We start from the raw sequence: 57,671 nt of genomic DNA on the forward strand, positions 1-57,671 counted from the left end.
GCGTTTGTTAGCGGACCAAGGTCTGATTAGAATGGCGGGAATTGATCTTAATATGGAAAAATTCTTAAATGCTAACAGAATTATAATAGTTGCGTGTGGTACTTCTTGGCATGCTGGTTTAGTGGCGGAATATATATTTGAGGATTTAGCAAGAATTCCTGTTGAAGTGGAATATGCTTCAGAATTTAGGTATAGAAATCCGGTAATTACAGATAAGGATGTTCTAATTGCAATTTCACAATCTGGAGAAACAGCAGATACCCTAGCGGCCATTAAATTGGCGAAGGAACGTGGTGCTTTTGTATTCGGTGTATGTAATGTAGTAGGGTCTTCTATTGCAAGAGAGACAGATGCTGGTGCTTATACTCATGCCGGACCGGAGATTGGAGTTGCTTCTACCAAGGCTTTTACCACTCAAATTACGGTATTGACACTCATGGCCCTAAAGTTGGCAAAAGCTAAAGGCGTTTTTTCGGAGTCTAAATACCACGAATATTTAACTGAGTTGGAAACAATTCCTACAAAGGTTGAAAAATCCTTGGAATCAAATACATTGATCGAAATAATATCCGATGTTTATAAAGACTCAGCTAATTGTCTTTATTTAGGAAGGGGATATAACTTTCCAGTGGCTTTAGAAGGTGCGTTAAAATTAAAGGAAATCAGTTACATTCATGCGGAGGGTTACCCAGCAGCTGAAATGAAACATGGTCCAATAGCCTTAATAGATGAGCATATGCCAGTTTTTGTAATTGCGACCAAAAAAGGTCACTATGAAAAGGTGGTTAGTAATATCCAGGAAATAAAATCTAGAAAAGGTAAAATAATAGCTATTGTTACTGAAGGTGATGAGCAGGTAAAAGAGTTGGCGGATCATGTAATTGAAGTGCCAGAAACTTTAGAGAGCTTAACACCATTATTGACTACGATACCTTTGCAATTGCTTTCGTATCATATTGCAGTAATGAGAGGTTGTAATGTTGATCAACCAAGAAACCTTGCCAAATCGGTTACGGTAGAATAAGAAAAATAATATGTAATAGATAATAGGGGCATGATTTATTTCATGTCCCTTTTTTGTGTGTAAAAATGAAATAATATGCATATAAAATCTCTTTTTTATAAAGGAATGGCGGATTATAAATATATTTTTTACATAATGTTATTTAATAGTTAATTGCGTATATCCCAATAAATGAATCATTTAATTATTAAAATAATACTATGCACGCATAATTTTTTTCAAATTACTATTATTGGTATAAAATAATCTGTATCTTAACCCACAACTAATTTTAAACTTTAATTAAGAATGAGAGCAATACTACTTTTAGCATTGATGGTTGTGGGTACTTTTGGGTATTCTCAAACGAATATCAATGGTAATGTTGTTGACCAAAACAATCAGCCCATTCCTGGGGCCAATGTTGTTATCGTTGGCAAAACCATTGGTACAGTAACGGATTTCGATGGTAATTTTAATTTGGCTACATCAGAAATGCCACCTTTCAAAATAGAAATTTCAAGTATTGGTTATACAAGTAGTACTGAAGATATTACTAGCGCTAACCAAACTGTTACCGTAGTTTTAAATGAATCTCAAACCTTTTTGGATGAGGTGGTCATTTCAGCTTCAAGAACTCCAGAGCGTATTTTTGAATCTCCTGTTACGGTAGAGCGAATCGGTATTTCAGAAATTAAGAATACCACGGCTGCCGATTTTTATGGAGGTCTTGAAAATCTTAAAGGTGTAGACGTTAACACAAACAGTTTAACATTTAAATCGGTTAATACCAGGGGTTTCGCATCTTTTGCCAATACACGTTTTATGCAACTAGTTGATGGTATGGATAACTCAACACCTGCATTGAATTTTCCTATTGGTAACTTAGTTGGTCTAATAGAGCCAGATGTGTTAAGCGTTGAATTGTTGCCTGGGGCATCATCTGCACTATATGGGGCAAATGCATTTAATGGAATTTTGTTTATGCGAAGTAAAAGCCCTTTTGACTATGAAGGTATCAGTGTATCTATTAAACAAGGTATTACTTCTCAACAGGCTTCTGGAGATAATTCTTATACTGATTTTGGTATTAGGGCTGCACATAAGTTCAGCGATAAGTTTGCGGCTAAGGTTAATTTTGGTTATTTAAAAGGTACCGACTGGGCTGCTAATAATACAGATGACAAGATTACGCCTGGTGGTACAAGGGATAACTTGAATTATGATGGGGTCAATGTTTATGGCGATGAGGTATCTACCAACATAAAAGAAGTTGCGCTTACTCTAGAAGGGTTAGGCATTTTACCATCTGGTGCAAATGCCCTTGTTCCCTCTGAAATAGTTAGTAGAACTGGTTATAACGAAAGTGATCTTACCAATTATAATGCGGAGAGTATTAAAGCCGATTGGGGTTTATATTATAGACCAATAGAAGATAATAGTTTAGAACTTTCCTATGTGGGTAAAGTGGGTACGGGTAACACCATTTACCAAGGAACTAATAGATATAATATTGCCGGTTTCTTCCAAGAACAACATAAGTTGGAAATTAGAAATGACAATTTTTTTGTAAGAGGATATATGGTTGGTGATAAAGCTGGTGATTCTTATGATATGGTTTTTACCGGAATTAACATCAATAGAAGTTGGAAAGACGATAACACTTGGTTCGGTGAATATACCGGTGCCTATGTGCAGGCTACCTTAGCTGGCGCAACTGATGAGCAAGCGCACGCTGCCGCGAGGGCACAAGCAGAATCTGGTAGATTGTTGCCAGGTACACCGGAATTCGAAGCTGCATTTAATAGGGTAATTAAAGATCCCGATTTAAGTTCTGGTTCACAATTTAGGGATGCTTCCAAATATTATCATGCAGATGGAAACTATAATTTTTCGCATGTAATAGACTGGGCAGAAATTCAAGTTGGGGGATCCTATAGAAAATATAGTTTAAATTCTTCTGGAACTATTTATACCGATTTTGATGGTCCTATCGATTATTCTGAATTTGGAATTTACTCACAGGTTCAAAAAACACTGCCTATGGCCGGAGAGAAAAGTTTAAAATTAACAGGGTCTATCAGATATGATAAATCTGAGTTTTTTGATGGTTTTTATTCTCCAAGATTGTCTGCAGGGTATACCTTGAACAGAAATCATAATATAAGAGCGTCTGCTCAAACAGGATTTAGAAATCCAACTACTCAAGATCTATTTATTGGTTTAGATGCGGGTAGGGCTATATTAGTAGGTTCTGCACCAGATAATTTAGATAGATATTCAAGGGATTATGATGTAAGTGCAACAGGTCAGTTATTAGGACAGCCTTCTTCGGTTACACAAACCGGTGCGGCTGCATATAATAATTCTTACTCGGCAGCTTCAGCTACCGCTTTGGCCGAGACAGGTGACCCTTCGGTTCTTGAAGTTGCAAATCCAGATTTAGTGAAGCCAGAAAAAGTAACTTCTTTTGAAATCGGGTATAGAGGTAAGGTCGATAAGTTGGTTATAGATTTTAGTACGTATTATAACAGTTATCAAGATTTCATCTCTCAAGAGGTGGTTGTTGCTCCTTACTACGGAGAAGTTGGTGATGGCGGACTGTCAGTTGTGGCGATAGCCAATGGAGATTTCCAGGCATACAGTACCTATACCAATACAGATGCCAATGTTAATTCATACGGAGCATCTATTGGTCTTGATGTTAAGGTGTTGGGTAATTTTGATTTAGGTGGTAGTTATACATTTACAAAACTGGATTTTGATCGTGAAGCCAATCCAGATGTAATGCTGAACTTCAATACTCCAGAACACAAGTTCAAAGCTTCTTTTGGAAATAAGGAACTTTTTGAAAATTTCGGGTTTAATGTGTCCTATAGATTTAGCGATGATTATTTCTGGGAAGCTACTTTTGGTAATGGTGTAATCCCTGAATTTCATGTAGTTGATGCGCAAATTAACTATGAAGTTCCAAGTATAAAATCTTCTTTCAAATTAGGGGGTACAAACCTAACTGGTAAAGAATATAACACTGCGTTCGGTACGGGTCTTATTGGGTCTATGTACTATGTTTCTTGGACAATTAACAACTAATTAAAATCAAAAGTTGAAATGAAAAACTTAAAATATTTATACATTTCTTTAGGTGTCTTGGCTTTTACGGCTTGTAACGACCCAGAAGATGTTGATCTAGAACCAGAGGTGATAGCGGAGGAATTGCCGGCCTTAACCTCCGGTTCTGCAGATTTCTCAAATTATGTTGCATTAGGTAACTCTTTAACGGCAGGTTTTACAGATGGAGCTTTATTTCAAGCTAGTCAGACATTATCTATGCCCAATCTGTTATCGCAAAAATTTAGCCTTGCAGGTGGGGGTAGTTTTAGTCAACCTTTAACCAATGACAATATTGGTGGGCTTGCTTTGGCAGGAACAAGAATTCAAGATCCAAGATTAGTTTTTGGTGGAGCAGGTCCCGTTTCTTTAGAATCTTTAATTGGGGATGTAACCGTTACCACGGATATTGCTTTAAATAACCCAACAGGACCTTTTAATAACCTAGGGGTGCCTGGTGCAAAAAGTTTTCATTTGTTAGCGCCGGGATATGGTAATATAGCTAACGTACAATTAGGTCTTGCTAATCCTTATTTTGTAAGAATGACCGGTGCCACGCCAGATATTAGCGTTTTAGAAATGGCAGTTGGTCAGTCCCCTAGTTTTTTCTCTTTATGGATAGGTAATAATGATGTATTGGGATATGCCACTACGGGAGGTGACGGAACAGATCCTATTACGCCTATTTCCGGTGCGCCAGGTCAAGGTTTTGATGGTAGTTATGGAGCTTTGATCGCAACGTTAACTGCAGGTGGTGCTCAAGGGGTCGTTGCCAACATTCCTAATGTAACAGATGTGCCTCATTTTACAACAGTGCCACATAACCCATTAGATCCTACCAATCCAGATTTTGGAGATCAAATTGCTACTTTAAATGGCATTTTTGGGCAATTGAATCAGGTGTATGCTTTCTTGGGTGTGCCAGAGCGCTCCATAGAATTTTCCACAACCGCGGCAAGTGAAGTCGTAATAAGAGATGAAACGTTGACCGATTTGTCAGCTCAAATAGCTGGTGTACTTAGTGCAAGTCCTACATTTCCGGCTTTTGTACAATCTTTTGGACTGCCAGTAGAAGCTGCGCCTTTAGTGGCGGGGTTATTGGGTAGTACTTATGGGCAAACCAGAGAAGCAACTGCAGATGATTTGTTCGTATTACCAAGCTCTTCTATTATAGGAACGGTAAATACAGAATCCGTTGCTGCTCTTATGGCTGCAGGTTTACCACAGACATTGGCAGGTCAGTTTTCAGTGGAAGGTATTTCATTGCCTTTAGAAGATAAATGGGTGTTAATTCCTAGTGAGCAAGAAGAAATTGCCGTGGCTACAGCGGCTTTCAATCAAATTATAGAAGCTACGGCTAATCAAGCAGGTTTAGCTCTGGTTGATGCAAATGGACTATTGAACCAATTGGCGAATGGAGGAATAACAAGTGGTGATTTTACATTAACCTCAAATTTGGTAACTGGTAGCGCATTCTCTTTAGATGGTATACATCCAACCGCAAGAGGATATGCATTGTTGGCTAATGAATTCATGAAGGCAATAGATGCAACGTATGGTTCTAATTTTGAAGAATCCGGTAATTTGTTGAACGTAGGAGATTATCCTACGAATTACCCGGCAACACTACAATAATTGTGTTTAAAATATGAATTTAGGAAAGGTGCTTTTAGGGCACCTTTTTACTTTTGTAAAAAAGAAAAAAAACAGTTTTTCTTTAAAATTGAAAACTATATCTTTGCAGCCTGAAAATGAGAGCATATTTTTCAGGTTTTATTAAACGTAATATATAAACATATAAGTAATGTCAAAAGTTACAGGTAAAGTTTCGCAAATCATTGGCCCCGTAGTTGATGTAGAATTTCAATCAGGTGCAGATCTTCCTAAAATCTATGATTCTTTGGAAATTGTCAATAAGGACAAATCAAAATTGGTTTTGGAAGTTCAATCTCATGTTGGCGAGAATACGGTAAGAACTATTTCTATGGATTCTACCGATGGTCTTAGTAGAGGGGTTGAAGTAGTGGCTACAGGTAGTGCGATTCAAATGCCGGTAGGTGATGACGTATATGGTCGTTTGTTCAATGTAATCGGTGATGCTATCGATGGTCTTGGTAATTTGCCTAAAGCAGGTGAAGCCGGTCTTCCAATACATAGAGAAGCTCCAAAATTTGAAGATCTTTCTACATCTACAGAAGTTTTGTTCACTGGTATTAAGGTTATCGACTTGATCGAACCTTATGCAAAAGGTGGTAAAATTGGATTATTTGGCGGTGCCGGAGTAGGTAAAACGGTATTGATCCAAGAATTGATCAACAACATTGCTAAAGGTCATGGTGGTCTTTCAGTATTCGCAGGAGTAGGAGAAAGAACTCGTGAAGGAAATGATTTGCTTCGTGAGATGTTGGAATCTGGTATTATTAAGTACGGTGATGATTTCATGCACTCTATGGAAGATGGCGGATGGGATTTGACGAAAGTTGATAAAGAAGCTATGAAAGGTTCAAAAGCGACATTCGTTTTTGGTCAAATGAACGAGCCACCTGGAGCACGTGCTAGAGTTGCACTTTCAGGGTTGACAATTGCTGAATATTTCCGTGATGGAGCAGGTGATGGTCAAGGTAAAGATGTACTTTTCTTCGTAGATAACATTTTCCGTTTTACGCAAGCAGGTTCTGAGGTATCGGCGTTATTAGGTCGTATGCCATCTGCGGTAGGTTACCAACCTACGTTGGCTACGGAAATGGGTGCTATGCAAGAGCGTATTACGTCAACTAAAAGAGGTTCTATTACTTCGGTACAAGCGGTTTACGTACCTGCGGATGATTTAACGGATCCAGCACCGGCAACAACTTTTGCTCACTTAGATGCAACAACTGTATTGTCTCGTAAAATTGCCGAGCTTGGTATTTACCCTGCGGTTGATCCTTTAGATTCGACTTCAAGAATTCTTACAGCTGAAATTTTAGGGAAAGAGCATTACGCATGTGCGCAAAGGGTAAAAGAGCTTTTACAGCGTTATAAAGAACTACAGGATATTATCGCCATTTTAGGTATGGAAGAATTATCTGAAGAAGATAAGTCTGCGGTAGGTAGAGCAAGACGTGTACAACGTTTCTTATCTCAACCATTCCACGTAGCAGAGCAGTTTACAGGTATACCGGGTGTTTTAGTTGATATCAAAGAGACTATCAAAGGATTTAATATGATTATGGATGGTGAATTAGATCACTTGCCGGAATCAGCTTTTAACCTTAAAGGTACTATTGAAGAAGCGATTGAGGCTGGTGAAAAAATGTTGACTGAAGCGTAATTAAGTTCAGAGTTCAGAGTTTATGGTTCAGAATTGAAACTAATAACTCATAGCTCATAACTCATAAGTAAAGAGATATGTATTTAGAAATTGTATCACCAGAAGCAACCTTATTTGCTGGCGAAGTAACATCAGTTACAGTACCTGGTATAAATGGTGAGTTTCAGATGTTAAAAGATCACGCTCCAATTGTTTCTTTACTACAAGAGGGTAAGGTGAAAGTTGCGGGCAATATAACTCTAGATAAAGAGTATGCGTCTAAGTTCACTAAAGATGCTGCCGGAAATACAGTTTTACAAATTTCTAGCGGTACTATTGAACTTAAGAATAATAAAGTAATTGTACTAGCGGATTAATTAGTACATTTTATTATAAATTATAAAGGCTACACTTTTAAGTGTAGCCTTTTTTTATTCCTTTTCGTAAGCAAGAATATCGGCAGGTTGGCAGTCTAATGCCTTACAAATAGCATCCAGTGTAGAAAAGCGAATGGCTTTTGCTTTACCTGATTTAAGTATGGATAGGTTAGCTTCGGTAATATCAATCATTTCAGCCAGTTCTTTGCTTTTTAAATTACGGTCTGTTAATACGGTATTTAAGTTAACGACAATGCTCATAATTATATGGTTAGGTCGTTTTCTGTTTTTATATTATATGTCATTTTCAAAATATCACTTTGAATAATAAAATACAATCCAACTATTGTTATGAATACTTGAAGGAGTAAATTATTATCAAATATAATTTCAACTGGTACATTTAAAATTAATTGTTTCACGAATACTAAGGCATAAGTTAGGTAGTTTAAAAGTGAACTGAATATTAAGGACTTACCTGATTTTTTTAGATTGATTTGAACTGATGGACTGAAACCTATATTTTTTGTCATTATCCCAGCTACGTTCTTTAGGTATTTGACTCCAATTATTAGTAAGATATAGCCAAGAATAGATATGACTAATATTAACCATGAAATTGCATCCCATTCTTGGACGAAATTATTTTCTTGAGCAATAGAATTCAACCCTAAAGGACCAAAAAATAATATTACTAAAAGTCCAAGACAAAGGGTATAAAATAGAATATCTATTAGTACTTTAAACAGTTCAGTGTGTCGCATAATTATATAGTTAGGTCGTTTTCTTGTTTTAGACGATAGCCTTCTTTAATTAATTGGGCTATAATTAAGTAGAAAAATAGCTATTACTAAAAGTGATATTCTTCCGCTTAGTGCCGTTCCAAAATTTTTGCCTAAGGTATATGAAGCTGAAACACCATATTCTAAAGTTATTTCAAAGGATTTTTCTATTAACCTTATAAAGAAAATTAATACAGAATAGGCTATAAGTCCGTTACCGACCTTTCTAAATATAGCACTATTTTTTTCTGTAAATATTGTATCCGTTTTAAATTCAGGTATTACTTTTCTAAATTTCAAAAGAAGCCAGATTATATAACCTTGTAATAAAACAGTTGGTAAAGGAATTAGAACCATTAGTATCCAGCTATTTTCATCACCGGAATATTGAAGCAAATCAAATTTTGTTAGAACGTATTTTGATAGTTCACCTAAGTTTATAATTATAGATATTAGTACGGAGAAAATTAAAAAATTAATAAGCCATTTGAGTGCAGTAAGAAGATTTTTCATATAATAAATTATTGTTTAACGATAACAAATATATAAAAGTTATCGAAAAACAATAATAAAAATAAAATTTATTGGATTACGATGTCTTCAAAGAAATCAATTCCCAGTCTTGACCCAAAGAATGATAAGTGCAAATTTTTTCAAAACCTACGGCGTAATGTGCACCTAATGACCTGCTGTTTGTAGCATCAACTTCGGTAATTATGGCATCATATTTTGGGTAAGAGGCTTTTTTCATGGCGTTATAGAGTCCACGGAAAACACCCATTTTTCTATGGGTCTTGGCAACACAGATTTGCCCCATGGTAATAAAATTTTGAATGTTTACATTTTCTAATTCGGTAAACATTGGTCTTAGAACTGAAATTTCATCTTTAAAATCATCAGTCATTGAAAGTGCGTAACCTACTACTTTATCACCATCTTTTGCGATAATATGGGGGCAGGCGTTGTTCATTCTAGTTAGCACATCTAAATTGTGATGTACGGTTACAAATCCTTCTTGTTGCATTTCTAGATCGGAAACAGCTGATTTTAAGTTCATTTCTTGTAAAGAAAGAATTTGTATTAATTCTTCTTTGGTTGTGGCGGTAGTATATATTAAGCTCATTTATTCAACTTTTAGCCAAGCTTGGCGGGCTTTTAATACTTTTTTTGTAGGAGCTTTGTCATTTTTCTCCACTAAGTTAATGGCATAGTCTAGTTCAGAGGTTAAAATGACCTCAGTTTTTCTTTCCATATCATCTCTTAAAAAGGTTATTGAAAGAGTGTCTTCTGGTTTGAATCCTTCATTGATAAACGTATTAAATTGAATTCCATTTGAGAATGATTTTCCATTTATTGAAGATATGATATCGTCTTTATCTAATCCGGCAAGGTAAGCCGGACTCCCAATTTTGGTATTGCTTCCAATTTTACCGTTTAAATCATCTGTTATAGATACAGCGGCACCAAAATAGGCTATTTCTGCATTTTGAGACATACTTATGCCAACTGTTTTAAATAGTTCGTTATACTGCGGCATTTCGCTTTTATAAACAAAACTATTAAAGAAGTTGTTACCGAATGTTTTACCAGCGTACGTGTTCAATAGTTCGTTCAAATTTTCAATGGTATAAGGTTTTTCGGTTTTACCGTAGGTTGACCAAACCAGCTTCATAAAATCATCTAAATTAAGACCTTCATTACGTAGTTGTAAATCTAAAGCTAACCCAAGAACACTGCCGTAAGAGTAATATGAAATAAAGGTATTTTCTCTATTAACGGGGTCTACGGAAGTTGCCGCATCTACAAAAGGAGCTTGGTAACTCATTTCTATAGGGTTAAAGAATTGTCTTGCAGGTGAATTCCACACATAGTTAAAAGTGCCTGTTAATCCTTCTACATATTTTTCAGGTGTAATTAAGCCTGCCCTGCATAAAATAAGGTTGGTATAATAACTTGTAAAGCCCTCTGCAAACCATAATTCACCACTCATATTTGCTTCTTCAAAATTAAACGGTTCCAAAGATTTTGGTCTAATACGTTCCACATTCCAGCTATGAAAAAACTCATGTGAAACGGTCCCTATATTTCTATCCATACCACCATTTGATAATGTTCTGGTGCTTGTCAAAATTGTAGAATTTCTATGCTCCATTCCATCACCGGAAGCATTTGGTACATAGCAAGCAATAAAAGTATAAGAACCATAATCAAATGTGGGTAGCTCGCCGAATACTTCTTTTTCGGCAAGAACCACTTTTTTTACTTTCTCAAAATATGTGGATGCTTCTTCTTCGGTACATGGATCATGTAACGCTAATTTTATGGTTTGCCCGTCTATATTGAATTCCCTTAGTTTGTGATTGCTTAATTCGGTTGGGCTATCCATAAAATATTGCAGATTTGGAGCGCTGTAGGTGTTGTTTTTTATTAAAGGTAATTGTGTAGCTATCTTCCAATTTAAATCATCTCTGGTTTTAAAATCTACAGTGATTTTTCTTGTGCTTAGGGATGGGGCGTACATAAAGGTTGCCGGTATGTTCAAATGGGCGTGTGTCTCATCAATTTGAGAATACGTTCCGTCCGCTCTATTGGCATAAAGTGTATAGGTGATTTTTACAGTACCATCATGTTTAGGAACAAGCCATTCATAAGGGTTGTTTTTTGAAATGGGTAGTACATCGCCCTTACTGTCAAATGCCTTTAAGTTATATACGTTTTTAGCGAATTCATGAAGTGCATACCTACCTGGTGATGTGCGGCTCATCCTAAGTGATAAAGTGTCTTCAACTATTTCGTTGAAGGTTGCTGAAATATCGGCTTCGTGATGTACCGCATTATCAAATGATATTACATAGGTACTAGATTGTGCGGTAATACTTGAAATATGTAATCCTAAAAAAAGTAAAAGGGTGAGATAGCGCATATCTTAGATTTTTAGCTAAGATAATGAAGCTGGTAAATGAATGTTGGAAAAATGGATTCTAAAATGAAAATATGGGGTGATAATTAGGTGGGACTTATACAATTCCGTTTTTATCGAATTTTTCTATAATGGTATCTTTAATACCTTTTAAATGAAATTCTGTAATTGGTTTGGTTACAAAATCCGATACCAATGACTTTTTCTTTAAACGTTCAATATCATCTCTATATGCAGAAGAAGTAAGCACAAATACCATACAATTATCTGTAGTTGCAATAGATTCTAATTTATCCATAAACTCCCATCCGTTCATTACTGGCATATTCAAATCAAGAAAAATAATGTAATTATGGGATTTTGAATAGGAATTGCTAAGGTGTTCTATTGCAGGCTTTCCATTTGAGAAATTTAATATTTCACCCGGTAGTTCGGCATGATCAATTCCTTTTTCCAGTAAAAATGTAAAAATGGGATCGTCCTCAATTATTATAAGTTTATAATTCATTTATTTTCGTCTAAATCGATGGCATTAATGGTATTGTCTACAATATCTTTGATAACATTGTCAATTTCATCTGCCGATGTAATTATATAATTGAGAATTTGATCTCTTTCTTCAGGCTTTAATTTTTCTTTATCGTCTCTTAATAAGTCTACCAAGCCCATTAATCTTGCTACTGGAGCTCTAACGATATGTGATTGGGTCCATGCAATTTTTTTCAATTGGGCATTTTGTTCCTCAATGGCATTTAAATGTTGAACCTTGGTGGTAACATCTTTAGAATTTACCACAATTCCTTTTAATGAGGGTTCGTCAATTTTGTTGGTAATAATGGTTTCTAACCAGATCCAGTGTCCGTCCCCATGTTTAAATCTAAATGGTTTAATGGCTACCTGGTTTACTTTTAGGATCTTAATGAACTCATTGAATACTCTATTGTAATCATCTGGGTGCACATAATCGAACGCATTAGTACCCATAAATTGTTCTGGCGTAATATTCAAGATTTTCGTGGAAGTAGGACTTGCATATGTGAAGTTGGCATTTTCATCCATAATACAGATCATATCGCTGCCTTCTTGCACTAAGGTTTTATATCTGCGTTCACTTTGCTCTAGTTGTTCTTTTGCAATTCTGGTGTCATTAATATCTCTAGAGGTTATAATAACCCCTTGAATTGAAGGTTCGTTTATTTGGTTGGATACATTTGCTACAAACCATCGCCATTCACCAAATTTATTTTTAAATCTAAACGGTTCTATTTTTATAGAATCATTTTGGGTTATTTTGTTGAACTGTGTTTTTACACGCTCTAAATCATCTGGATGTATGTAATCGAATGCGTTTTGTCCTTCAAATTCTTCGGGGCTTATTTGAATGACCTTCATTGAACTTGGGCTTACATATTTAAAATTGGCTTCGGCATCTAGTATAGTTATGATATCACTACTCTCTTGTACCAAAGTCTTAAATCTACGTTCGCTATTTTCTAATTGAAGTTCTGCATTTTTCTTTTCGGTATTATCTCTGGCTATACAATAATATACCCTATCTTTTTCATCCCAATTAGAGGACCAAAGCATAGGTACGGCATGACCATTTTTATGAACGTATCTATTTTCAAAATTGATTACTTTGTTTCCGGACAAAACAAATTCGGCATTTTCTTCTGTTACAATTATATCCTCTTCATAGATCAGTTCAGTATATTTGGTACCAATAATATCTTTTGGTGCATAGCCCCAAATATCGTTTACTGCTCTGTTAATACTTAAAAAGTATCCTTCCTCATCAAGGGTGCATATAATATCTAAAGAAGTGTCCATTATTTTTTGCATCTCCTCTTTTGCACTGATTAAAACTTGCTGAGATAAGATTTCTGAGGTAATGTCTTTTGAGAAACAGGTAATCCCTATTTTTTCCCCCTCCTTGTTATACATTAAATCAAAAGAGGTTAGCCCGTATGTGGTCCAAAATTTACTGGGGTCTTGTATTTTCTGTTTGACCGAAAAACTACCGGTTTTAATTGCCTTGGTATAATAAGATTTCCATTTTTCCGTAATACTACTAGGTACGCTTGTAGAAAAAACAGAGTCTCCTTCATTGAAAGGTTCACCTTGGATTTTTTTAACCAGTTCGTGAAATGCGGTATTGGCTGTAATTAGTTTAAAATCCAAATCTATAGACCACATGAGGTCCCTAGTGCTATTGATCATAGCCTCTTGGTTATTCTTGACCCTATGAAGCTCAGTTGTAAAGCTTTTTTTCTCTGTTATATCTTGTAAAGTACCGTACATAACTAACGGTTCTTTAGCTTCGTTCCATTTTAGTACCTTACCTTTTTCATGTATCCATTTAAATTCCCCATTTTTTTGTAGGAATCTGTATTGTACGCTACAATCTTTAGATGGGTATTGTAAGCATTGAAGCATTTTTTTCTCAACTTCAGCTACATCCTCAGGGTTAATTAGTTTAAACCAGTCATCGGTTGTAAAATTTTTTACTGTATTGGGATCTATGCCTAAAATGTCAATGCCTTGTGGATTTAAAGTAAAGGTATCGTTTGCGAAATTACGTTCCCAAAACCCTATGCCGGTGGCAGAAACAATGTTATCTAAAAGTCGACCCTTTTTCTCAAGTTCAATTTTTTGGTCTTGTTCAATTTTTTTCGCCTTACGTAATTCTAAAAGATGAACTACTTGTTTGGCCAATGTTTGTAATCCGTCTAATTGGGTTTTACTAAGTTGTCTTGATTCGTAATCAATAACACACAATGTGCCAAGGCGGTGACCATCTTCGGTAGTTAATGAGGCACCGGCATAAAAACCTACATTGGGGTCTTCTGTAACAAGTTTATTGTCTTGAAATCGTTTGTCTGCATGAGTGTCCTCTACTACTAGTACATCTAAATCGTCGGTAATAACATGCTTGCAAAAAGATTCTTTTAAAGGAGTACCATTACCTTCAAATCCGAAGTGCGATTTAAAAAACTGCCTTTTATCATCAACTAATGAAATTAAGCTTACAGGGGTATTACAAATAGAAGCGGCTAAAGATGTAATTTCGTCATAGATAGCTTCTGGATTAGTATCCATAACATCAAAAGAAATCAATGCTTTTAATCTATTAGTATCTAAAATATTTCTCCCTTTCATGGTTATCTTTGTAAGAAGATAGTTACTTATTCTAATATTCTAAAATAATAGTAAGAAATTTCTTTAAAAAAAGAGGCAAAAATAGTATTTAAGTTTGTTTATCAATGCATTTAATTGATTTTTTCTTCAATACACCTAAATTTTATGATCATCTAAGTGGTTATCTATCAGGTTGATAAATGAATATTTGCAACGTTTTCAATCAAAACCTTAAAGGATTATCAGTGATATTGATAAGATGGTAGAAAAATTTCATGAAATTTTCAATTTGGTTATAATCCTTTCATAGAAAAGTTATTTTTGTGCTATGAGCCAACTGCCTAATAGATTAAAGCGAGTTTTAGAAACGCGTAAAAAAGAAGGTACTTTACGTACACTTAATACCACAGAAGGTTTAATAGATTTTTTATCCAATGATTATTTAGGTTTTGCTATTAACGAGACCTTATTTTCTAAAACTTTTCAATTATTATTGACTGACAGTGTTGCCTCAAATGGTTCTGGAGGGTCAAGATTATTATCTGGAAATCATAAATTATTTACTAGGTTAGAATCTCAATTGGCCACCTTTTACAAATCTAATGCGGCATTGGTTTTTAACTCTGGGTATGATGCCAATATAGGGCTATTTAGTACTCTTCCCCAAAAAGGTGACCTGGTATTTTATGATGAGTATATACACGCTAGTATACGAGAAGGGTTACGTTTAAGCAACGCCAAATCTTATAGTTTTTCACATAACGATCTTACTAGCTTAAAAGAAAAAATAGCTTTGAATGTAGCTAGAAATGAACATGAAACATACTCGGTTTTTATTGTAACGGAAAGCATTTTTTCCATGGACGGAGATTCTCCTGATTTGAAAGCCTTTGCTAAATATGCGAAATCAAATGAGTATTGTCTAATAGTGGATGAAGCTCATGCGGTTGGGGTATTGGGTAATAATGGAGAAGGAATGGTGCCATTGTTGAAATTGGAAAAAGATGTTTTTGCTAGAACGGTAACTTTTGGTAAAGGATTTGGTTGCCATGGTGCTGCAATACTTGGCTCTGAAGATTTGAAAGATTATCTAGTTAATTTTGCAAAATCATTTATTTATTCTACTGGGCTAACACCACATTCATTGGCTACAATTATAACTGCTCATGAGTTTTTAGACGAACTTGGTAAAGCGCCTAGAAAACTGCTATTTGAAAACATTGAATACTTTAAAAAACAAGTAGCATCGCATAAATTAGAAGCTTGTTTTTTGCCAAGTGATTCTGCTATTCAAGGTTGTATTATACCTGGTTCTAATTACGCAAAAGAAGTAGCGAATAAGATGCTGGATAAAGGTTTTAATTTAAAAGCTGTTCTATCGCCAACGGTACCAGTAGGACAAGAACGGTTAAGAATTTGTTTACATAGTTATAATTCAAAGGAAGAGATTGGGCTTTTGGTAAAATTATTGGCTAGTTATATGTAGTGGTCTATGGAGAATAAATTCTATCAATTGGCATCTTTTGAATATGTTGCCGATGTGCAAATTGTTAAAGGTAAGCTAGAATCTGAGGGTATACCCGTTTTTCTTAGGGATGAGAACACCTTGAACTCAGATCCATTGATCAGTAATGCCATTGGTGGTGTAAAGTTGCAAGTATATTCTAAAGATAAAGAAAGGGCAATTGCTGTCTATAACAGTATTAGAACGTACGCCTTGGATAATAATGGAAAACCCATTGTTTGTCCTAATTGCAAAGCGCGGAGGTCAGAGCCATATTATAACAGTAAGGGTATATTTTATAAACTTTTTCCATTTTTCGAGAAAAGAAAATATAAGTGCCTAAATTGTAACATGATCACTAATTCAAAGTAAGAAAATATGCAAAAGATTTTTGTGACAGGAATTTCTACCGAGGTAGGTAAAACTATTGCATCAGCAATTTTTGTGGAAGCATTGAAAGCCGATTATTGGAAACCGGTACAGGCTGGAGATTTAGATAATACGGATACGGATAAGGTAAAACGTTTAATATCTAATGATAGGTCTAAGTTTCACCCAAGCAGCTATAATCTAAAATTGCCCATGAGTCCGCATGCTGCTGCCGAGATTGAAGGTGTCTCTATAGATAGGTTTCACATTAACGAGCCAGAAACGGATAATAATTTGATCATAGAAGGGTCTGGTGGTATATTGGTGCCACTTAATAATGAAGATACCATGTTCGACATTATAATGCCAGATTATAAAGTGGTTGTGGTATCTAGAAATTATTTGGGCAGTATCAACCATTCTTTATTGACAATACAATGGTTGTTACATAAAGGATATGAAGTTTCGGTATTGTTCAGTGGAGAAGCAAATCCGCACACGGAGAATATCATACTGCATAAAACCGGTGTGTCGTTAATTGGTAGAATAGACGAAGAAAAAGAATTCACAAAAGAGGTCATTAAAAAATATGCCGACAAATTTCAAGGAATATTACAAACCTTATAATCGCTGTAAAATTGTAGCATTATCTACCGTTGCGAATAAAGCATAATGTTGGGCAAGGTAGTTGTCTATATACTGGTTTTCCTCAACTTCTTTTTTATCTAAAATACGTTTGCCTTTTCTAATGACAACGGTTTTTGGTTGTAACTCTTCCATGATAAACTTTAATTCTTCCATAGAGTTCTTTCTCGGGTTTTTAAAGAATGGAAAAAGTTCATCCCTACAAATATTACTAGGATGTGTAGAGGCGATAGTTGGTGGTAAGGTGCCTAAGTTCCAATAACCTATATGATATTCAAAGAATAGTACGTTTTTGGTTTCTAGTTGGTTTTCTAAAATGAATTGTGGGGCAGAAAAACCTTCACCATTGAAAATAGTGCCTTTTTCAATCTTATTATTTACAACATTTACATACTCCAGATAACTTTCTGCAGGAATCAATAGACCAATTACGGCTAGGTAAGCCGGTATTTTTGGTTTATGAACTTTAATAAGGTTGCTAACAACAACACCTACCAAAATTAATAGCATGGGGTGTAGTTGTATCAGGTAATGGCCATTGATTCTTCCTCCTTTTGCAAAAGAGAATAATACACCTATGATGGTAATCACCAACAATTGAATATTTCTGTTCTTAAAATCTAGATTTTTACTTTTATGGGAATAAAACAAAAATACAGCTGTAATAACGAAAATAGGCGCTAGCTTAAAAACAGAATAACGTCTAGCTTCCGTATATTCTAATGGAGCAAGAATTACGGACTCCCACCAGGTATACGTTATATCGTTCAAAAAATATGGGGCTACAGTGGCTATAACAACGGTTAGGGCTCCGGTACCAAATAAGATAACTTGTAGAAAGCTTATTTTTCTGTTAGTGAAAATAGATTCATAGCATAAAAAGAGTCCTAAGAACAGAATTGGGAAGGCCATGTTTAGCTTGACCATTACCGTTGAGCCCATTAGTATGCCAGATAAAAATATGGAAAAGCTAGATTTTTTTGAAATCAAAATATAGATTGATGGCACAAAGAAAGCCATGCAAATATGTTCAGACATTACTCCTTGTAAGCTGCCAAATAGGCTTAGCAAAACAATGCAGATGATTCCTATGAATACAGACGCCTTTTTAGAAACTAGGGTCAGTGCTGTTTTATATGTAAAGTATGCGGTTATAGCTACTAAAACAACTCCTGCAAAGCGTATGGCGACAAAACTTTTGCCAAATATGGATATGATAGCCGCAAAAAAAGCAAAAGTTAAAGGTGGTTTTAGGTCCCACAACTGTGTATAAGGCAAAAATCCGTCAACCCAAGATTGACCAAGAAGAATAAAGGTACTTTCGTCACGATCCACGTAGTCTCTAAAGAAAAAGGGGAATCGAATAAACAGTGTAATTAATGAGAGTAATAGGAACACCGTAGTATCCTTCATTTGGGAAAAAGTGAAAAGTGCATTTCTGTTTCTTTCTAAGGGCATCTAGTTATTGCGGTTTATTTCCCGATCTTTGCAAGATAGATAAAATGGCGAATTATAAATTCTATGACTGTAGAAAATCTATCAACAAGAGATAAAAAACACCTATGGCACCCGCTAACACAACATAAGCTTGGTAAACCCCAGCTTCCTATTGTAAAGGCAAAAGGTGCTTTGTTGTTTGATGAAAAGGGAAAAGAATATATAGATGCAATTGCATCGTGGTATACCGTAATGTATGGCCACGCCAATGAACAGATTGTTTCTGCGATTACACAACAGATGCAAACCTTAGACTTTGTAATGTTCAGTGGATTAACGCATGAACCTGCAATTGAATTGTCTGAAAAATTAATGGAAATATTGCCTAGCAATCAGGCTAAGATTTTCTTTAACGACAATGGCTCTACGGCGGTTGAAGCAGCAATAAAAATGGCACTTCAATTTTTTCATAATAAAAGAGAGAAGAGAGATACATTAATTGCTTTTGAGGATGGATTTCATGGCGATACGTTTGGCGCAATGAGTGCATCGGGACTTTCATCATATAACGGTCCGTTTGAAGATTTTTTGTTAAAAGTAGAACGTATTCCCGTTCCAACAGAAGATAATTTAGATGAGATAAAACAGATGCTCTCCCAAATACTAAAGAACAATAAATGCGCTGCTTTCGTTTTTGAACCATTGGTACAAGGTGCGGCCGGCATGAAATTCCATTCGGCTAAAGGTTTAAATGAATTAATAGGAATTTGTCAAGAAGAAGATATTGTATGTATTGCCGATGAAATAATGACCGGGTTCGGTAAAACAGGTAAAAATTTTGCTTCTGATTATTTGGAAAACAAGCCAGATATCATGTGTTTGAGCAAGGCATTGACGGCCGGTATGTTCCCGTTAAGTATTACCAGCTGTTCTCAAGCGGTGTATAACGGATTTTTAAGTGATGAGGTGCATAAAGGTTTTTTCCACGCTCATACGTTCAGCGCTCACCCATTAGGTTGTGCTGCAGCATTGGCGAGTATTAAATTATTGAACTCTCCAGAAATTGAGAGGAAAAGGTCAGCTATTAATAGGGCTCACAATACATATGTACAAGAAATTAAATCACACCCAAAAGTTGCGGAAGTAAGGGTTAAGGGCGTAATTTTGGCCATTGACTTAAATATAGAAACAGAACGTTACGGTAATTTAAGAGATAAGCTATATAGCTTCTTTTTAGAAAGAGGTGTTTTATTAAGACCTTTAGGGAATACCGTTTATGTATTGCCGCCCTATGTAATTAAAAAAGGAGAGCTTCAGAAGGTTTATGAGGCCATAACGGAAGCATTGAACACCTTTTAGAATAGACATTGAAAGAAAAAATATCAATAACATCCATAGCCTCGCTTTCTCCTTTAGGAAGTACATTGGAAGAAACTTGGAAAGCATATCAAGATAACGACCATTACTTTACTTTAAAAGAAATAAATGGTTCTGAAACTTGGGTTGCACCTTTAGCGACATCTGCGCAAGTAATGGTAGTATCATTAAGAGGGTCTGATAGTAAATATAAAAAGTTAGATGATAGTGTGTTGTTCGCTATGGTAGCCTCTAGGATGGCTTTTGAACAATCTGGTTGGAGCAATACTTCTGATTTTGGAATCAATATGGGCTCATCAAGAGGGGCGACCAAGTTGTTTGAAGAATACCATGCAGAATATTTAGAAACTGGAGTTTCATCAACATTAAGTTCACCAACTACTACATTGGGTAATATTTCGTCATGGGTATCTCATGATCTAGGCGCAACCGGACCAGAAATATCTCATTCCATTACCTGTTCTACGGGTCTGCATTCGGTATTGAACGGAGTGGCATGGCTTAATAGCGGAATGTCAAATAAGTTTTTGGTAGGAGCCAGTGAAGCTCCGTTGACCAACTTCACCATTGCCCAAATGAAGGCATTGAAAATATATGCAAAAGCACCAACGTTAAACTCGAATTCGGAAGTCGATGACTTAGCTGTAACTGAGTATAGCCGAAGTTATCCGTGCCAAGCCTTGAATATGGAGAAAGAATACAATAGTATGATTTTAGGCGAAGCGGCATCAGTTGCGTGTTTGGAAACTGGGATTGTTGACAATGCTCTGGCTGTTATTGAAGGAGTGGGGTTTGCAACGGAAATTTTAAAACATAATACATCAATTTCCGCAAATGCCGTTTGCTTTCAAAAATCTATGAAAATGGCGTTGGATGAGATAAATCCTGCTGAGGTAGATGCCATTGTAATGCACGCACCAGGAACCATAAAAGGAGATTCATCAGAATATAATGCCATCAAAGAAGTTTTTGGTGATGATATGCCGCAATTGACTACGAATAAATGGAAAATTGGTCATACGTTTGCCACATCGGGTATGTTAAATTTAGAATTGGCAATACTCATGTTACAGAATAATGAAATGGTCTCAATACCTTATTTGAATCAGAAAACGCATGAAAAAGACCTGAAAAAAGTGCTTGTAAATGCGGTTGGGTTTGGTGGTAATGCAGTAAGTATTTTGGTTTCTAAGAAAGAATAGAAGGTGTAAATCATTAATTTAAAAACCAACAATTATTTTTTCAATTTAAATTCAGTTATTTTTGAACCCTGGTAACAACCTAAGATTATATGAGCGAAGCAAGACATAATTGGTCAAAAGAAGAAATTTTAGAAATTTACAACAAGCCTTTAATGGAGCTACTTTACGAAGCTGCAACGGTGCATAGAAAAAATCATGACCCTAATACGGTACAGGTTTCTACATTACTTTCCATTAAAACTGGTGGTTGTCCAGAAGATTGCGGGTATTGTCCTCAGGCGGCGCGTTATCATACAGATATTGAAGGAAATGATTTAATGGCCGTTTCTCAAGTAAAAGCTCAGGCGTTACGTGCAAAAGCATCTGGTAGTTCTAGGGTGTGCATGGGTGCCGCATGGAGAAATGTTAAGGATGGTCCTGAATTTGAACAAGTGTTAGAAATGGTAAGAACCATCAATAAGCTTGACATGGAGGTTTGCTGTACTTTGGGCATGATCACAGAAAATCAGGCAAAGCGTTTGGCAGAAGCTGGTTTGTACGCTTACAATCATAATTTAGATACATCAGAGGATTATTATAAAGATGTAATTTCCACTCGTGCTTTTGAAGACCGTTTAGATACTATAGAAAATGTACGTAAGAGTAATGTAACCGTTTGTAGCGGTGGTATTATAGGAATGGGAGAGGCATTGGAAGATAGAGCAGGCATGTTGGTGGCGTTGACATCATTAAATCCACAGCCAGAATCAGTTCCAATTAATGCATTGGTTGCCGTAGAAGGAACGCCAATGGAAGATATTGAGCCCGTATCTATTTGGGATATGATTCGAATGGTGGCTACAACCAGAATAGTTATGCCAGAGACTCAGGTTCGTTTATCCGCAGGTAGAACAGAGATGAGTAGAGAAGGGCAGGCAATGTGTTTCTTTGCCGGAGCAAACTCTATTTTTGCGGGAGATAAGTTGTTGACTACTCCTAACCCAGATGTAAACGAGGATATGGAAATGTTCAAAATGTTAGGCTTAAATCCACAAAAGCCGTTTACAAAAGTATCACAGCCAAAAACTGTTGAAGCAAAGGATTCTCAATTAAAACCAATGGGCGAAAAACCGAAATGGTCAAGACCGGGTCATTCAATTGAGCGTAATGAAAATGCCAAGCAAAAGGCTAAAATTGTTGAATAATACTACATTAATACATTTTTAAGAAAATATTTTCTTAACGTTAATTATCTTTGGCATCCCTAAAAAAACCAAGAGTAATTGAAGTTAGCAGACATTCCTAGGGTAAAGAATATTACTAAGGACGACTTTATAGAAAACTACTTTAAGCCTCAAAAGCCTGTTGTGTTAGAACAGGCTATTGCAGACTGGCCAGCCTTTACCAAATGGAATTTAGATTACATGAAAGAGGTTGCAGGGGATATTACTGTGCCCTTATATGATAATAGACCGGTTCAGCATAAAGACGGTTTTAACGAGCCACATGCTAAAATGAAAATGGCGGACTATGTTGATCTTTTAAAAAAAGAGCCAACCAAATACAGAATTTTTCTTTGGAATATTTTAAAGGAAGTACCTGCCTTACAGAAAGACTATGTCTTTCCGGATTTTGGGTTAAGGCTTTTAAAAGGGCTGCCAATGTTGTTTTTTGGCGGAAGAGATTCATACACCTTTATGCATTATGATATTGATTTAGCCAATATTTTTCATTTTCATTTTGATGGAGAGAAAGAAGTGGTGTTGTTTCCTCAATCTGAAACAAAGAAGCTTTATAAAGTACCACATTCTTTAATAACTCATGAAAGCATTGACTTCTCTAATCCTGATTATCAAAAGTGGCCTGCTCTAAGACATGCTAACGGTTTTAAAACAACATTAAAACATGGAGAAGTACTGTATATGCCAGAAGGGTTTTGGCATTATATGAAGTATATAACCCCGGGTTTTTCTATGAGTTTGCGTGCTTTGGCACGGAATCCCAAAAATTTAGGTAAGGCATTTTACAACATTTTGATTATGCGCCATTATGATGTATTAATGCGAAAACTCAAAGGTCAAGATTGGATAGATGCCAAGAATATCAGGGCGATTACTGACACTAATAAAAATGTTGAGGCATTAGATGAAAACTAAAGGTTCTTAGGGAATTAACTCTTGCAGTTTTTCATAGACCAAGTGACTTTCCCAGCCTCTGTATAGGAGGTAATCTGCTAATTTTTTTCTTCTTTTCTGGGTATTTGTTTCAGTAATTTGATCTAGTCTTTTTTTAGCGAGATGATCTAGGGTGGTTGAGTATGCTTCGGGTTCGATCTCTTTTAAAGCTGTAGTTATATTATATTTAGAAATATCTCTAAACTTGAGTTCACGTACAATTCTATTTTTGCCCCATTTTTTAATATTGAATTTTCCTCTCGCAAAACTTTTGGCAAAGCGCTCTTCATTTAAAAACCTGTCTTCAATAAGTTGGGCTATAATGGTATCTATAGCTATCGGTATCATACCCATATCCTTTAATTTAGAAACCACCTCTTTGTGACAACGATCTTGGTAGGCACAGTAGCTTTCTATTTTTTTAGTGGCTTCTTGAACGGTGTAACCTTTTGATTTTTGGTTCAATGAAATTTATTTAAAGTTTCCCAATATGTATCCAATAGCTATACCTATAATAACTGAAATGATTGCTACAGCTAATATACTTCCTATTAAAATGGCTAAAAATAAAATAATTTTCAAAATTGACTGTCCTATTGTTAGCTTATAAAGCTTTCCATAGACATAGGTATAATAGAGAATCAGTAATGGATAAATTATGAGATACAGACTTGGATGAATCCAAATAGAAATAAAGAATATAAAGGTAGTTGTTAAGAAACTAAATCCCTGAATGTAAGAGTTAGCTACAATATGTTCCGCATAATTGTATGGCTTTCTGTATATAAGAAAAGCCATCAAGGTGTATAGTGGTAACAGAAGTATTACTAATATATTAAAATACTTAAGCATGAATTTTGAACTTTCAGCAGATTTTGTCAGTTGCTCTGATCGAAACTCTTCATTTGTAAATGGACCTCCTATAACTTCGGCATACCAATCTAGTTGAGATTTATTAAAATTATTCATAACCGATATAAATTCTTCATCAAAAGAATTAAATACAAACAAGTTAATAGCCATGCCTATAGTTAGAAATGCAAAAGGGTTTAAGAATTTTTTACGTGTGCCGCTATAATATTCCCTAAGAAGCACTCCAGGTCTTAAAATCAAGTATTTAATGGTAACAAGGTACTTATTGTCCCACCCAATATAATTTTGAAAAGCGTCTTCTAGAATACGTTTAATCGTTATTCTTTCGGAGACTATTTTAGCACCACATTGGTTACAGTAAAATGATTGATGAACTAGAGCAGAAGAGCAGTTTTTGCAGGACATTTGTAATGGTTGGTTAGGAATTTAATTGTTAAAATACATAAAAACCCAAAAACAAAAAAAGCGACTCTGTTAGAGTCGCTTGTTTATTAATATTAGTATAATACAAATCTGATTTAAACTATCACCCCTTATAAAAAGTTGTATCCTAATACTACAGAAAGTACTTTGTAGCTTGATGATATTGCCGCGTAATTGCTTAATAATTCTCGTCTAGGATTATAATTTATCTTTATGCTAGAGTTGTTATGGGAAAAACCTATTCCAAAATTAAAGGAAGTTCGTGGTGAAATTTCAAAGTCACTACTTGTTTCAAAATCAATATTTGAATCTAAAGCGGTATCTATTTGGAACGCAGAATTTATAAATATTTTAGAATCATTACTTAGAAAAAAATAATGTCTTACCCCTAATGATGTTTCGATTGATTTGTAGTCTACGGATACTGTTTGGAATTCAAGCTGTTCTTCTCCCTTAAAACTTTGATACATTGGTTGTATAAACAAAGACCATTTGTTCTTATTAAAAGGCAATATAGCTTCTAGTTCAATTCCAAACCTTAGAGTAGTTTTATTTTCCAGACTGAAATTTGTACTTTCTTGAGGTGAAGAATAGTCCAATGATGCAGAGTTTAATCCAGCTCTTATACCTAAGTTGAAAACATTTTTGTTTTCAATTTTAGATGCTTTGCTGTCTACATATTTTGGGTTCTTGCACAGATTGTATAAATTAAAAAAAGTAACTAATTCAGTTTTTTTGTAATCTATAGACTTAACATCGTTTAGCGTTATATTACCGCATTGTAGGTTGTCCCATAATTGTTTTTTGTAGTTGGTGTTTTCTCCTACCTTATTATCTGCAGTCAGGTACTTTTTGTAAATTAATTGTTCTGTAGAAGTATTGGTGGTATTAAAAAAGAATCTTATCAGATTGCTATCTTCATAATAGAACAAGTTTGCGTCACCACTGACTATTTCTTCAAGAAATAATTTTTCAGAATTTAAGACCGCTTCTTTTGATTTACTCAGTCTTTTGAGTAGGGTTTTCGATCGATCAATTTTGACCTCTTGTCTTATATATTTCTTTCCATTATTTAATGAAAATTCGGCTATATTATTAATATATCCATTCTTAATTTCTGAATCGAAATTGGTCCTATATTCAAATGAAGTGGGATTGTTTTTCCAGCCTACATTTTTTATAAAACATTCAATTTTATTTCCTGAATTATCAACTATATAACCAGGTTCGAATGTTACTTGGGAATAAGAGGTGGTACTTAAAAGAGTGATTAATAATAAGGAGAGTGTAAATTTTAATCTAAAGAGCATAGTTGAATTTTATTACAATGATTGTAGTTATGAGAAACAAAAAAAGCGACTCCATAAGGAAATCGCTTTTTTAATTAATATATTGTTTTACCGTCTTTATTTTTAAAACGATATTCTAGATACGTATACGCATCGCGCGGTTGAATTTTAATCCATTTCTTATATTCCAAGAACCATTTTGTTCTCATTGATGGAAAACCTTTAGTAATATAGGCTGCTATAAAAGGGTGTATATTTAAAGTTATACTGCTATCCTTTTTAGGTCCTTTAAGAAGTTTTTCAAGGTCCGCTGTAATTTTATCTATTAAAACAATAGGTGCTTCCACCTGTTTCCCAGAATTATTTGGGTCCTCTTCAGTTGTTTTAATATTCATTTCAGGTCGTACCCTTTGTCGGGTAATCTGAATTAAACCAAATTTACTAGGAGGTAGTATTTTATGTTTGGCACGATCATCTTTCATTTCATCTCTAAGATGTTCAAAAAGCTTTTTTCTATGTTGTGGTTTTACCATATCAATAAAATCCACTACAATAATTCCGCCCATATCACGTAGGCGTAATTGCCTTGCGATTTCTGATGCAGACAAGAGATTTACTTCTAAGGCCGTATCTTCTTGATTTTTAGCTTTGTTTGATCTGTTGCCACTGTTTACGTCTATTACATGAAGTGCTTCGGTATGCTCTATAATTAAATAGGCGCCTTTGCTCATAGCGGCAGTGCGGCCAAAAGACGTTTTGATCTGTCTTTCGATTCCAAATTTTTCAAAAATAGGAACATTGGTGTTATAGTGCTTAACAATGCTTTCCTTTTCAGGAGCAATTTCGGCTACATATTCTTTTATTTCACTGAATAATGTAGCGTCATCAACATGTATTCCTGTGAAACTATCATTGAATACATCTCTTAAAATAGAAGATGCTCTATTAAGTTCAACAAATACTTTTGATGGTGTTTGGGCACGATGTAATTTTTTACACATTGCTGACCATTTGTTCAGCAAGTTTTCTAGATCTTTGTCCAGCTCTGCGACTTTTTGTCCTTCTGCGACCGTTCTTATGATAACACCAAACCCCTTGGGTTTAATGCTTCTAACAAGTCTTTTTAACCTATCTTTCTCTTCTTTGCTACCTATCTTTTGAGATACAGATACACGATCAGAGAAAGGAACCATTACCAAATAACGTCCGGCAATTGAAAGCTCGGAACTAATTCTTGGTCCTTTAGTGGATATAGGCTCTTTTACAATTTGAACCAATAAAGATTGGTTTGCTTTTATGACATCGGTGATAACACCATTTTTGTCAATATCGGTCTCGAACGGAAAATTACCTAAGGAGTAATCTTTTAATTTTCCTGTGCTCACTTGTTTAATGAACTTAAGCATTGAAGATAATTGAGGACCAAGGTCGTGGTAATGCAAAAATGCATCTTTCTCATAACCAACGTTTACGAACGCTGCGTTAAGACCGGTCACGGGCTTTCTTATTTTGGCAAGAAAAATATCTCCAACAGAGAAATCATTACTGTTTTCCTCTTTGTGCAGTTCAGTGAGTTTTCCGTCCTTTAACAAGGCAAAGTCAACAGATTGCGAACTAGATCTTACGATTAATTCTCTATTCACCTGAATATATTTTTAGTTGTTCCAACTATTGTATAGGGAACAAACTGATTAAACAATACCATAGACAAATACTAGTGTATTTGCCGAAATCCAAATATTGGATTTCTATGTCAATGAACGTTTTTTAAAAAGAAAAAGTAGTTTTTAAAACTACTTTTTCTTGTGTCGGTTAGCTCTTCTACGCTTCTTGCGCTTGTGTGTAGCTACCTTATGTCTCTTTCTTTTCTTACCGCTTGGCATAAAGTTCTTTTTTTAAGATTAATTATTTTACGTGTACGTTGCTCTTAACTCCTTCAACGAAAACCTTTGCAGGCTTAAATGCAGGAATGTTGTGAGCGGGTATTTTAATAGTTGTGTTCTTGGAAATATTTCTACCGGTTTTTTCAGCTCTTGTCTTAATGATAAAACTACCAAAACCTCTTAGGTAAACATTGTCACCACTTTCTAATGATGTTTTTACCTCTTCCATAAAGGATTCAACAGTTGCCTGTACATCTCCTTTTTCAATTCCCAGTTTATCTGAGATCTTCGATACAATTTCCGCTTTCGTCATCTTTCAATATTAGATTTTCTGTATGTTTTTTCGGGTTGCAAATATATAAATTAAATTCAATCTTTCTTTCTAATGGGTTAATTTTAAGTGTATAAACTGCTACTTTTATAACTTAGTATTGAAGAGCATGTCATTTTCGGGTAAAATTTTAGATTGGTATCATAAAAATAAACGTGTTTTACCATGGCGTAAAACCACTGATCCGTACAAAATATGGCTTTCTGAAATCATTCTTCAGCAAACACGTGTAGCCCAGGGAACCCCGTATTACTTAAGGTTTGTGGAAAGTTTCCCTACCGTTGGTGATCTTGCCAACGCAAAAGAAGAGCAGGTTCTTAAACTCTGGCAAGGACTTGGGTATTACTCCAGGGCCAGAAACCTACATGCTGCCGCAAAAATGGTTATGGTCGAATATAAAGGTAAGTTTCCAGATAATTATAAGAAACTTTTAACACTGAAAGGGGTAGGTGATTACACTGCCAGTGCTATTTCCTCTATTTGTTTTAATGAACCACATGCAGTTGTAGATGGTAATGTGTACAGAGTATTGTCTCGGTATTATGGTATAGATATCCCTATAAATAGTACGGAGGGTATTAAATATTTTAAGTCTTTGGCCCAAAAGGTCATGAACCCTGAAAATATAAGGGACTACAACCAAGCTATAATGGAGTTTGGTGCAATGCAATGCTCGCCCAAAAAACCTTTGTGTTTACTTTGCCCATTGAGTGATAGTTGCGTTGCTTTGGAAAAAGGCCTGGTTGATCAATTGCCAGTAAAACTTAAAAAGACAAAAGTTAGTAATAGGTACTTCAATTATCTTATACCTATATATAAGGATGCAAAAAATAATAAGTTTACCATATTGCAACAGAGAAAGGGTAAAGGTATTTGGCAAAATCTATGGGAGTTTCCATTAATAGAGTCAAAAGCATCTTTGGAGCTCAATGATGTTATTGCAGGTAGTAATGCTGTTTTTGATGGGGCGGTCGTAAAAGATATACATATATATAATGATATGGATATAGTGCATAAATTGTCCCATCAACATTTACATACCAAATTTTGGATAGTTGATATTGAGGCAGATTTAACCAATAAGATTCCTGTTGAAAAAGTAACTGAATTTCCTGTGCCGGTTTTGATCGCAGATTTTATAAAAGCATTTAAATTTTAGTACTTTTGATTTTTATATCTTTAAGTTATGAGCGGTACATTAAATAAGGTAATGTTAATAGGGCATTTAGGCGACGAAGTTAAAATGCATTATTTTGAAGGAGGCGGTAGTATTGGTAGGTTTCCAATTGCTACGAATGAGACGTATACCAATAAATCTACCGGGGAAAGGGTTACCAATACAGATTGGCACAATATAGTGGTGAGAAACAAAGCTGCTGAAATCTGTGAAAAATATCTAAGTAAAGGTGATAAGGTATATGTTGAAGGAAGGTTGAAAAACCGTCAATGGCAAGGTGAAGATGGTAATACCAGATATTCAACAGAGGTACACGTGCAAGATTTTACGTTTTTGACTACCAAAAAAGAAGGTATGCAAAATAACGGCGGAGCTGCACCTAGTCAGCAAAAACCCGTAAGTACTGAAAATAGAACGCCATCTAAATCTTCTGCACCTGTAAGTCAAGAGGATGATGATGATTTGCCATTCTAACAATATTAAATAGCAGCTATTGGATCCAGACCCCATACCGTTTTTAATGACAACATTGGTTGTAAACGGTGTTTTTGCAATGAATATAATTGTACTATGTGTACTTCTTCTTTGCTCTGCATTAATTTCAGGAGCAGAGGTGGCCATGTTTGGTTTATCCACAACCGAAATTAAAGAATTGCAAGATGAGAAAACGGCAAAAAGTGCTATTCTCATTAAACTATTGGAGCGCCCTAAAAAACTATTGGCGACCATTTTAATAGCTAACAATGCTATTAATATTGGTGTTGTTTTGTTGTTCAGTGTAATTGGTGACACGTTATTTGAAAATGTTAATCAGATATTGTTCGGGGTGGTGTCCGTTCGTTTTTTACTAGAAGTTGTGGTAGCAACATTTTTAATATTGATGTTCGGTGAAATACTGCCAAAGGTGTATGCCAATAGAAATAGAATGAGTTTTTCACACTTAATGGCTTTCCCTTTAAGGATATTGGACTTTATATTTTCACCCTTAAGTTTGCCAATGCGCTCCGGTACCTTGTTCTTATATAATAAGCTAGGTAAACAGAAATCTAATTTAAGTATCGATCATTTATCCCAAGCCCTGGATTTAACTTCACAAGGAGATACTACAAAAGAAGAAAAGAAGATTTTAGAAGGTATTGTAACTTTTGGTAATACGGACACCAAGCAAGTAATGCGTCCCCGTATCGATATTTTCGCTTTAAATGAGCAAATGAAATTTCCTGAAGTTTTGGGAGAAATTAAAAAGCATGGTTATTCTAGAATTCCTGTTTTTGGCGAGAATATAGATACTGTGAAAGGGGTTCTTTACGTAAAAGATTTACTTCCGTACTTAGACAGAAAGACCTTTAATTGGATGACCCTTATAAGAGAGCCATACTTTGTGCCCGAGAATAAGAAATTAGATGATCTCTTATCCGAATTTCAAGAAAAGAAAAATCACTTGGCAATTGTTGTTGACGAGTATGGGGGCACATCAGGTTTAGTGTCCTTAGAAGATATTATTGAGGAAATAGTTGGTGATATTAGTGATGAATTTGATGATGAAGACCTTATTTATTCCAAATTGGACGATTTCAACTATGTTTTTGAAGGAAAAACACCTTTAAAAGATTTTTACAGGGTTATCAAATTAGAGGATACGGATAACTTTGAGGAAAACAAAGGAGAGTCAGAAACCTTGGCCGGATTTGTTTTGGAAAAAGCTGGCAGTTTTCCTAGACGTGGAGAAAAGATATTGTTTGGGTCATACACTTTTGTAGTAGAGGCCATGGATAAAAAACGATTGAAACAAATAAAAGTAACCTTACCACATGAAGAGTAAGTCATTAGTAGGATTTTTTATAGTATTTCTTTTAATGCTCAGTTGTAAAGATGAGCCGGTAATTCCAAAGCCGAAAGCTAAAATGAGATTAGAGTATCCACAAGGTAAATTGGCGGACTTAGAAACCGAGAACTTCAGTTTTAAGTACAATCAGTTGGCAGAAGCAGAACCTAATGGCGATCAGGCATATACCATTTCGTACCCTGAAATGAAAGGAGCCATTTTTTTAAGTTATAAGAAAGTTGATGGTAATTTATCTCAGTTGATTCACGATTCTAAAAGATTAAGTTATGAACATGCTGCGAAAGCAGACAATATTGTAGAGCAGCCATATGTAAACCCAAATGAGAAAGTGTATGGTGCCTTGTTTGAGGTTCAGGGCAATGCGGCTTCTCAATCCCAGTTTTTTGTAACGGATAGTACTGAACATTTTTTAACGGGCTCTGTATATTTTTATTCACGGCCTAATTATGACTCCATTCTTCCTGCCGCTTCATATCTTCAAAATGATATAAGAAGTATCATTGAGACCTTAAGGTGGAAAAATAAGTAACTGATATGACCAGCCAAGACCTTTTAGATTGCCATAAAAGAATTACTCCGTTTGTTCACAATACATCCGTATTAACATCTAGATTAATTGATAAGGAAGTTAATGCCCAAGTGTTTTTTAAATGTGAAAATTTTCAAAGAGCTGGGGCTTATAAAATGCGAGGCGCTACTAATGCTATTCTACAGTTATCCGAAGAACAAAAGAAAAGCGGAGTGGTAACCCATTCATCAGGTAATTTTGCCCAGGCTTTATCTCTTGCAGCCCAGAGTGTTGGTGTTACTGCCCATATTGTAATGCCCAATACGGCTCCAGAAGTAAAAAAGGTTGGGGTTAGGGAGTATGGTGGTAAAATCTATGAATGTGAACCCACAGTAGAAGCAAGGCAGTCTTTGGCAGATGAAATAGGATCAAAAATGGGAGCAACTTTCGTGCATCCGTCCAACGATAATAATGTTATTTTAGGTCAAGGTACCGCTGCATTGGAGTTATTAGAAAAACAACCCGATTTAGATTATATATTTTGCCCGGTAGGTGGCGGTGGTCTTATTGCGGGTTCTGCTTTGGCGGTAAAACATTTTGGTAATAACTGTAAAGTCTTTGGAGCGGAACCATTTGAGGCTGATGATGCCTACCGTTCATTACAAAGTGGCAAAATTGAGAGTAACGAAACTACCAATACCATTGCGGACGGATTAAAAACGATGTTGGGAGATAAGAATTTCCCGATAATAAAAGAGCTCGTTAGCGGTATTGTAAGAATTACTGAAGATGAAATTGTAACCGCTATGAAATTGGTCTGGGAACGTATGAAAATTATCATAGAACCTTCTAGTGCCGTTACGGTAGCTGCGGTTGTAAAACAATCAATGCTACAACCGGAAATTTTTCAGAACAAGAAAATAGGTATTATCATATCTGGAGGAAATGTAGATCTTTCCAAATTACCCTTTTAAGCACTAAGTTTATTTTTTACTTAGAATTTTTTCAGCATTTGCAATACTGGAATTGATATTCTCTTTTACTTGCTTTACTTTTTCTTCCTCTTCTAAAAGCCATTTTTTCTTTTCATCGCTTAGATCTTTTCCGTTCAAAATTTCATCGGCATCAAAGCGGTCTCCAAAACCTTGCATCCAATCCATCATAGATCTATTGGCTTCTTGTAAATCTTTCATTGCCTTGAATTCAACTGATTCCACACCTAAGGAATCTGCCATTGGCTTAAGTTGACCAACAAGTTTTCCTAAAGTTCCCATTTTGGGCATGACCTCGTCATGAATGGCCATTACTTCGGACATTTTTGAAGTTTCTGTTTCCGTCTTTTTGGATTCCTTGCAGGAGGTAAAAGATATAAAGATGGCTATGGTAGCTATGTAAAGAATATTTTTCATTTTAGTTTTCTTGTGGGGTAACAGAAGTTATAGTGTATTCATAGTTTTTAACTTTTGTACCGGTAATAATTGATTTTACTTCTTCAATTGATATTAAAGAAGGGTCAAAAACGATATTTCCATTTTTATTGTTAAAACTGATATCAGCGGAAATTACGCCATCTTTCTCTTTAAGGTTGGATGCTATTTTATCTGCACAACCTTCTTGGCAAGCCATACCGTCTATACCAATTTCTACAGACTTAGTTATTCTGTTTTCTAATTTAATAATGCTCGTAGGGTTTTCTTGTGCCAATGAAACTGTTGTGGTCAAGGTGAAAACACTTATGAATAGAGCCAATATTTTTATTCTCATGATGCTAAGATTTAATGAATACTACTGTGAAGTAAATTCAGTTATAGCGTAAAGATACCAATTATGTAAAATCCATTTAAAAATCATTTGTAAAAATAAGTAGCTAACCAGATGATTTTTTTGGAAAAAACCTCACTTTTGTTCTAAATCTAAACAATTGAAGAATATAGATCAAAAATGGATTTACCTAATAATTCTGTCATTTATTTGGGGTTCATCCTTTATTCTTATTAAAAGATCATTAGTAGGTTATACGCCATTACAGGTAGGTGGGTTGCGCATTGTTTTTGCATCATTGCTTTTGTTTGTGCTGGGATATAGATCATTGAAAACCTTATCTAAAACAGATTGGAAATGGGTTGTTATAGCAGGGCTCTGTAGTTCGTTTTTTCCACCTTTTTTCTTTGCACTTGCACAAACGGAAATCAGTAGCGGCATCACCTCAATTTTAAACTCGGTAGCACCTTTGTTTACAACAATGGTAGGTATTGCTCTTTTTGGTTTAGCGTTAAAAGGAAGACAGGTGATTGGTGTTCTCATTGGTCTTTTTGGTACTGTGGTACTAATAGCTGCCGGTATGGAGAATAATACGGATCAAAATTATTGGTATGCCTTCTTTATTATATTTTCTGCATTAGGGTATGCATTCAATATTAATATTATTAAGAAATATTTGTCTCATTTGAGTCCGTTGGCGGTTACCACGGCAAGTTTTGGTGTTGCGTTTTTTCCTGCTTTGATCATTCTTATATATTCTGGAGTATTTAGACAGTTTGCCGGTAACGGTGCTATGTATGAAGCGGTGTGGTATGTTATGGCGCTGGCATTTTTAGGTACCGCTTTGGCAAATATTCTGTTCAATAAATTAATAAAGTTATCTAGTCCGGTATTTGCGGCATCGGTAACCTACTTAATTCCCTTAGTGGCTGTTTTATGGGGTTTTTTGGATGGAGAGAATATTAGTATACTTCAATTGTTGGGAGGTATTATTATCTTATTTGGGGTATGGCTAGTGAATAGAAAAAAGTTAGTTTGGCAAAAATAACTACGTGAACTGTAACAATATCTTCATATCGTTGTCTTTGAATTGAACTAATCAAAAAACTGAAGATCATGAAAAAAATAGTATTTGTCATATTGGCGGTCACTTTTGCGATCGGTAATATTCATTCTCAAGAAAAAACGTTCAACGTAAAGTCATTTGATAAACTAATTGTAAGTCCGCATATTGAATTGAATCTTGTAGAGGGTGAAGAGGAAAATGTGGTTATTGACAATGCAAAAGTTCCTTTAGAAAAGATAAATGTTGAAGTTGAAGGAAGAACCTTAAGACTGTATTTGGAAGGGGCTAAAGTGGTTACAAAATCTGAACGTATTTCAAATGATAACTGGCGCGGTAGTAAACCTTTGTACAATGGTACCATGGCTACTATTACCGTCACATATAGAAAATTGGAAAATCTTTCTGTAAGGGGAGAAGAGATCGTAAGGTGTAAGAATCTTTTTAATGCAGATGATTTTAAAATGTCCTTGTATGGTGAGGCAAAAGTTTATTTTGATGAGGTTTCTATAGATGAATTGACCGTGGCAATTTATGGTAGTAGTTATTTGGAAATTGGCGGAGGTAATGTAGCTCGTCAGGTTTTTAGGGCTTATGGTGAAAGTGAAGTAAATACTGAAAGTATGATTGCCGATGAAACTAAAATTACTGCTTACGGAGAAAGCAATTTTAGAGTGAACGTAGTAGATAGGTTGAAGGTAACTTGCTATGGAGAAACAAATGTAAATTATACCGGTAACCCAGATGTGGACAAGGGCTTAATATTTGGTGAAGCCAGAATTAGAAAGATAGGTTAGAAGAAAGTAATTGTTTAAAACAAAAAACCCGCTTTTTAGCGGGTTTTTTTAGTGATGGTATGCTATGTTATTCAAAATCGGATGGAGAAACGCCATCGTTGATCTTGATTTCAGAAACTATGAATTCAAATGACTGAGGACCCACGGTCTGTATAATTTTGAAAGGGAACATAATGCCAGACACCTCTTTGTAATCCTCAAAATTAGTGATGCTTGAGATTTGTTGTCCTTGCATTTCATTTGTGGTGATCTCTTGAAGTTTCAATCCAGTTTCCACATCATAGAAAGCAGATTTCTTTTCGTTGATCGTAACTTTATAGGCATTTTTGTCACCTACCATTTCCATTCCTTCTAAAGAAAGTGATTTAGCCTTTAGGTACTGAAGTTCGGATATCGGGGTAGATTCTCCTTTGAAAGTAACAATTTCTTCTTCGCCAAGATCTTTACGTTGACCTTGTACAACCATATAACCGCTATCACCATTAAGAACTTGCTTGCTAACTGAATTTCCCATCATTTGTACATCTTGCATCAATTGGTAATTAGATGTTTTTTTGATGTTTAGGTTAAGCTTCATGCCCTGCATTTCAGCTTCGGCCATCATGGCGAATGTTTTTACGCTTTCAAGTTTGTCTTTTCCGCCAACAGCTGCTACATACTTTTCAATGATCGATTGTGCAGATACACCTTCCGGTACGGTAACTTCATAGTTGGGTGTTTCAACGCGATCTGCAGTTTTTGAATATGCAAGTACAGGCAATTTTTTTCCTTTAAATTGTACGTTCTGAAGGTTGCTTAGAATCTCACTTCCTTTGCCAACAACAATTACACGGGCGTTATCAACATTGAAGTATTTTTTTGCGGCAGCCTCAACTTCTTCTTTGCTGATCTTTTCCAATTTTTCTAAAAAAGTCTTGTAGAAATCTTTTGGTAGATTTTCCTTTTCAACGTTCAGAGCATATCTGGCAATAGTCTCTGGGTCTTCAAGAGCCATAATAAAACTACCGGCATATAACGCTTTGGTGTTTTTTAATTCCTCATCTGTAACAGGTTTAGAGGTTATAAGCTCAAGCTCTTTTAACATTTCAACTACGGAACTATCGGTTACCATATTTCTAACTTCTGCAGATGCCCTAAATCTAGACGGGCCATATTTGTCGTTCCCAATAGAAGAATAGGCACCGTAAGTGTAACCCTTGTCTTCTCTTAAATTAGAATACAACCTGCTATCAGATCCTCCGCCCAATATTTCGTTGGCTAAAAGTGCGGCGATATAGTCATCGTCCTTCATTTTAAGATTTACGATATTTTGTACCGTAATTTCAGATTGAACCGCATTGGGCATATCAATAAAATTGATCTGGGTATTTGGTACGTTCTTTGGTTGAGAGTAAGAGAAGCTTGGTGGTACCGCTTTGGTCCAAGAGGTAAAGTATGTTTCGGTCAATGTTTTTACTTCATCAAAATTTACGTCACCTATTACAATTAAATAAGCATTGGCGGGAACAAAGTATTCTCGATAAAAATCTTCAACATCGGCTAGGGTAACATTGTTTACGGTTGACTCTGTCGTGAATTCCCCATAAGGATGATTTTTACCATAAGCTAAGGCTCTTTGCGCTCTGCTAGATATAGATGAAACCACTTTCTCTTCAGATTTAAGTCCGGTAATAAGTTTGTCTTTTTCTTTATCAAATTCCTCCTGCGTAAATTTTGGATTAATAGCGGCATCCGCCATAAGTTCCATCATTCTTGCAAAGTATTTTGAAAGCGACTGAGCATATGCCCCTTGTGAGCTAAAATAAAGTCTAGCACCTAAAAAGTCGATTTCTTCGTTAAAGGCTTCTTTTGTTATGGTTTTTGTGCCTTGTCCCAAAAGACTGCCGGTTAAACTGGACATACCGGCCTTGTTACCTTCTAAAATTGGAGGATTATCAATGGATAATTGAATAGATACCCTTGGAAGTTTATGATTTTCTACCACTAGTACTTTTAAACCGTTATTCAGTTTAAAGGATTGTGGTGTGCCTAAATTTACTTCAGGAGCAGGTCCTGGTGTTGGCATTACTGTACGGTCTACTTGTGCCTGTATGGCAATAAAGGAGAACAATGCTAAGAGTAATATATATGTATTTTTCATGGTCGTGTTTAGTTTGCGGTATTTTGTTCAGGTAAATATTCTAGTACCAATCTTTGGTTGGGTTTCAAATACTTTTGGGCCACTTCTTGGATCTCTTCTCTGGTTATGGATCTGTAAACTTCTATTTCTTTGTTGATCAAAGAAGTATCCCCATAGAGCATATAGTATTCAGCAAGTGAGTTTGCAATGCCCTCAACGCTAGAATTACTGTTTACAAACTGGTTCTCAAACTTATTCTGTAGTTTTTGATAATCGTTTTCGGAAATTAAATCAGTTCTCAATTTCTCTACTTCCTCTTCAATAGAGTTGTTAAGAGTGTTTAAACCTGTTTCACCTACGGGTAGCGCAAAAATGATGTACATACCATAATCTTCTAAAGTAACGGGTATGGCACCAATTTGTAAAGCCTGCTTTTCATCGTCTACCATCTTTTTATATAGTTTGGATGATGGTCCGTCGCTGAGGTAGGTGGAAATCATTTCTAAAACTTGGCTGTCTCTATTTCTGAGTCCCGGAGTTCTATACGCGATCATAGAAGCCGGAATCTGAATGTTGGAGTCATAAGCTTTTGCATTGATTTCGGTAGTTATAGGGTCTTCTTTAGGGAAATTTCTGGTGATTTCTGCACCTTTTGGAATATCCTTGAAATAATCGGAAATCAATTTTTTGGCATTGTCTTTCTCAAAATCCCCGGCAATGACCAATACGGCATTGTTTGGAGAGTAAAACTTTTTCTTAAAAGCAATAAATTCGTCTAAAGTAGCGGCATCTAAATCTGCCATTTTGCCAATTACGGTTTCTTTATATGGATGATTTTGAAAAAGGTTTTTCTTGATATTTTCTATAAATTTACCATAGGGAGAATTATCGACACGAAGCCTTTTTTCTTCTTTAACAACTTCATTTTGAGTATCTACCCCTTTTTGATTGATAACTGGGTGCAGCATTCTCTCAGATTCTAGCCAAAGACCTAATTCTAAATTGTTAGAGGGGAATACTTCGTAGTAGTAGGTTCTGTCCTCATCAGTGGTAGCGTTTCCTGAGCCACCGTTAGAAGAAACAATTTTGTCCCATTCCCCTTTTTTAATATTCTCGGTTCCCTCAAAGAGTAGGTGTTCAAAAAAATGGGCAAAGCCCGTACGTTGTTGATCTTCATCTTTAGATCCTACATGGTATAGCACCGAAATGGAAATTAGCGGTGCGGTGTTGTCTTGGTGTAAGATTACATGTAGGTCATTGTCTAGGTCATACTCTTCAAAAGCGACCTCTTGTGAGATTCCGGCAAAAATGGAAAGGCACATTGCCGAAACCAGTAGTGATTTCATTTTCATTGAAACTGTATTAGGTTAGTGTTTAAATACTTTGTTCCATTGGTATATTTAAATACCATTTTGTTACAATAATTTTTGTTTTGTAGGAACAATCTTCAAATTTAGTATTCTTTAACATATTATTTGAAATTATTTATTGTTTATTCATTATCTTAAAAGAGTAAACAAAAATAAAATTAAGATGAACAATTTCGCCCTTCCTATAAGATTTGGTATCGCCGCCAGTGGTAGTTTAATCGCTTATTTTTTGGTGTTGTCTTTGTTTGGTCTTCATGTAAACGTTTTTTATAGCCTGTTCAATGCAGTTATTACAGGGTTTGCCATTTATGAGGCCATAAAATATTATAAACTAAAAAAGGGAGATACGTTTAATTACTCGGGCGGTTTCATGGCCGGCTTGATCACCGGTGGTGTAGCAACCTTGCTATTTACACTTTTCTTTGCCATATATTCCACAGAGCTACAACCCGGTTTTTTAGAACAATTATCAACAAGGTGGGCAAATACCTATAAAAGTTTTGAGGCTATTGTTTTTTTAGTAGTAGCCACTATGGGCTTTACAACAAGCCTGGTTTTAACACTTGCTTTTATGCAACTGTTCAAGACTTCGAATACTACAAAAATAAAGAGCGTATAAAATTCTACAAAAACGCTTGTAAATTCACGATTTAGAACTATATTTGCACCCGCCTATGGAAAAAATCCATCAGGTTTAATAATACATTTAACAATATGTACGCAATTGTAGAGATGGCAGGGCAGCAGTTTAAAGTTGCAAAAGACCAGAAAGTGTACGTTCACCGTTTGCAAGTAGAAGAAGGTAAGAAAGTTACTTTTGACAACGTTCTTCTTTTAGATGATGGTTCGAGCGTAACTATCGGCGCCCCGGCTATAGACGGAGCCGCAGTAGAGGCTAAAGTCGTGAAGCACCTAAGAGGTGACAAAGTAATCGTTTTTCATAAGAAAAGACGTAAAGGTTACAAAAAGAAAAATGGACATCGTCAATCTCTTACCGAGATAGTGATCGAGTCTATTATTTCTAAAGGAGCTAAGAAAGCAGAAACTAAGAAAGCAGCACCAAAAGCTAAGAAGGCAGATGGTAAAGCGGCACCAGTTGATGTTTCTGTAGCATCTAAACCAAAAGCAAAGAAAGCTTCTGGTAAAGGTGATGATTTAAAAAAGATTGAAGGTATTGGTCCAAAAATAGCCGAAACCTTAAATAATGCAGGTATTTCTACTTTTGCTGATTTAGCAAAAACAGACGCAGCTAAAATTTCTGAAATTATTGCTGACGTTCGTGGAAATCACGTAACCGATACTTGGCCAAAGCAAGCTGAATTAGCTGCTGACGGTAAATGGGACGAGTTACAGAAATGGCAAGACGAATTAGACGGTGGTGTAGCTAAATAAGCTAGGTCATCAAAGTATAATAATATTTAAAACCTCAGACAATGGCACATAAGAAAGGTGTAGGTAGTTCTAAAAACGGTAGAGAATCAGAATCGAAACGATTAGGAGTTAAGATTTTTGGTGGTCAAGCTGCTATCGCTGGTAACATTATCGTTAGACAGCGTGGAACAAGACATAATCCTGGTGAAAATGTTTATGCAGGAAAAGATCACACATTACACGCACGTGTAGATGGCCTAGTGAAGTTTGAAAAGAAAGCAGGTGGAAAATCATATGTTTCCATTGAGCCTTTTGAAGCTTAAGCTTAAGACAAGTTATTTAAAAAACCCTCTTCAATACTGAAGAGGGTTTTTTTATGGAATAATTTTAAATTGAGTCAGCAAACTCTATATTCTTGGAGAGTTGTGGATGTAGAAGTAGGGTATTAATCAATTGGATGTTAGTATTCGGCTCGTTGTTCCGGATTACCTTTATAGAAGCTCCGTAGGTACCACCATATTCCTCGTAATTGTCAATATAAAAATTGTGCTTTTTAATATATAAATCCTTTAATTCTATTTGTTTATTGTCGATTAGTTTAATCAAATTTTTTGAAAGATGGTTGATAATAGTTTTTTGTTTTTTATTTAGACAATACACTGAAGGTATTAGTGCTCGTTGTTTGAATTCTAGCTTTATAAGAATTTTTCCTTTCGGTACGTAATCTCTGGTATGTCTTTTGTGAGCTTTTAAATGCTCCAATAACCTTTTTTTTAAATCGTTTTGATAAGTATTCCGTAAAATTTCTAGTTCTAACTTAATATTATTAGGAATGTCCTTTTCAATAGTTTCTCGCCAATTACATAAAACAGGCAAGTGGTGTTTGATTAGGTAATCTAAATAACTCTTAATTTCTTTTATTTTTTGAATTTTCCCTTTATTCTCATCATCGAAATAAGAGATTCTAAGCTTTTCATTATGCTCTTTCCATTCTAAATATTTCTTAAATTGTTGTTCGTTTAATATAGATTTTTTAAAAGATTTTTCTAATTCCCATTCTTCAAATTCGCTCAAAATTTCTCCTTTAAAATCTTTACTAGTTTTGTTTTCTCTGTAATTATAAATTAGTTCGGCTTGCTCGTTAGTTAAATTAAGAGATTCATTCATATTAACTATCAATTCTATTTGACCTTTTTTAATCCAATCTTCATTTAATTGATCTACCCTGTAAAACTCTTTTAATTGTTCTTGGTTTAGGAAAGTTTTTAATTTTTCATGGGCTATTTTTACATATAAATTACGCCTATGGTTTATTTTATAATCTTCTACTTTGTAACCAGATTTATCACTTGTTTCCCATTGAATTTTTTGCAGTATTTCTTGAAGTTCTACTAATTCATTGTCACTCAATTTTAAAGAAGCGTATTCCTTTTGTTTGATTTCAAATCTTCTTTTTTCAAAATCTTGTTTTTCGTAATTACTTTTTACCTCTTGTTTTATTTCTCTAAATTGACTTCTTTGTTTAACGTTTAATTTTCTGTAAATGGTCTTATAATAACGACAGCGTTCTGTGTTTTCATCATAATCAGGATTAATACTCCATGTATAATCTTTAAGCCACTTATAGGTGAGTTCATCAATTTCAAGAATCTGCCTTTTGGATAAATTTAAATGCTCGCCATACTGATCTGTAAATGTTATTGTATTCTTAATTTTGGGATGGGCCATAGCGTAAGAATGTAATGAACAAGGTAATTCACTTTATATATAAATAATTTAGAGTAGTTACAATAACTTCTCCCCAATCTCAAACCACGTATTCACACGTTCAAACCCTTCTGTATTTACGTTGTGTGGAGATGTAAATTGTATACTTCTACCCTCAAAAATTTCTAGGTTAAAACTTCTGTCGTCAATAAGAACATCTCCTTTAAGAATGTGCTTATGACCACATAAAATGCGATTTTGCCAAGGAATAAAAGGAAAGTGTTCATCTAACCATTCACTTTTCTCTTCTAATGAATTAGGAAATTGCATAGCTGCAGATGCTATATATACCTCATGCTTATCGGCTAATCTTGCAAGTATTTCTTGACTGCCTGCAATCGGCTTTAAACTTCTAAAAAAGCCTCTTCTAGTGGCGTGCTTTCTAACACTGTCCTGGTGTGCTTCTGGCACCAATTGCCAAACCTCTGAGCCTTTACATATTTCTGAAGTGAGCTCACCTTTAAACTCTGTATTGTAAATTTCTATATGGGCACCGTAGGTATCGGCTATGACCTCGTCCATATCAACAAATATTATCATAGTGCTATATTTTAAACGAAGTACGTGAAAATGTAGGTAAGAGAAAAGAGATAACCCAATTGTATGTGCTTATGACTTTAATCTTAAGGAAAATATAAGATTGATTTAAAACTTAATGAATAACTTTAAGAAGACGTCAAAACTATTTTATTCTATGGAAAGTAAAAAATTACCTAATTCAGCATTCATTTATGTATTATCAGTTCTAAGCTGTATTATATGTTGCCTTGGCGGGTTTGGTATTATACCTGCAGTTATTGCCTATTATTTAGCTTCAAAATCTGAAGGAATTTATAAAATGAATCCTGATGATTATGACAATTATGGTATTATAAAAAGGGGTAAAATAATTGCGATTATAGGGATAATTTTAAATATTATAGTAATTGGTATTACCATTTGGACGTTGAGCACAATTGGATGGGATGCATGGTCCGAGGAGTTCGTAAGAAAATGGAATGAGGGTATGCAAAGTGGTCAAGGTTATTAATATTGTTACGATAGTAGTATGTTATGAAATGCCCGTTTTTCAATATTAATGGATACCGTTAATAATTGATTTTTATCAGATTACAATTTTTGGGGTTAGTGATTATTTTGTACAACTAATTCTAAACAATTAAAATCATGAAAAAATCAGTTATCTGTATTGCTATGGCCGGCACATTATTATTTTCTAGTTGCTTGGGTTCTTTTAGCGCTTTCAATAATTTAAAGGACTGGAACCAAGGAGTCTCTGATAGTAAGTTTGTAAATAACCTGGTATTTTGGGGGTTGAACATAATTCCTGTTTACGGACTATTCTTTTTGGGCGATGCCATTATTTTCAATGTTATCGAATTTTGGAGCGGATCTAACCCAATTGCTATGGAAGAAGGAGAGTCTGAAACTCAAATGGTAGAAAGAGACGGTAATACCTTTGAAATGACCGCTACTAAAAATAGGATGCAGGTAACTGTTGTCGATGGGCCTAAAAAAGGTAAGAAAATTGATTTGGTATATAAGCCAAGTGAAAAATCATGGAATGCGGTAAGACCTAATGGTGAGATCATAAAACTATCATCTTTTGAAGAAGGTTTTTATATTGTTTACATGCCAAACGGTAAAGAGGTGAAAATTGATCCGTTAAGTTCTAAAGAACAAGGTTTGGCTCAATTAAAGGAGCAAACAGATTGTTATTATTTGGAAGGTATGTTGGCAGAAAACAACTAACTAGAAAAGCTTAAAACAAAAAAAGGTCTCGATAACATCGAGACCTTTTTAATTTACAGGATTATAATTTAGTATCTATAGTAATCAGGTTTAAAAGGACCTTCAACCGTAACACCAATATAATCAGCTTGGTCTTTCTTTAATTCGGTCAATTCTGCACCTAAACGAGACAAGTGTAATTTTGCAACCTTTTCATCTAAATGCTTAGGTAACATATATACTTCGTTCTTGTAGTTTTTACTATTCTTCCAAAGTTCAATTTGCGCCAAAGTTTGGTTGGTAAATGAATTACTCATTACAAAACTAGGGTGTCCGGTAGCACAACCTAGGTTTACCAATCTACCTTCAGCCAAAATGATAATATCTTTACCATCAATAGTGTATTTATCTACCTGAGGCTTAATTTCATCTTTAGTGCTTCCGTGGTTTTTGTTCAACCAAGCCATATCAATTTCATTGTCGAAATGACCAATGTTACAAACAATGGCTTTATCCTTTATACCTTCAAAATGTTCGGCTCTAATAATATCCTTGTTTCCAGTAGTGGTAATTACGATATCTGCATTACCAATAACGGTTTCCAATTTTTTAACCTCAAACCCGTCCATACAGGCTTGTAGTGCACAAATAGGATCAATTTCCGTAACAGTAACAATAGAACCGGCACCCTTAAAAGAAGCAGCGGTACCTTTACCAACATCACCATAACCGGCTACAACAACGCGTTTACCTGCAAGCATAGTATCCGTAGCTCTACGTATAGCATCAACAGCACTTTCTCTACAACCGTATTTGTTATCAAATTTAGATTTGGTTACAGAATCGTTTACGTTAATAGCGGGCATAGGTAAAGTACCATTTTTTACACGCTCATATAAACGGTGTACTCCTGTAGTGGTTTCTTCTGAAAGTCCCTTAACATCAGCCGCCAATTCTGGATACTTATCTAAAACCATGTTGGTAAGATCACCACCATCATCTAAGATCATATTCAATGGTTTTCTGTCCTCGCCAAAGAATAAGGTTTGCTCAATACACCAGTCAAACTCCTCTTCGTTCATACCTTTCCAGGCATAAACTGGTACACCTGCGGCAGCAATAGCGGCAGCGGCTTGATCTTGGGTAGAGAATATATTACATGAGCTCCAAGTAACATCTGCACCCAATGCGGTTAAAGTTTCAATTAAAACGGCAGTTTGTATGGTCATATGAAGACAACCTGCAATACGTGCCCCTTTTAAAGGTTGCTCGTCTTTGTATTCTTCACGAAGGGCCATTAGGCCTGGCATTTCAGCTTCTGCCAATTCAATTTCTTTTCTTCCCCAATCGGCAAGGGAAATATCCTTTACCTTATAAGGCACATACGGAATAGTTTTCGTGCTCATATCTTTATAATTTTATACTTTCGTTAATCTATGTACAGCAATTTTTAATTCGTGCAAAGGTACGAATAACACTAAGAATCCCATGCCGCTTTACAAAACTATAACAGTAAACAAAGAAACCTCTGTAGCTATATGGAAGGTAGAAGAGACAGAAGAACATCTTTGGAAAGGAGTAGAACTTACTGATCATTGCCAAAATAGGTTCAATGGTATGAAGTCTGATCTTCACCGTAAGGCATTTTTAAGCATTAGACATTTATTGGCTTTGTATAACTATGTAGATGCCGATCTGGAGTATGATGATAATGGGAAACCACATTTAAAGGACGGAAATTTTATCTCTATTACGCATTCCCATAATTTCACGGCGATAATAATAAGTGAATCCGAAGAAGTAGGTATAGATATTGAAATGCAGCGCGATAAAATATTGCGAATTGCACACAAATTTACTCCGTTTGAAGAGTATAGAACTTTGGCTAATACTGCAGCAATAATCAGAAAATTGACCATAGTGTGGGGCGCCAAAGAATCTTTATATAAAATTTATGGGCATAGAGGCGTAAGTTTCTTACATCACATCAACGTTCAAGATTTTATATTTAACGCTGGGCGGACAACGGCGCAAATAATTTTTAACGGGCAATCTTCGGACTATGGGATCAAGTTTTTGGAATTTGAGGATTTCACCTGTGTTTATGCCATCAAAAATAAAAATTAATATTTAGGCTACATTATATGGACATATCGGTAGAGTTGACTTTTTCGCCCTTACAAGACGATTTTGAGCAACACATTATAGATTTTATAAAAAAACTAAGGGCTAGCGGATTAACCATACTTGAAAATCCTTTAAGTACACAGGTGTTCGGCTCTTATGATGAAGTGATGGAAGTGCTGAATACCGAGATAAAAACAGCGTTTGAACTTATGGATCGCGGGCTTTTATTCATGAAAATAGTTAAATCTGATAGAAGCGACTATGAGCCCCATTTTTGATTATCTCTTTGGGCAATATGCCGATTATAGTACATTGGATATTACACTTGAAATTGTAGCCGTTATTTTTGGGTTGTTATCTGTAATATGTTCTAAGCAAAACAACATTTTAGTATATCCTACAGGCTTGATAAGTACTTCAATCTTTGTATATCTCCTTTTAAAATGGGGATTGCTGGGTGATATGATGATCAACGCATACTATTTTATAATGAGTTTATACGGTTGGTACATTTGGACAAGAAAGGTTGATGCCGACCATTATACACCAATCACTAGAACAACGAAAAAAGAAAATGGAATTTCGGTCATTATATTCATAAGTACGCTTGTTTTCGTGTTTACCGTGTATCAGGTTTTTGATAAATGGAATAGCTGGACCGCCTATGTTGATACTATAACAACAGCTATATTTTTTGTGGGTATGTGGTTGATGGCCAAGAGAAAAGTAGAAAATTGGATATATTGGATCATTGGGGATCTTATATCTGTACCATTATATTTTTACAAGGGATTTACGTTTACAAGTTTTCAATATCTCATTTTTACAATATTGGCCGTTTACGGCTATAACGCATGGAAGAAAAATACAGACAACAGCCTTCAGATGTCTTAAAAGTTGTTCTTTTTGGTCCGGAATCTACGGGTAAAACCACATTGTCAGAACAATTGGCAAGACATTACCATACCGTTTGGGTACCGGAATACGCTAGGGAATATTTACAAGATAAATGGAACAACGAACGTAAAACTTGTGAACCTCACGACTTATTGCCAATTGCCGAAGGGCAAATGCGTTTAGAGAACAAGCTGGCCAAAAAAGCTACAGATATTCTCATTTGCGATACAGATTTATTGGAAACCAAAGTATATTCAGAAGCCTATTACATAGGTAATTGTGATCCTATTTTAGAAAAATATGCATTGCAGAATACATATGATCTTTATTTGTTGACGTATATAGATATCCCATGGGAAGCAGATGACCTAAGGGATAAGCCCAACGAGAGGGAAAAAATGTTCAATTATTTTAAAGATACTTTAGAAAAATACGGTAAAAATTTTATTACCTTGAAAGGAGACAAAAAACAACGTTTAAATAAAGCCATTAACCATATAGATACCTTATTACATCAATGATTGAACTTACAGAAAAAGACCAAAAGCAACTAGAGAGTAAAGGAATTTCTAAAGAAACAATGCTGGGTCATATCCAGACATTTAAAGAAGGTATACCTTTTGTCAATTTAGAGAATGCTGCTGTTATAGGTAACGGCATTCTTAAATTTTCCGATGAAGAAGAAAAAGAACTTATTTCTTTTTACGACTCAAAATTGAAGGACCTAGATATTTTAAAGTTTGTACCCGCTTCTGGTGCGGCATCTAGAATGTTTAAGGCTTTGTTCGCATTTTTAAATGCTTACGACCCAAATAATGAAACATTACAGGCATATTTAGAAAGAACAAATGACAAGGATATACTGAAATTTTCCGCTGGTTTAGAGCGCTTTCCGTTTTATGATAAAGTAATGGAAAGTATAGGTACTTCTTTTGAATCTGAAGGTGAGAAAGTCTATAAGTTCGTTGCTGATCTTTTAGGAGATAACGCACTAAATTATGGTTTTTACCCTAAAGGGCTATTGCCGTTTCATAAATATGGCAATTCTACGGCTACCCCTTTTGAAGAGCATTTAAAAGAAGGTGCCCTTTATGCCGGTTCTAACGGAAAAGCAAAACTACATTTTACGATATCTGAACAACACGAAGAAATGTTTGGCGATGAATTTAAAGCATCTGGACCTAAAGTTTCTTCAGATACAGGTGTTACTTATGATGTGGATTACTCTTTTCAAAAAGCATCAACAGATACTTTGGCAGTAGATATGAACAATGAACCTTTTAGAAATGATGATGGTTCTGTTTTGTTTAGACCTGGTGGTCATGGTGCACTGATCCAAAATTTAAATGAGCAAGATGCCGATATTATTTTTATTAAGAATATAGATAATGTAGCCGTAATGAAAGATGCAAAGGCCGTTGCGGATAGCAAAAAGGTATTGGCAGGTGTATTGTTGAAAGAGCAGGAAAAAGCATTTGAATATGCTGCCTTATTGGATAAGGGAGTAGCGGATGATGCAACTATAGAAGACATCAAAAACTTCTTAAAAACAAATCTAAATGTTCGTTTTTCGGAAGAGTTCGATTCAAAATCAAATTCTGATAAAGTAAATATTTTAAAAGATAAGATAAATAGGCCTATTCGTATTTGCGGTATGGTAAAGAATGAAGGTGAACCTGGTGGTGGACCGTTTTGGGTTACTAACAGCAAGGGAGAAGTTTCATTACAGATTATTGAATCTGCTCAAATTGATATGAATAATTCTCAACAAGCGGATATTTTAAAGAATGCAACGCATTTTAATCCAGTAGATTTGGTCTGTGCTGTGCGTAACTATAAAGGTGAGAAATATGACCTGTTGAAGTTCGTAGATGAAAAACAAGGTTTTATAACAGGTAAGACCAAAGACGGTAAAGAATTAAAGGCACTTGAGCTTCCAGGTTTATGGAACGGGGCAATGGCGTTTTGGAACACCATATTTGTAGAAGTTCCATTAGTGACCTTCAATCCGGTAAAAAGTGTAGTAGATCTTTTAAAAGATTCGCATCAGGCATAATTATCTATGCTAACATAAAGTAAAAAAGTGTGTAGATTCTACACACTTTTTTTGTTTCTGCACAATTTTACACAGGGAAGGAAAGTGTAGTTGAAATCACAATACATTGTAAATCAATAATTTGCATCTGTAAAACTTTAAGTTACATGGTTGGCATAATTATTCTAATATACCTATCAAGAATGTTTAATATAAAAACGTAGAAAGATGAAAAAATTAGTTTTTGCCACAGCTTTAGCAATAGGTAGTTTAACAATAGGTACTGCAGCTACACCAATTATATTTCACGATGGTATTATGGAAGATGTTTTCATTCAAGATTATACCGAGATAGCAACTTCTGATTTACCGGCACCAATTGTAAATGCCCTAGCATCAGATTATCAAGGTGCAATGCTGAATAAAGCATATGTTGATGATGAAAATAACTATAAATTAGAAATTACTTCTCAAGATGGTTCTTCTGTAGTATTGTATGCAGATGAAGAAGGTAACTGGTTAGAAATGTAGAAATTATAAGTTTGAGTTAGTTGTTTATAAAAAGCTGCCTAGGCAGCTTTTTTCAATTTAGCGCCTTTAAATTATGGCAATGGAAAATCCATATGTCAGATTCTTCCGTAAATAATTATAGAAGTAGAGTTATTAACGATTAAAACATTAGCATGAAGAATTACGCATTATTAGTATTCTTGACTTTAGGAATAACATTGAACAGTACAGCAATGACAGGTTCAAATTTTATAGAAAAAGAAATTGCTATCAATACAGATGAGTACGTAAAAATAAAATCGAGTGAGTTGACACCTCCGGTTATTGAAGAAATATTAAAACAATACCCAACATCTAAACTTGGTGGAGCTTATAAAAATGATAGAGGAGAATTTAAATTGATTATGGTGCTTAAAAGTGGTACCCGAAGAACCGTTTATATAGATCAATACGGTAATTGGATCAATAAAAAATAATCTGAAAAAAGTTTTCAAAATAAAAAAAACTGCAAAAAGCGGTTTTTTTTATTTAAAAATGTGACCTACCAGAAAATGTTGTGTCTAAATAAGTGAAGCAAATTATGAAACAATGGTCACATTAGTATTTATTTCGGTTTTAGGCACAGTTCTAATTTTTTCTTTAGGGATGATATCGAAACTATGTTTAGAGAAGTAAATAGCAATAATATCACTTTCGCGTAAACACTAACCGTTAACTATGAAAGTGCCACCAAATAATTGTATTTAAAATAATCCCCCGGATTAGCATTGCCAGTATTAGTTGTTGTTGAATTGATTAAGGTGTTGATTAAAAATTTTAAAACAAGAGTTTGATAGGTGGTTTGAGGGGGGCTGCGGATTGCAGCTCCTTTTTTTTGTTTTCAAATAAGTTCTGGGTCACAAGAAAATGTGACTATTTATTGGGTAAAAATTATACAGATACTAGTATTGGGTACAGTTTTACACAGCTTTAAGATAGGTGTGGCATATGTAACGTGTTGTGTATCAGTAGTTTTTGGTTTTTTAGGGATTATGGCATTCTTTTTTCTTAGTTAATAGTATTGAAAAGTAGTATTAACTTAAATATTAGAAAGATGAAGACTTTATTTTTATTAGGAGCAATGACATTAGGTGGTTTTACAATGAACGCACAAGATGCATTAATAGCAGAAAACGGAATTCAACATAATCAAGTAAATGAGATGTTGGTCGTGGCCGATGATTTCAAAGAAATTTCGGTAGCAGAAGTTCCTCAAGCAGTATCAGATGCAGTAGCTAAGAATTTCCCGACTGCTAGTCTAGATAAAGCATATACGAACAGTGAGAAACAGTATAAGTTGGTATTGTCCCTTGAAGATGGTACACAAGGAACCGTATATGCCGATGAGAATGGGAATTGGATAGATATGTAATTATAGAGAAACTTGTTTGTTCAAGTTGGTTTGGTCAGGAAAGGATAGCTAAGTGCTATTCTTTCCTTTTTTTTTGCTCTATTGAATTGATTAATTAAGCTTTATGATAATTTTAAAATACAAATAGTCGGCTTATGGTATTTTTACGTAAATACTTAGAATACCAAACTTACTATGTCCAAAATTTTAATTTTAGAAGACGATACTTCTTTTGCCCAAATGCTAAAAAAGTTTTTGGAAAGAAATGGTTTTGACATTGTGGTAAGTCAGACCGGGTTAGATGGTGAAAAGCAACTCAAAGAGCAAAATTTTCAATTAGTAATTACAGATCTGCGTTTACCGGATTATGATGGCATTAAACTCGTTTCTCAACTAAAGGACAGTATTCCGGTAATAGTAATGACCGGTTATGCGGAAGTATCTACCGCAGTTAAAGCCATGAAAATGGGTGCGTATGATTATATTTCAAAACCATTTACGCCAGATCAAATGTTAGCTGTAATTGATGGTGCATTACACGCTAAACCAATTATTTCCAAAGAAACGGCTATTACAACAAAAAATGACTCAAAATCAACTGTAGAAAATGAAGAAAAGTCGTCAATTTCTAATGACTTGGAGTTACTTAGTGAAGCTGCGCAAAAATTAGATGACCATATTGCCTTAGTGGCACCCACAGACATGTCTGTTTTAATTATAGGTGAGAGTGGCACTGGGAAAGAGGTTACGGCAAAAGCAATTCATCAAAAAAGCAATCGTAAAGAAAAACCGTTTATAGCCCTAGATTGTGGGGCAATACCAAAAGAACTTGCCGCTAGTGAATTTTTTGGTCATTTGAAAGGAAGTTTTACTGGGGCTATAGCCGATAAAATAGGAAGTTTTGAAGCGGCAAATGGGGGAACCTTGTTTTTAGATGAAGTTGGTAATCTTTCTTATGAGAATCAAATACAACTATTAAGAGCTTTACAAGAGCGTAAAATTAAAAGGATCGGTAGCAATAGTGAAGTTGAGGTTAATGTCAGAATTTTATCGGCCACCAATGAAGATTTAAAAGCAGCAGTGGAAAAAGGTAATTTTCGAGAAGATTTATATCATAGGTTAAATGAGTTTTCCCTTCAAATACCTGCTTTAAAAGACAGGCAGGGAGATTTAGCTGTGTTAGCATCTCATTTTTTGAAAAAGTTCAACCAAAAATTAAACAAGCAGATTCTTGATTTTTCAGATGAGGTGTGGAATGTTTTTAATACATACCACTGGCCAGGTAATATTAGGGAATTGCAGAATGTTATTCAACGTGCAGTGTTATTGACTACCACCAATGAGATACAAGTGAATACTTTGCCAGAAGAGCTTATGGAGTCAAAGCCGGAAAAACTGGACTTAGGTAGCGTGTCTAAAGCAGATTTTGAAAAAGAGCAAATTGTTAATGCTTTAAAACGTACTAATTACAACAAGTCTAAAGCGGCCAAGTTATTACAGGTAACCAGAAAAACACTGTATAATAGAATTAACTATTATGATTTAGACCTGTAGAGATTTCCTGTGAAATTGCTTCTATAACATCGCTTATTTCTTGCTCCAGCTTCGCGTATTTTTCTGATATTGATTTGTGGGTTGAATCATTTTTTTTCAGGGTTTCAAAAGTTTCTAAAGTGGGTACAATTTTGTTCACATGCAATTGCCTGAACATAGGTAGCATTCTATGTGTAGTACTATTTATTTGAGTAATATTGTTTGTGGCTACCGCCAATTTTAATTCATGTAAATTTTTCCCTGTATCATTTTTAAATGTGAGCAAAACCTCGTCAATAGCGGTTTTGTCTTTTCCTAAAAAGAGTTCAATGGTTTCTAAACTGTAAAGGTTTTCGTTGTCATTTCTAGAAATGAAAGGTTTTTCATGAGTATGTTGAAAATCCATTTCAAACATGTTGTTTAGTTTTTGTAAAAGATCGGTTTTTGAAAATGGTTTTCGGATTAGTCCAGTAAATCCTTTTTCGATAAAGTGATCTACCGTAAGATCTCGTCTTCCGGTCATTGCCAAAATGGGTTGATTTTCATAATGTTTAAATGTTCCTGATTTAAGTTGGTCAACAATATCATAGCCGGAGACCGTAGGCATTTCAATATCGGTCAAAATCATATTGAATTTAAAATCTGAATCGGGTTGAAAAGCGTTGAAATCGGTAAAAAGTAAAACTTCTATTCCGGCTGATTTTAGCATTTCCCCAATTAGTTTCAAAAACGAAGCATCATCATCAAAAACAATAATTTTTAACCTATCCGGTTTTAAAGCGATTTTTGTTTCAACAGATGATTTTTCACCATAAACAATAGGTATTTTAAGTGTAAAGGTGCTGCCTTTGTTTATATTGCTGTCAAGCGAGATCGTACCGCCTAACAATTCGGTAAGTTTTTTGGTAATGGTGAGTCCTAATCCATAGCCGCCGTACTTTTTGTCGGTATCGTTTTCTGCCTGTGTAAATTCTTTAAAGATTAGTTTTTGCTTCTCTTTTGATATCCCTATGCCGGTATCGGAAATTTTCAGGAAAAGATATTTTATTTTTTGTTTTTCAATGATATTGCCCGTTAAGGTGATAGAGCCTTTATCGGTAAACTTATAGGCATTGCCCAGTAAATTTGTAATAATTTGACGTAATCGAAAAGCATCTGAAACAATAGGATGTTCTAAAGACTCATCTAAATGAAGAATTAAATCAATATCCTTGGCTGTATACTGTGCGGCAATACTATTAGCAGTTTCGGAAATTAAGTCATTTACCTTAAAAGTAGATTTTTTGACTACCATTTTACCGGCCTCTAATTGAGAAAAATCCAGCAAATCGTTTACCAGATTGTTCACATATGTGGTAGCGGATTTTATTTGGTCAATATGCTTTTTATTGACGGTTCCATGGTCGTTTTCTTCTATTATATTGGTGTAACCGCTTATGGTGTTTAATGGGGTGCGTAAATCATGACTTACCGTTGCAATCAATTGTTCCCTACTTTTTAATAAAGAGTCAGAGTAGGCCTTCTCTTTTTCAAGTTTCTCTCTGTATACATTTGCTTTCCAGAAATCTCTATTTATAATAAAAGTAAAAATACCAACCACTAGAAAACCGAGTATTGCTGCAATAACGGCAAGGCGAATACTTCTTTTTAACAAGGTTTCCTTTTTAATGGAGTTGTTGATGCTGTTCGTAATAATCTCTTGCTCAAATGAAGAGAGGATGGTACGTAACTGCTGCGAAAGTTCAAGATCGGTTTTATTGATATTGGTCTCTCTAAGGGCCAAGGTGTTTTCGTTTATGGCATTTTCCTGTTTAACATCTTTCAAAAGATTTTTAGAGACTTGTAGAACACTGTCCATAGTCTGTGTATTGCTTTGTGAATTACCGTTTGTGGGGACATTGGCATTAAGATAATCCGCAACCTTTTTTATGGTACTTTGGGCCTTGGGTGAAAGTTCTTCTAAATTAGGAGCTAAGCCTTCCGGTTTAATAATTCCTAAAGATTCCTCTAACTTATCAAATTCCGCTAGTGCAGAATTTATAGCGGTCCCTGTTTGGTCCTTAAGTCTAATGGCTCTTAAGGCATTAATATTTGTCACTTTTTTATCTAAAAGTGCGCTAAGGCTGTCTAAAAGGTTGTGTTGATATTCACTGTCCGTTAGCGTTTTTATTTCTTGAATATTGGTGCGTATGGAGTCTATTTTGTTCTCATAGGCGCTAAAATTAATTTTACTTTTGGTTTGCAATGCAAGTTTAGAGAGACTTTCAGCTTCATATAACTGGGCTAAAAAGGAGTTTGTTTTAAGTAATTTGTTGTCTTTTTCCGTTGTGTTTTCAGTAGCAATGTATTCTTGAACCTCTGTATAGATATAGTATGATGCAATAATGCCCAATATGACCAAAAGCAAGTAGCTAATAGTAATTTTAAGGGTGAACTTGTTTTTCTTGGAATCCATGTAATATTTCTAATTGTATAGTAAAGACAGATTGAAATGTATAGTTAAATACGACAAAACAGGGATAATAAGTTCTAAAATGATGTTAATTAAACAAGATGTTATTTTTTCAGATTTATTTATGAGAGTTAAAATTACTGCATTACATTTGCTGCATCTCAAAGGGGTGCCAAAATCCTGAAATTTTTTAGGACAAAGCTGAGATTATACCCAAAGAACCTGGGCGGGTAATGCTGCCAAGGGACCGAGCGTTAAAAAAATGTCCGGTGGACATTTTTAGCGAGGGGCCGGCCAGCGTAATGGCTGACTTCATTTTGGAAAACAAAGTCTTTAAATAGGCAAAATCAATTTTTACTTAGAATAATAGCCCCTTTTATTCGTATTTAATTTACGAATGAAACTTACTATTTTCACAATTGCGGCGTTTTTTGCGTTTAGTCTTGGAGTTAGTGCCCAAGAACAGGTAACTGATTCTCTGGAGGGTCAAAAAGTAGTCTTAGACGAAGTGTTCGTCTCTGCGGTAAGGGTAACCAAGCAATCTCCGGTTACATTTTCAAATCTTACAAAAGAGGAAATTAAACCAAGAAACCTTGGGCAGGACATTCCTGTATTAATGAACTTTTTACCATCTGTGGTAACTACTACAGATGCTGGTGCCGGTGTAGGTTATACAGGGCTTAGAGTAAGAGGTAGTGATGCTACACGTGTAAATGTGACCATTAACGGAATACCTTATAACGATGCGGAGTCTCAAGGTACATTTTGGGTAAATATGCCAGATTTTGCTTCTTCAACTGAGAGTTTACAATTGCAACGTGGTGTAGGTACATCTACCAATGGAGCCGGTGCTTTTGGGGCAAGTTTAAACTTGTTGACAGACGGTTTTTCACAAGACGCGTATGGTCAAATATCAACTTCTATAGGTAGCTACGGTACATTAAGAAATAATTTAAAGTTCAGTACCGGATTATTAAATGATCATATTGAAATTTCAGGTAGACTATCTAAAATTAAATCAGATGGTTATATAGATAGAGCAAGATCGGATTTGGAATCTTATTTTTTACAAGCAGCTTATAAAGATGATAATACTTTGATCAAGGCATTGATGTTTGGAGGTCATGAAATTACGTACCAAGCTTGGTACGGTATAGATGGTCAAACTTTGAGGGATAATAGAACTTTTAATCCTTCAGGTATTTATACTGATTTAAATGGTAATACCCAGTTTTATGATAATGAAGTGGATAATTACAAGCAAGACCATGCACAATTATTATGGAACGAACAGATTTCTGATTTTTGGAGTACAAATATAGCTTTGCACTATACAAGAGGAAGAGGTTATTTTGAGCAGTATAGAGAAGCCGATGATTTTTCTACCTATGGTTTTGAGCCACTGATTGTAGATGGTGAAGAAGTGAATACTACCGATTTAATTAGAAGACGTTGGTTGGATAATGATTTCTACGGAACCGTTTTTTCTGCGAATTACAAGAAAGAAAAGTTAGATTTAATAATAGGTGGTGGTCTTAATAAATACGAAGGCGATCATTTTGGAGAGGTAATCTGGGCTAGATATGCTAGTAATAGTAGTTACAGAGATCGTTATTATGATGATAGTTCGTCTAAAACAGATTTTAACTTATACACAAAGGCAAATTATCAACTAACGGATCAGTGGTCATTATATGGAGATGTTCAATATAGAACAGTGGGGTATAAAGCAAACGGGGAAGATACCGGTCTTGTTGATGATACGTTCAATTTTTTCAATCCAAAGGCAGGAGTAACCTTTGATCTTAATGCGAATAATAATTTTTACTTGTCGTATGCGGTTGCCAATAGGGAACCCAATAGGAACGATTATGAAAATGGTAATCCAAAACCTGAGAAACTAAATGATTTTGAATTGGGATGGAGATACGTTTCTCCTTCAGTTCAGGTAAATACCAATGTATATTACATGAACTATAAAGATCAGTTAGTGGTTACTGGTGAGTTAAATGACGTTGGTGCACCATTAAGGGAAAATATTGGTGATAGTTACAGGCTAGGTTTAGAAGTTGATGCAAATATAATATTGGGTGAAAAATTCAACCTAAGGCCTAACATTGCCATCAGTCAAAATAAGAACAAAGATTTCTTTATTGATAGAGATGGTATGCTACAAGGTTTAGGAGATACCAACATTGCTTATTCTCCGGGCTTGGTGGCGGGTAACGTTCTTAGTTATATGCCATGTGATGCTATGAATATTTCGCTGTATTCAAAGTTTGTAGGTGAGCAATATTTAAGCAATACAGATACAGAAGCATCTAAGCTAGACTCTTATTTTACCACAGATTTCAATATTACTTATGAGATCAACATGAATAGCATTGTAAAGTCTATCGTGTTTTCGGGTTTGGTAAATAACATCTTCAATGAAAAGTATGTTTCTAACGGGTATACTTATGTAGATAGTTGGTCTACACCTGGTAATTCATTTGAAGTACAGGGTTATTATCCACAAGCAGGAACTAACTTTTTGTTAGGTGCAACAGTGAATTTTTAGTTGATAATAGAAAGATATAAAGTTGTCTTAAATATTTGTTGAGAATGTAAGGCGCATAGTGGAATAATCTAAATTAGGAGACTAATTATCAGGGTTATGGAGCGCAACATTCCAGTTTTTGGCAGTAGGTTAAGAAACAATATAGTAACGGTGCCAGAGGTCATTTCTCAATGCTCTGGCATTCGTGTTTTTGGGCAATCTATAAAGTCGTTTTTGTTTAGTACGGACGTAGCTATTATAAGAAATACCAATGCCAATGCAATTATAGCGGTATATCCGTTTACACCGCAACCGGTAATATCAAATGCTTTGATATTGGCTGCCGACAAGCCTATATTTTGTGGGGTCGGTGGCGGTTTAACAACCGGGGTACGGTCTTTAGAATTGGCAATACATGCAGAATTTCAAGGTGCTTTAGGGGTGGTTTTAAATAAGCCTACCCCAAACAGCCTTATTACGATGCTTAAGGAAAAAATTGATATACCGGTAACCATTACGGTGGTTTCGGAAAAAGATGATATTAAAGGTAGAATAGATGCAGGTGTGGA

At 35.1% G+C, this 57,671-nt stretch carries 56 protein-coding genes (2 of these 56 cut by a window edge); 35 read left to right on the forward strand and 21 right to left on the reverse strand.

Annotated features, from left to right (window positions below; all coding sequences use genetic code 11):
- From glmS to B2Z27_RS18800, 5 genes are all read left to right on the forward strand, one after another.
- Positions 1 to 1,024, forward strand: the 3' portion of a protein-coding gene (glmS, locus tag B2Z27_RS18780; protein WP_286814827.1) for a glutamine--fructose-6-phosphate transaminase (isomerizing). Its footprint begins 821 nt before the window's first position; the window shows 1,024 of its 1,845 coding nt (coding positions 822-1,845); its start codon lies beyond the left edge, outside the window; it ends in the stop codon at positions 1,022 to 1,024.
- A gap of 288 nt (positions 1,025 to 1,312) precedes the next feature.
- Positions 1,313 to 4,096 (forward strand): TonB-dependent receptor, encoded by a 2,784-nt coding sequence (locus B2Z27_RS18785; protein WP_286814828.1) that lies wholly within the window; start codon positions 1,313 to 1,315, stop codon positions 4,094 to 4,096.
- Positions 4,097 to 4,114: 18 nt separating this feature from the next.
- Entirely contained in the window at positions 4,115 to 5,749 is a 1,635-nt protein-coding gene (locus B2Z27_RS18790) for a G-D-S-L family lipolytic protein (RefSeq protein WP_286814829.1), read from the forward strand.
- Positions 5,750 to 5,918: 169 nt separating this feature from the next.
- Entirely contained in the window at positions 5,919 to 7,427 is a 1,509-nt protein-coding gene (gene atpD, locus B2Z27_RS18795; RefSeq protein ID WP_058104851.1) for a F0F1 ATP synthase subunit beta, read from the forward strand.
- A 77-nt stretch (positions 7,428 to 7,504) separates the two neighbouring features.
- Positions 7,505 to 7,783, forward strand: coding sequence for a F0F1 ATP synthase subunit epsilon (locus B2Z27_RS18800; RefSeq protein ID WP_058104852.1), 279 nt, complete (start codon positions 7,505 to 7,507; stop codon positions 7,781 to 7,783).
- A gap of 54 nt (positions 7,784 to 7,837) precedes the next feature.
- Here the strand turns inward: B2Z27_RS18800 and B2Z27_RS18805 are convergent, their stop codons facing one another.
- The 7 genes from B2Z27_RS18805 to B2Z27_RS18835 all read right to left on the reverse strand — a co-directional run bounded on the left by B2Z27_RS18805 (position 7,838) and on the right by B2Z27_RS18835 (position 14,644).
- The gene (locus tag B2Z27_RS18805) at positions 7,838 to 8,044 is read right to left on the reverse strand and encodes a helix-turn-helix domain-containing protein (RefSeq protein ID WP_286814830.1); all 207 of its coding nucleotides are present in this window, start codon (positions 8,042 to 8,044) and stop codon (positions 7,838 to 7,840) included.
- Positions 8,045 to 8,046: 2 nt separating this feature from the next.
- The gene (locus B2Z27_RS18810) at positions 8,047 to 8,547 is read right to left on the reverse strand and encodes a DUF2975 domain-containing protein (protein WP_058104854.1); all 501 of its coding nucleotides are present in this window, start codon (positions 8,545 to 8,547) and stop codon (positions 8,047 to 8,049) included.
- A 45-nt stretch (positions 8,548 to 8,592) separates the two neighbouring features.
- Positions 8,593 to 9,078 (reverse strand): hypothetical protein, encoded by a 486-nt coding sequence (locus B2Z27_RS18815; protein ID WP_286814831.1) that lies wholly within the window; start codon positions 9,076 to 9,078, stop codon positions 8,593 to 8,595.
- 76 nt (positions 9,079 to 9,154) lie between these two features.
- On the reverse strand, positions 9,155 to 9,688 hold the full coding sequence (locus B2Z27_RS18820; protein ID WP_286814832.1) for a GNAT family N-acetyltransferase: 534 nt from the start codon (positions 9,686 to 9,688) through the stop codon (positions 9,155 to 9,157).
- A complete protein-coding gene (locus B2Z27_RS18825) occupies positions 9,689 to 11,488 on the reverse strand; it encodes a M61 family metallopeptidase (RefSeq protein ID WP_286814833.1) in 1,800 nt (599 codons plus the stop codon).
- A 94-nt stretch (positions 11,489 to 11,582) separates the two neighbouring features.
- Positions 11,583 to 11,993: a response regulator gene (locus B2Z27_RS18830; protein ID WP_286814834.1), complete on the reverse strand. Its 411-nt coding sequence runs from the start codon at positions 11,991 to 11,993 to the stop codon at positions 11,583 to 11,585.
- Entirely contained in the window at positions 11,990 to 14,644 is a 2,655-nt protein-coding gene (locus tag B2Z27_RS18835; protein ID WP_286814835.1) for a PAS domain S-box protein, read from the reverse strand. Before B2Z27_RS18835 ends, B2Z27_RS18830 begins: the two co-directional genes overlap by 4 nt.
- Before the next feature lie 307 nt (positions 14,645 to 14,951).
- On the opposite strand from B2Z27_RS18835, the gene B2Z27_RS18840 reads away from it, so the two are divergent.
- From B2Z27_RS18840 to bioD, 3 genes are read left to right on the forward strand one after another with little or no spacing between them, the layout of a single operon-like run.
- Entirely contained in the window at positions 14,952 to 16,109 is a 1,158-nt protein-coding gene (locus B2Z27_RS18840; RefSeq protein ID WP_286814836.1) for an aminotransferase class I/II-fold pyridoxal phosphate-dependent enzyme, read from the forward strand.
- Between the two features lie 6 nt (positions 16,110 to 16,115).
- Positions 16,116 to 16,499 carry a DUF2007 domain-containing protein gene (locus B2Z27_RS18845; RefSeq protein WP_058104861.1) on the forward strand — a complete coding sequence of 128 codons (384 nt, stop codon included), beginning with the start codon at positions 16,116 to 16,118 and terminating at the stop codon, positions 16,497 to 16,499.
- A gap of 6 nt (positions 16,500 to 16,505) precedes the next feature.
- A complete protein-coding gene (bioD, locus tag B2Z27_RS18850; protein ID WP_286814837.1) occupies positions 16,506 to 17,123 on the forward strand; it encodes a dethiobiotin synthase in 618 nt (205 codons plus the stop codon).
- Here bioD and B2Z27_RS18855 read toward each other — a convergent pair.
- Positions 17,118 to 18,599 (reverse strand): ArnT family glycosyltransferase, encoded by a 1,482-nt coding sequence (locus B2Z27_RS18855; protein WP_286814838.1) that lies wholly within the window; start codon positions 18,597 to 18,599, stop codon positions 17,118 to 17,120. The genes bioD and B2Z27_RS18855 overlap by 6 nt on opposite strands.
- A gap of 63 nt (positions 18,600 to 18,662) precedes the next feature.
- Between B2Z27_RS18855 and bioA the strand changes: the two genes are divergently transcribed.
- The 4 genes from bioA to B2Z27_RS18875 all read left to right on the forward strand — a co-directional run bounded on the left by bioA (position 18,663) and on the right by B2Z27_RS18875 (position 23,292).
- Positions 18,663 to 19,937, forward strand: coding sequence for an adenosylmethionine--8-amino-7-oxononanoate transaminase (bioA, locus tag B2Z27_RS18860; RefSeq protein WP_286814839.1), 1,275 nt, complete (start codon positions 18,663 to 18,665; stop codon positions 19,935 to 19,937).
- A gap of 8 nt (positions 19,938 to 19,945) precedes the next feature.
- The gene (locus B2Z27_RS18865) at positions 19,946 to 21,157 is read left to right on the forward strand and encodes a beta-ketoacyl synthase N-terminal-like domain-containing protein (RefSeq protein ID WP_286814840.1); all 1,212 of its coding nucleotides are present in this window, start codon (positions 19,946 to 19,948) and stop codon (positions 21,155 to 21,157) included.
- A gap of 89 nt (positions 21,158 to 21,246) precedes the next feature.
- On the forward strand, positions 21,247 to 22,341 hold the full coding sequence (gene bioB, locus B2Z27_RS18870; RefSeq protein ID WP_074670361.1) for a biotin synthase BioB: 1,095 nt from the start codon (positions 21,247 to 21,249) through the stop codon (positions 22,339 to 22,341).
- A 78-nt stretch (positions 22,342 to 22,419) separates the two neighbouring features.
- A complete protein-coding gene (locus B2Z27_RS18875; protein ID WP_286814841.1) occupies positions 22,420 to 23,292 on the forward strand; it encodes a cupin-like domain-containing protein in 873 nt (290 codons plus the stop codon).
- 6 nt (positions 23,293 to 23,298) lie between these two features.
- Here B2Z27_RS18875 and B2Z27_RS18880 read toward each other — a convergent pair whose 3' ends face one another.
- From B2Z27_RS18880 to B2Z27_RS18900, 5 genes are all read right to left on the reverse strand, one after another.
- A complete protein-coding gene (locus B2Z27_RS18880; protein WP_286814842.1) occupies positions 23,299 to 23,775 on the reverse strand; it encodes a regulatory protein RecX in 477 nt (158 codons plus the stop codon).
- A gap of 6 nt (positions 23,776 to 23,781) precedes the next feature.
- Positions 23,782 to 24,588, reverse strand: a complete 807-nt coding sequence (locus B2Z27_RS18885; protein ID WP_286814843.1) for a DUF3667 domain-containing protein — start codon at positions 24,586 to 24,588, stop codon at positions 23,782 to 23,784.
- Positions 24,589 to 24,716: 128 nt separating this feature from the next.
- Positions 24,717 to 25,916, reverse strand: a complete 1,200-nt coding sequence (locus B2Z27_RS18890; protein WP_286814844.1) for a tRNA modification GTPase — start codon at positions 25,914 to 25,916, stop codon at positions 24,717 to 24,719.
- Positions 25,917 to 25,990: 74 nt separating this feature from the next.
- Positions 25,991 to 27,538: an Rne/Rng family ribonuclease gene (locus B2Z27_RS18895; RefSeq protein ID WP_071340549.1), complete on the reverse strand. Its 1,548-nt coding sequence runs from the start codon at positions 27,536 to 27,538 to the stop codon at positions 25,991 to 25,993.
- Positions 27,539 to 27,800: 262 nt separating this feature from the next.
- Positions 27,801 to 28,091: an HU family DNA-binding protein gene (locus B2Z27_RS18900; RefSeq protein ID WP_027065813.1), complete on the reverse strand. Its 291-nt coding sequence runs from the start codon at positions 28,089 to 28,091 to the stop codon at positions 27,801 to 27,803.
- 127 nt (positions 28,092 to 28,218) lie between these two features.
- On the opposite strand from B2Z27_RS18900, the gene mutY reads away from it, so the two are divergent.
- Genes mutY through B2Z27_RS18925 form a run of 5 tightly spaced genes read left to right on the forward strand, consistent with a single transcriptional unit; the run spans position 28,219 to position 32,614 of the window.
- Positions 28,219 to 29,268: an A/G-specific adenine glycosylase gene (gene mutY, locus B2Z27_RS18905; RefSeq protein WP_286814845.1), complete on the forward strand. Its 1,050-nt coding sequence runs from the start codon at positions 28,219 to 28,221 to the stop codon at positions 29,266 to 29,268.
- Between the two features lie 27 nt (positions 29,269 to 29,295).
- Entirely contained in the window at positions 29,296 to 29,760 is a 465-nt protein-coding gene (locus B2Z27_RS18910; RefSeq protein ID WP_058104872.1) for a single-stranded DNA-binding protein, read from the forward strand.
- A gap of 19 nt (positions 29,761 to 29,779) precedes the next feature.
- Positions 29,780 to 31,108, forward strand: a complete 1,329-nt coding sequence (locus B2Z27_RS18915; protein WP_058104873.1) for a gliding motility-associated protein GldE — start codon at positions 29,780 to 29,782, stop codon at positions 31,106 to 31,108.
- Positions 31,098 to 31,661, forward strand: coding sequence for a gliding motility lipoprotein GldD (gene gldD / locus B2Z27_RS18920; protein ID WP_058104874.1), 564 nt, complete (start codon positions 31,098 to 31,100; stop codon positions 31,659 to 31,661). Before B2Z27_RS18915 ends, gldD begins: the two co-directional genes overlap by 11 nt.
- Before the next feature lie 5 nt (positions 31,662 to 31,666).
- A complete protein-coding gene (locus B2Z27_RS18925; protein WP_286814847.1) occupies positions 31,667 to 32,614 on the forward strand; it encodes a pyridoxal-phosphate dependent enzyme in 948 nt (315 codons plus the stop codon).
- 9 nt (positions 32,615 to 32,623) lie between these two features.
- Here B2Z27_RS18925 and B2Z27_RS18930 read toward each other — a convergent pair whose 3' ends face one another.
- Together B2Z27_RS18930 and B2Z27_RS18935 are read right to left on the reverse strand one after the other, a co-directional pair.
- Positions 32,624 to 33,049 carry a hypothetical protein gene (locus B2Z27_RS18930; protein WP_058104876.1) on the reverse strand — a complete coding sequence of 142 codons (426 nt, stop codon included), beginning with the start codon at positions 33,047 to 33,049 and terminating at the stop codon, positions 32,624 to 32,626.
- A 1-nt stretch (position 33,050) separates the two neighbouring features.
- Positions 33,051 to 33,404, reverse strand: a complete 354-nt coding sequence (locus B2Z27_RS18935) for a heavy-metal-associated domain-containing protein (protein WP_058104877.1) — start codon at positions 33,402 to 33,404, stop codon at positions 33,051 to 33,053.
- 157 nt (positions 33,405 to 33,561) lie between these two features.
- On the opposite strand from B2Z27_RS18935, the gene B2Z27_RS18940 reads away from it, so the two are divergent.
- Together B2Z27_RS18940 and B2Z27_RS18945 are read left to right on the forward strand one after the other, a co-directional pair.
- Positions 33,562 to 34,449 (forward strand): DMT family transporter, encoded by an 888-nt coding sequence (locus B2Z27_RS18940; RefSeq protein WP_286814848.1) that lies wholly within the window; start codon positions 33,562 to 33,564, stop codon positions 34,447 to 34,449.
- 68 nt (positions 34,450 to 34,517) lie between these two features.
- Entirely contained in the window at positions 34,518 to 35,261 is a 744-nt protein-coding gene (locus tag B2Z27_RS18945) for a head GIN domain-containing protein (RefSeq protein ID WP_058104879.1), read from the forward strand.
- Between the two features lie 67 nt (positions 35,262 to 35,328).
- On the opposite strand, the gene B2Z27_RS18950 is transcribed toward B2Z27_RS18945, so the two are convergent.
- The gene (locus B2Z27_RS18950; protein ID WP_286814849.1) at positions 35,329 to 37,401 is read right to left on the reverse strand and encodes a M16 family metallopeptidase; all 2,073 of its coding nucleotides are present in this window, start codon (positions 37,399 to 37,401) and stop codon (positions 35,329 to 35,331) included.
- An 8-nt stretch (positions 37,402 to 37,409) separates the two neighbouring features.
- Entirely contained in the window at positions 37,410 to 38,732 is a 1,323-nt protein-coding gene (locus tag B2Z27_RS18955) for a M16 family metallopeptidase (RefSeq protein ID WP_286814850.1), read from the reverse strand.
- A 181-nt stretch (positions 38,733 to 38,913) separates the two neighbouring features.
- Here B2Z27_RS18955 and B2Z27_RS18960 point away from each other — a divergent pair, with 181 nt between their 5' ends.
- The 3 genes from B2Z27_RS18960 to rpmA all read left to right on the forward strand — a co-directional run bounded on the left by B2Z27_RS18960 (position 38,914) and on the right by rpmA (position 40,444).
- Entirely contained in the window at positions 38,914 to 39,369 is a 456-nt protein-coding gene (locus tag B2Z27_RS18960; RefSeq protein WP_058104882.1) for a DUF4199 domain-containing protein, read from the forward strand.
- Between the two features lie 95 nt (positions 39,370 to 39,464).
- The gene (gene rplU, locus B2Z27_RS18965; RefSeq protein ID WP_058104883.1) at positions 39,465 to 40,142 is read left to right on the forward strand and encodes a 50S ribosomal protein L21; all 678 of its coding nucleotides are present in this window, start codon (positions 39,465 to 39,467) and stop codon (positions 40,140 to 40,142) included.
- A gap of 41 nt (positions 40,143 to 40,183) precedes the next feature.
- Positions 40,184 to 40,444: a 50S ribosomal protein L27 gene (gene rpmA, locus B2Z27_RS18970; RefSeq protein ID WP_013992723.1), complete on the forward strand. Its 261-nt coding sequence runs from the start codon at positions 40,184 to 40,186 to the stop codon at positions 40,442 to 40,444.
- A 64-nt stretch (positions 40,445 to 40,508) separates the two neighbouring features.
- Here rpmA and B2Z27_RS18975 read toward each other — a convergent pair whose 3' ends face one another.
- Both B2Z27_RS18975 and B2Z27_RS18980 read right to left on the reverse strand, forming a co-directional pair.
- Positions 40,509 to 41,849, reverse strand: a complete 1,341-nt coding sequence (locus tag B2Z27_RS18975) for a hypothetical protein (protein ID WP_286814852.1) — start codon at positions 41,847 to 41,849, stop codon at positions 40,509 to 40,511.
- A 57-nt stretch (positions 41,850 to 41,906) separates the two neighbouring features.
- Positions 41,907 to 42,428, reverse strand: a complete 522-nt coding sequence (locus B2Z27_RS18980; RefSeq protein WP_286814853.1) for a 5' nucleotidase, NT5C type — start codon at positions 42,426 to 42,428, stop codon at positions 41,907 to 41,909.
- Positions 42,429 to 42,582: 154 nt separating this feature from the next.
- Between B2Z27_RS18980 and B2Z27_RS18985 the strand changes: the two genes are divergently transcribed.
- Positions 42,583 to 42,918: a CCC motif membrane protein gene (locus tag B2Z27_RS18985; RefSeq protein ID WP_286814854.1), complete on the forward strand. Its 336-nt coding sequence runs from the start codon at positions 42,583 to 42,585 to the stop codon at positions 42,916 to 42,918.
- A 137-nt stretch (positions 42,919 to 43,055) separates the two neighbouring features.
- Positions 43,056 to 43,640 carry a DUF3332 domain-containing protein gene (locus B2Z27_RS18990; protein WP_058104886.1) on the forward strand — a complete coding sequence of 195 codons (585 nt, stop codon included), beginning with the start codon at positions 43,056 to 43,058 and terminating at the stop codon, positions 43,638 to 43,640.
- Between the two features lie 68 nt (positions 43,641 to 43,708).
- Here B2Z27_RS18990 and ahcY read toward each other — a convergent pair whose 3' ends face one another.
- Positions 43,709 to 45,025 carry an adenosylhomocysteinase gene (gene ahcY, locus B2Z27_RS18995; RefSeq protein ID WP_286814855.1) on the reverse strand — a complete coding sequence of 439 codons (1,317 nt, stop codon included), beginning with the start codon at positions 45,023 to 45,025 and terminating at the stop codon, positions 43,709 to 43,711.
- 82 nt (positions 45,026 to 45,107) lie between these two features.
- On the opposite strand from ahcY, the gene B2Z27_RS19000 reads away from it, so the two are divergent.
- The 9 genes from B2Z27_RS19000 (at position 45,108) to B2Z27_RS19040 (ending at position 52,132) form a co-directional block, all read left to right on the forward strand.
- A complete protein-coding gene (locus B2Z27_RS19000) occupies positions 45,108 to 45,746 on the forward strand; it encodes a 4'-phosphopantetheinyl transferase family protein (RefSeq protein WP_091608499.1) in 639 nt (212 codons plus the stop codon).
- A gap of 17 nt (positions 45,747 to 45,763) precedes the next feature.
- Positions 45,764 to 46,024: a thiamine-binding protein gene (locus tag B2Z27_RS19005; RefSeq protein WP_071340536.1), complete on the forward strand. Its 261-nt coding sequence runs from the start codon at positions 45,764 to 45,766 to the stop codon at positions 46,022 to 46,024.
- A complete protein-coding gene (gene pnuC, locus B2Z27_RS19010; protein ID WP_286814856.1) occupies positions 46,008 to 46,640 on the forward strand; it encodes a nicotinamide riboside transporter PnuC in 633 nt (210 codons plus the stop codon). Before B2Z27_RS19005 ends, pnuC begins: the two co-directional genes overlap by 17 nt.
- The gene (locus B2Z27_RS19015) at positions 46,601 to 47,164 is read left to right on the forward strand and encodes an ATP-binding protein (RefSeq protein WP_286814857.1); all 564 of its coding nucleotides are present in this window, start codon (positions 46,601 to 46,603) and stop codon (positions 47,162 to 47,164) included. Before pnuC ends, B2Z27_RS19015 begins: the two co-directional genes overlap by 40 nt.
- Positions 47,161 to 48,699 (forward strand): DUF4301 family protein, encoded by a 1,539-nt coding sequence (locus tag B2Z27_RS19020; protein ID WP_286814858.1) that lies wholly within the window; start codon positions 47,161 to 47,163, stop codon positions 48,697 to 48,699. Before B2Z27_RS19015 ends, B2Z27_RS19020 begins: the two co-directional genes overlap by 4 nt.
- A gap of 207 nt (positions 48,700 to 48,906) precedes the next feature.
- On the forward strand, positions 48,907 to 49,209 hold the full coding sequence (locus B2Z27_RS19025; protein WP_071340532.1) for a hypothetical protein: 303 nt from the start codon (positions 48,907 to 48,909) through the stop codon (positions 49,207 to 49,209).
- A 152-nt stretch (positions 49,210 to 49,361) separates the two neighbouring features.
- Entirely contained in the window at positions 49,362 to 49,664 is a 303-nt protein-coding gene (locus tag B2Z27_RS19030) for a hypothetical protein (protein WP_071340531.1), read from the forward strand.
- A 617-nt stretch (positions 49,665 to 50,281) separates the two neighbouring features.
- Positions 50,282 to 50,599 carry a hypothetical protein gene (locus tag B2Z27_RS19035; RefSeq protein WP_058104895.1) on the forward strand — a complete coding sequence of 106 codons (318 nt, stop codon included), beginning with the start codon at positions 50,282 to 50,284 and terminating at the stop codon, positions 50,597 to 50,599.
- Positions 50,600 to 50,773: 174 nt separating this feature from the next.
- A complete protein-coding gene (locus B2Z27_RS19040) occupies positions 50,774 to 52,132 on the forward strand; it encodes a sigma-54-dependent transcriptional regulator (RefSeq protein ID WP_286814859.1) in 1,359 nt (452 codons plus the stop codon).
- On the opposite strand, the gene B2Z27_RS19045 is transcribed toward B2Z27_RS19040, so the two are convergent.
- Complete coding sequence (locus B2Z27_RS19045) at positions 52,107 to 54,566, reverse strand: hybrid sensor histidine kinase/response regulator (RefSeq protein ID WP_286814860.1); 2,460 nt, start codon at positions 54,564 to 54,566, stop codon at positions 52,107 to 52,109. The genes B2Z27_RS19040 and B2Z27_RS19045 overlap by 26 nt on opposite strands.
- A gap of 394 nt (positions 54,567 to 54,960) precedes the next feature.
- On the opposite strand from B2Z27_RS19045, the gene B2Z27_RS19050 reads away from it, so the two are divergent.
- On the forward strand, positions 54,961 to 57,123 hold the full coding sequence (locus B2Z27_RS19050; protein ID WP_286814861.1) for a TonB-dependent receptor: 2,163 nt from the start codon (positions 54,961 to 54,963) through the stop codon (positions 57,121 to 57,123).
- A 96-nt stretch (positions 57,124 to 57,219) separates the two neighbouring features.
- Positions 57,220 to 57,671 carry the 5' portion of a hydrolase gene (locus tag B2Z27_RS19055; protein ID WP_099190943.1) on the forward strand. 220 nt of this gene lie beyond the right edge of the window, so 452 of the gene's 672 nt are visible here — the first part of the coding sequence; it begins with the start codon at positions 57,220 to 57,222; its stop codon lies beyond the right edge, outside the window.

Origin of the sequence: Maribacter sp. UBA3344 (assembly GCF_002362375.1) — a bacterium.
Taxonomy (GTDB): Bacteria; Bacteroidota; Bacteroidia; order Flavobacteriales; family Flavobacteriaceae; genus Maribacter; species Maribacter dokdonensis.

Coding starts and splice junctions, on each gene's coding strand:
- B2Z27_RS18785 (WP_286814828.1), top strand. CDS start 1,313: ATGAGAGCAATACTACTTTTAGCATTGATGGTTGTGGGTACTTTTGGG.
- B2Z27_RS18790 (WP_286814829.1), top strand. CDS start 4,115: ATGAAAAACTTAAAATATTTATACATTTCTTTAGGTGTCTTGGCTTTT.
- atpD (WP_058104851.1), top strand. CDS start 5,919: ATGTCAAAAGTTACAGGTAAAGTTTCGCAAATCATTGGCCCCGTAGTT.
- B2Z27_RS18800 (WP_058104852.1), top strand. CDS start 7,505: ATGTATTTAGAAATTGTATCACCAGAAGCAACCTTATTTGCTGGCGAA.
- B2Z27_RS18805 (WP_286814830.1), bottom strand. CDS start 8,044: ATGAGCATTGTCGTTAACTTAAATACCGTATTAACAGACCGTAATTTA.
- B2Z27_RS18810 (WP_058104854.1), bottom strand. CDS start 8,547: ATGCGACACACTGAACTGTTTAAAGTACTAATAGATATTCTATTTTAT.
- B2Z27_RS18815 (WP_286814831.1), bottom strand. CDS start 9,078: ATGAAAAATCTTCTTACTGCACTCAAATGGCTTATTAATTTTTTAATT.
- B2Z27_RS18820 (WP_286814832.1), bottom strand. CDS start 9,688: ATGAGCTTAATATATACTACCGCCACAACCAAAGAAGAATTAATACAA.
- B2Z27_RS18825 (WP_286814833.1), bottom strand. CDS start 11,488: ATGCGCTATCTCACCCTTTTACTTTTTTTAGGATTACATATTTCAAGT.
- B2Z27_RS18830 (WP_286814834.1), bottom strand. CDS start 11,993: ATGAATTATAAACTTATAATAATTGAGGACGATCCCATTTTTACATTT.
- B2Z27_RS18835 (WP_286814835.1), bottom strand. CDS start 14,644: ATGAAAGGGAGAAATATTTTAGATACTAATAGATTAAAAGCATTGATT.
- B2Z27_RS18840 (WP_286814836.1), top strand. CDS start 14,952: ATGAGCCAACTGCCTAATAGATTAAAGCGAGTTTTAGAAACGCGTAAA.
- B2Z27_RS18845 (WP_058104861.1), top strand. CDS start 16,116: ATGGAGAATAAATTCTATCAATTGGCATCTTTTGAATATGTTGCCGAT.
- bioD (WP_286814837.1), top strand. CDS start 16,506: ATGCAAAAGATTTTTGTGACAGGAATTTCTACCGAGGTAGGTAAAACT.
- B2Z27_RS18855 (WP_286814838.1), bottom strand. CDS start 18,599: ATGCCCTTAGAAAGAAACAGAAATGCACTTTTCACTTTTTCCCAAATG.
- bioA (WP_286814839.1), top strand. CDS start 18,663: ATGACTGTAGAAAATCTATCAACAAGAGATAAAAAACACCTATGGCAC.
- bioB (WP_074670361.1), top strand. CDS start 21,247: ATGAGCGAAGCAAGACATAATTGGTCAAAAGAAGAAATTTTAGAAATT.
- B2Z27_RS18885 (WP_286814843.1), bottom strand. CDS start 24,588: ATGTCCTGCAAAAACTGCTCTTCTGCTCTAGTTCATCAATCATTTTAC.
- B2Z27_RS18890 (WP_286814844.1), bottom strand. CDS start 25,916: ATGCTCTTTAGATTAAAATTTACACTCTCCTTATTATTAATCACTCTT.
- B2Z27_RS18900 (WP_027065813.1), bottom strand. CDS start 28,091: ATGACGAAAGCGGAAATTGTATCGAAGATCTCAGATAAACTGGGAATT.
- mutY (WP_286814845.1), top strand. CDS start 28,219: ATGTCATTTTCGGGTAAAATTTTAGATTGGTATCATAAAAATAAACGT.
- B2Z27_RS18910 (WP_058104872.1), top strand. CDS start 29,296: ATGAGCGGTACATTAAATAAGGTAATGTTAATAGGGCATTTAGGCGAC.
- gldD (WP_058104874.1), top strand. CDS start 31,098: ATGAAGAGTAAGTCATTAGTAGGATTTTTTATAGTATTTCTTTTAATG.
- B2Z27_RS18925 (WP_286814847.1), top strand. CDS start 31,667: ATGACCAGCCAAGACCTTTTAGATTGCCATAAAAGAATTACTCCGTTT.
- B2Z27_RS18930 (WP_058104876.1), bottom strand. CDS start 33,049: ATGAAAAATATTCTTTACATAGCTACCATAGCCATCTTTATATCTTTT.
- B2Z27_RS18935 (WP_058104877.1), bottom strand. CDS start 33,404: ATGAGAATAAAAATATTGGCTCTATTCATAAGTGTTTTCACCTTGACC.
- B2Z27_RS18945 (WP_058104879.1), top strand. CDS start 34,518: ATGAAAAAAATAGTATTTGTCATATTGGCGGTCACTTTTGCGATCGGT.
- B2Z27_RS18950 (WP_286814849.1), bottom strand. CDS start 37,401: ATGAAAAATACATATATATTACTCTTAGCATTGTTCTCCTTTATTGCC.
- B2Z27_RS18955 (WP_286814850.1), bottom strand. CDS start 38,732: ATGAAAATGAAATCACTACTGGTTTCGGCAATGTGCCTTTCCATTTTT.
- B2Z27_RS18960 (WP_058104882.1), top strand. CDS start 38,914: ATGAACAATTTCGCCCTTCCTATAAGATTTGGTATCGCCGCCAGTGGT.
- rplU (WP_058104883.1), top strand. CDS start 39,465: ATGTACGCAATTGTAGAGATGGCAGGGCAGCAGTTTAAAGTTGCAAAA.
- rpmA (WP_013992723.1), top strand. CDS start 40,184: ATGGCACATAAGAAAGGTGTAGGTAGTTCTAAAAACGGTAGAGAATCA.
- B2Z27_RS18975 (WP_286814852.1), bottom strand. CDS start 41,849: ATGGCCCATCCCAAAATTAAGAATACAATAACATTTACAGATCAGTAT.
- B2Z27_RS18980 (WP_286814853.1), bottom strand. CDS start 42,428: ATGATAATATTTGTTGATATGGACGAGGTCATAGCCGATACCTACGGT.
- B2Z27_RS18985 (WP_286814854.1), top strand. CDS start 42,583: ATGGAAAGTAAAAAATTACCTAATTCAGCATTCATTTATGTATTATCA.
- B2Z27_RS18990 (WP_058104886.1), top strand. CDS start 43,056: ATGAAAAAATCAGTTATCTGTATTGCTATGGCCGGCACATTATTATTT.
- ahcY (WP_286814855.1), bottom strand. CDS start 45,025: ATGAGCACGAAAACTATTCCGTATGTGCCTTATAAGGTAAAGGATATT.
- B2Z27_RS19000 (WP_091608499.1), top strand. CDS start 45,108: ATGCCGCTTTACAAAACTATAACAGTAAACAAAGAAACCTCTGTAGCT.
- B2Z27_RS19005 (WP_071340536.1), top strand. CDS start 45,764: ATGGACATATCGGTAGAGTTGACTTTTTCGCCCTTACAAGACGATTTT.
- pnuC (WP_286814856.1), top strand. CDS start 46,008: ATGAGCCCCATTTTTGATTATCTCTTTGGGCAATATGCCGATTATAGT.
- B2Z27_RS19015 (WP_286814857.1), top strand. CDS start 46,601: ATGGAAGAAAAATACAGACAACAGCCTTCAGATGTCTTAAAAGTTGTT.
- B2Z27_RS19020 (WP_286814858.1), top strand. CDS start 47,161: ATGATTGAACTTACAGAAAAAGACCAAAAGCAACTAGAGAGTAAAGGA.
- B2Z27_RS19025 (WP_071340532.1), top strand. CDS start 48,907: ATGAAAAAATTAGTTTTTGCCACAGCTTTAGCAATAGGTAGTTTAACA.
- B2Z27_RS19030 (WP_071340531.1), top strand. CDS start 49,362: ATGAAGAATTACGCATTATTAGTATTCTTGACTTTAGGAATAACATTG.
- B2Z27_RS19035 (WP_058104895.1), top strand. CDS start 50,282: ATGAAGACTTTATTTTTATTAGGAGCAATGACATTAGGTGGTTTTACA.
- B2Z27_RS19040 (WP_286814859.1), top strand. CDS start 50,774: ATGTCCAAAATTTTAATTTTAGAAGACGATACTTCTTTTGCCCAAATG.
- B2Z27_RS19045 (WP_286814860.1), bottom strand. CDS start 54,566: ATGGATTCCAAGAAAAACAAGTTCACCCTTAAAATTACTATTAGCTAC.
- B2Z27_RS19050 (WP_286814861.1), top strand. CDS start 54,961: ATGAAACTTACTATTTTCACAATTGCGGCGTTTTTTGCGTTTAGTCTT.